This window comes from Dorea sp. 210702-DFI.3.17 (assembly GCF_020560825.1).
Lineage (GTDB): Bacteria > Bacillota > Clostridia > Lachnospirales > Lachnospiraceae > Dorea > Dorea formicigenerans.
Genome location: NZ_JAJCNB010000003.1, coordinates 1 through 57671 on the forward strand (window position 1 = coordinate 1; position 57671 = coordinate 57671).

Genomic DNA, 57671 nt, shown 5'->3' on the forward strand with positions numbered 1-57671 from the left:
GCTTTGGGGACGGGTGAGCCTCTTGAGCGGGCTTGCGCCTCGCTTTGGGGACGGGTGAGCCTCTTGAGCGGGCTTGCGCCTCGCTTTGGGGACGGGGCATACTCGCCTTGGCTCCGTTGCTCCCGTCCCCTTCCCGTCTCCTGTGTTCTACTACTTTATCTTATTCTGACATGCGGTATCCGACGCCACGGACTGTTTCGATCTTCTCTCCGCTTTTGCCAAGTTTTTGTCTAAGTGTTCTTACATGTACATCGACAGTTCTCGTCTCACCGTCGAAATCGTATCCCCAGATGTCTTCCAGCAGACAGTCTCGTGTCATGACAATGTTCGGGTTCTTCATAAGGCGCTTCAAAAGTTCATACTCTTTGAGCGTCAATGTCACAACTTCTCCATCTGCAGTTACTTCATGTTTTTTCGTATTCATCTCAATGTCACCAAGAACAATGACGTCCTGTGGATCCTGTATATCTTTCTGTGTTCTTCGAAGGACTGCTTTGATCCTGGATACAAGCTCCATCATTCCAAATGGTTTGGTCACGTAATCGTCTGCCCCGGCATCCAGTGCTTTTACTTTATCATATTCTGCACCTTTTGCTGTCAACATAATGACCGGAATATCACGGTTCTTCGGTGACGCTTTTAATTTGCTTAAGAGCTCCAGCCCATCCATTCCCGGAAGCATAATATCTAATAAAATTAATTCCGGTGTCTCCAGTGCCAATGCTTCTAAAAATTCCTTTCCATCCTCAAAACCACGCGCTTTAAAGCCCGTGGTCTCAAGTGTATATATGACTAATTCTCGAATGTTACTATCATCTTCTACACAAAATATCATACTTTGCTCTCCTTGTGGATTCCTGTAATGGAAAATTCTACCCACTCTGCAATATTGGTCGCATGATCTGCAATTCTCTCCAGGTATTTTGCGACCATGATCAGATCAATGGCTTCCTTTCCACCTTCTCCGCCATTCTTGGAAATGTAATCGATCAGCTGTTTTTTATTTTCCTCGAACATCTCATCTACAACATCATCGTATTCGATAACAGCACGTGACAACTCCAGGTCTTTTTCCACATAAGCATTCACACTGTCCCGAACCATCTTTGCTGCTGCTTCAGACATCTTCACAATAACCGGAATATCTGCTGCCTCAGCCTTCTTTTCAGAAATAATAATCTCCGCAATATCAGATGCCTGATCTCCAATTCGTTCCATGTCTGTGATCATCTTAAGTGCCGCTGAAATCTGGCGAAGATCTCTTGCTACCGGCTGCTGCTGTAACAGAAGCTTCAGACAAAGACGTTCGATGTCTTTTTCTAACTGGTCAATCTCTTCATCTGCCTCCTGGACAGATTTCGCCTCGTCAATCTTACCATCTTCCAAAGCCTTCGTTGCTCTGGTAATTGCAATCTCACACATCTCTCCCATATGGGTCAGCTGGCTGTTGAGACGTTCCAGCTGCATATCAAACTTATTACGCATATCTTAACCGAACCTCCCTGTAATATAGTCTTCTGTACGCTTGTCAGAAGGAATAGAGAATAATTTTTCTGTATCGTTATACTCGATCACTTCGCCCAACAGGAAGAATGCAGTATTGTCAGATACACGGACAGCCTGCTGCATATTGTGAGTTACCATGACAATAGTATAGTCTTTTTTCAGTTCCATCGCAAGGTCTTCAATCTTCGATGTTGAAATCGGATCCAGTGCAGAAGTTGGTTCGTCCATGAGAAGAACTTCTGGCTGCACCGCAAGGGCTCTCGCAATACAAAGTCTCTGCTGTTGTCCACCTGACATCCCAAGAGCACTTGTCTTCAGCCGGTCCTTACACTCATCCCAGATTGCTGCATCCCGCAATGATTTTTCTACGATATCATCTAGTTTTGCCTTGGAATGAATTCCGTGAGTTCTCGGTCCGTATGCGATATTATCATAAATACTCATTGGAAATGGATTCGGTTTCTGGAATACCATTCCAACACGTTTTCTCAAAAGGTTTACGTCGATTTCTTTGAAAATGTCTTTGCCGTCTAGACGGATATCTCCCTGGATCTTGCATCCCTCCACCAGATCATTCATCCGGTTCAGAGATTTTAATAATGTTGATTTTCCACAACCGGAAGGTCCGATAAATGCAGTGATCTTATTCGGTTCAATCTCCAGATTGACATCCTTCAGTGCATGAAAATCGCCATAATATAAATTCATATTTTTTATACTGATTTTGCTCATATTTTTCTCTCCAATTATGACTTTGTAAGTTTTTTCGCTACGACTCCGGATAATGTATTGATCAGCACAACCAGTACAAGCAGAATAACTGCTGTCGCATAAGCCTGATCCATATACAGTCCCTCACTTGCCAGATTGTACATGTGGACTGCAAGAGTTCTACCTGAACCAAGAAGGCTGCCCGGAACTTTTGCAACCGTACCTGCTGTGTAGATCAGTGCTGCTGTCTCTCCTACAATTCGTCCGATTGCAAGAATGACACCGGCCAGAATTCCGGGAATTGCAGACGGAAGTACAATGCGAAATACGGTACGGAGCTTTCCGGCACCCAGTCCAAAGCTTCCTTCTCTGTAGGAATCCGGAACAGCCTTTAACGCTTCTTCAGTACTTCTCATGATCAGCGGAAGAATCATAATTGCCAGTGTAAATGCACCGGCTAAAATAGAAAATCCCCAGTGACAGGTTGTTACGAAAAATAACATTCCAAACAGACCATATACAATAGAAGGGATTCCCTGCAGTGTCTCTGTTGTCAGTCTGATGACATTTACAAATCTATTTCCACGCTTTGCATATTCTACAAGAAAAATCGCGGAAAAAATACCAAGTGGCACCGCAATGAGCAGTGAGAAAAATGTCATGATCACCGTATTAATAAGCGCCGGCATTAAAGAAGCATTTTCCGAATTATAATGTAATGAAAAAAGGGAAGGCTTCAGATACGGAACGCCATGTACAAGAATATACACGATCAAAAATATCAACACTGTAAATGTAATGATCGCCGAGAACATGACCAGAAGCATGACCAAAAGTGATCCCGGTGTCTTTAAATATGATTTTGCTTTTTGTTTTAATGTTATTTCATTACTACTCACGACTGTTCCCCCTGTTCAATAACGCTACGCAGAAGTTGATGATCAGAATGAATACAAAAAGTACTACACCTGTCGCAATCAGCGCTTCTCTGTGAAGTCCTGCTGCATATCCCATTTCAATTACAATATTTGCCGTCAGTGTACGAACACCTTTGAAGATACTTCCCGGCATTCTTGCCTGGTTTCCGGCTACCATGATAACTGCCATCGTCTCTCCAATCGCACGTCCCACTCCAAGCACCAGTGCTGCAATTACACCAGATTTTGCTGCCGGAATGACAACACGGAAAATTGCACGTTCATGTGTTGCCCCAAGTGCTACCGCACCTTCATAATACTGTGTCGGAACTGCATGAAGGGAAGACTCTGTCAGTCCGATGATTGTAGGCAGTATCATCATTCCAAGTAACAGTGAAGCGGTTAAAATACTGCTTCCGTTTCCGGCTGACCGAATCAGCCCTGCATGATGTAAACTTTTTCCAAATGTGCGGATCGCCGGTACAAGAACAACCAGTCCAAAGAAACCATATACAACAGAGGGAATACCTGCCAGTAATTCTGTTGCCGCTTTTAATGGTCTGTAAATCCGTTTCGGACAATAAAATGCCATAAATACTGCTGTGAGAATTCCAATCGGAACTCCGATGATGATTGCTCCTGCTGTAACATACAGACTTCCTACGATCATAGGAAGAATTCCATATATATCGTTGTTCGGTCTCCAGATCACTCCCGAGAGAAATCTGCCAAATCCAATTTCTTTCATTGCAGGGACACCATTTGCAAAAAGAAAAATACAAATGAGTGCAACCGCCAGCACCGAAGCGCAGGCGGCTATCAAGAACACTCCCTGCATGAATTTTTCCGTCCATGCTTTTGATTTCATATTAGTTCAATACCTCATCCCATGTAAGAGCTTCACCTGTATAGATTGCTTTTACCTGATCACTTGAAAGCTCATCTGCTGTATTGTTTTTGTTTACGATTACTGCGATACCATCTGTAGCAATTACCTGATTGTCAAGTTCTGCTGCCTCATCATCTTTCAACTCACGAGATGCCATACCGATATCGTAACTTCCGTCGATTGTTGACGTCATACCTGTTGTAGAATCTGTTGTCTGAAGCTCGATCTCTGCATTTTTATTCACTGCTTTGTAAGCCTCGATCAGTTTCTCCATAACCGGTGATACAGAAGAAGAACCACCAACTACAATTTTACCTGAAGGATTGCTTCCGGAAAATGCTGCTGCGCTGTCATCTCCGATGTAACCATTCTCAGATACAACCTGCTGTCCTTCTTTGCTCATGATAAAGCTGATAAAGTCTTTTGAAAGTTCATTATCAGAACCTTTTTTTGTAGCAATATTGAATGGTCTTGCTACTTTATAATCTCCAGATTTGATATTGTCTGCTGTAGCCTCTGCTCCGTCGATTTTAAGAGCTTTAACACTATCATCAAGAGATCCTAAAGATACATAACCGATTGCATAATCATCACCTGCTACTGTTGTCAGCATAACAGATGTGCTGTTTGTAATCTGTGTCTCTGCTGTTGTGTTATCTACTTTCTGTCCGCTTGCATCTTTCTCTTCTATACCGAACAGCTCGATAAATGCTCCTCTTGTTCCTGAACCGTCTTCTCTGGAAACGATTGTGATATCTGATGATGTGTCAAAATCTGCACTTGCTTCTGTCTTGGCATCACTTCCTGTAGAGTCAGCACTTGAATCAGAATTTGATCCACCACATCCAGTTGCCAGTCCGGCTACCATTCCAACTACTGCTGCCATTGCAATAAACTTTTTCAATTTCATTTTCGTAATCTCCTTTTGTCTTGTACAATAATTCTTTTTTTATTATTTACCTCGTCGACAGTTATTATCATAAAAGGAGAATGTAAAATCAAAAACGGCGGGATTGTAAAATGTTTGTAAAGTATAGTTTTCGTGTATTAATAAGAGAGCATGCCTCTTCCTTCCCTGTGCAAACCATTCCGATGAGCCATTGAATACGAAAAACGTGCCAGTATGAACTAGCACGTTTTTTATGTCTCATCTTCATTGCACAGTAGTCAGATCGATGCATGCTCTCTTATATTACACTACGACTTCTACTGCTTTTCAAAGCATTTTATGATATTTCCATTCTATCAAGACATTACTTATTGTTTTAGAAATATTATATTGATAAAATATATTTATTTTGTTAAAATATTTTTAGGTGTTACTACACGTTGACGTGTTGATGGCGGTTCGCTTTGCATGGCATGATTCCAAGACGCAAAAATAACCGCCCCTAACCTGACAAGTTAAGCGGTTATTTTTTTAATTAACAAATCAGGCGAACCGTCATCAGTAGCACCTTTTCTAATATTATATTAACAGTCTGCTTATTCTATGTCAAACATTTTATTAATATATTACTTTCGACTATACTATAGTAGACATATTTCTTTTCTCACTGGCATTTATTTTCCACTTTGAGTTATCAACTTTCAAACTATATCCACAATAGGAACAGCAGCCTTTCTCATCCGGAACATAATTGGCGCCACAGCTTGGGCATTCTTTTTCTATTACAATGTCCTGTCCTTTTGATTTTAATCGATTTGGATGTAGTGCTCTTGAAAGCGTCCAATTTTCTTTTTCGTTTTTCACGACAATATGCTGATCATTTTCCAAAATAGTCCTGCGCAATTTTGCACTCACTGAAATTGTCGTTGTATCTTCTGTATTTTCTACGCTTTTTATCTTTATATCGTCAACAATATATGTAAGTAGTTCCGGTGTGAGTACGGATTTATACAATGCTTCATTGATGTTACTTGCCAGCCAGCTTTCGTCATATCGGACAATCTGTTCTTTCAACTTTTCCTCTTTCTCTAATTTCGGAGTTATGAAAGAGAGCATTCCAAAAGCTACTAAAATGGTCAATACAAATGCAAGACCAAATGCAAGATACATATTTGAGATGAAGCGTATACATGGAACTGCCGGTAAAAATAGTGCCAGGATCAGTCCGCCTGTGTATAACAGATTCCTTGCATTCGGATCTGGAAGGTGATAGATTCGAAAATCTTCTGTCTGCCAATCGTAAAATTGACTCTGTATAAAGGCGCCACAATAAGGACAATTCGTTTCGTTTCCTTTTAAATTTAACTGCGCACCACAGCTTGGGCAAATCATCTGTGAATATTCACTGTAAAATGTCTGTTCCTTTTTTCTGTCCTTATCTGCCTTATCTGTATGTCGAATGTGACGTGACTGACGAAGTAATATCGCACCGTAAGGATAGATTGTTTCATGAAGTACTTTTTTCTTATCTTTGCTTAGATATTTGTCCGAAACAGACGCTTCTACGATAACTTCTCTCCATTCACGTCCAGCATCGCTCCAATGTCTGAAATCTTTCTTTTTTTCATTCTTCTCCGACAATTTTAAATTTGTAAAATGAAATTGTCTTGCCAGACCTCTTTTTTTCAGTTGCTTTGTCTCGTGCTCTATCTTATCCTGAAAAGTACGATCCATTCGAATTCTGCTATTTTGCAAACTGCCGCCTTGCATAAATGCCAGCAGGCCTTCCAGTTCATCGGATATTTTTTTTGGTATTCCCTTATCTTTTAAAGTTGCTGTCTCTGGTTTTGCTAATTTTCTTTTTACAACCGGATACCAGTAATTCGGCAATAGATGCTCGAATTTCCATTCAAATGCATTACTTGCAATTTTTACGCCCAGTATAACCGCCCATGCAAGTGCGATTTCAACTGCCCCAGCCCATATTATTGACATAGAATCACCTCTTTATTACAAACATCAGTACACCGCCAAGCATAAAGATCAACGAAATCGCAATACTAAAAATCTTCAATCCAATCCCTGCGGCACCACCTTCTTTTATTGCAGTTTCCATATCCATTTCACCTTTCATCAAATATTCCGTCATTCCAGGTGCTTTTTTTAACGTTTGTCCGTCTTGAATACCGATAGCCGTCACCTTATCGCCATCCTTGAAATCTGCATAACTATAAGAATAACGGATATCATTTTCCAGATAATATTGGTAAGATCTTTCTGTCTGATCCAGTGGTTCTATAAAATATCCCTGACTATATGATGGATCCGATACAAAGGCGTAACCAAGTTCTTTTAATACCTGTTCATCATAGTCTTTCCAGGTGCCGGTCATTCGGATCATATGGATAAAATCCTCGGAAAGCGTGTATCCACCAACCATTCCTTCTCCTATATATTCCTCCGAAGCCCCCTCTTGATTCCACACTAACTTTTCCTTCCAACCATCCTCATCATTTTGTTTTCTTTCATACTCCGTCCTCTCTTTCTTGCGTGAAATACGAATACTGTCTAAGGTAAGCCCCATTTCATCATCATACGCCGGTTCAACGAGCTTAAAAGGCGCCGATACGATAACGGCTTTTCCATCATTTGCCGGATCTACCGTATCTGTCGTGACATAGACGGCTTCACTTAAAAGCTTCTTTGCCTTTGGATCATCCACAAAAATCATTTTTATTGAAGCAATCATCAAAAAAAATCCAATACATATAAATAAAATTCCACCTAATATTCTTTTTACCATGACCCTTTTCTCCTCTCCTATATGATTTACCTGCCATGAATCTTTTTTCTTGTGATAAGCCAAGTATTGTTTTTTTCATTGTATCATGAAGAACTACTCCCACAAAAGCAAAATCCACCTTCAAAAATACACAGATTTTTGCCTCAAATTTCGTCAATCATTTTCCTGAAAATTAGATCTTTCTATCCTTGTAGATGCCTTACAAACCTGTTATACTGTTTCAACCAAAAAAGACAAATCATCCATTCAAGAATGCCGAGGCATTCTTGCTGCGAGGTGCGCGTCATGCAATTGCATGACATACTTCTACTGCGCATCTCTGCAATCCTGCAGGAGGCTATATCAGCTGGGGGATTGACTCCCAGCTGATATTTTAAAAGGAGGTTGCCTTATGAAAAGAAAATATTTATTACTCTTAACAGTATGTTGTTCCTGCCTGTTGGCTGCATTTATATGCTCCGGCTGCAATAACCGTGACTCGTCTCAAAAGCATACCGACGTCAAGAATCATATATCTGCAAAAGAAACGGTCAAACCTTATTCAGACTTCAAGTATACGGATCATTTCAACCGTTCCAACCTTTCCCTGACTGACCGTTCTATGGATTCTATCGATATCGATACCTTTAAATCTACCTTCAATGAATTTCATACCGCTCTTGACAGTGATGGTAATGAAGAACGGATTCTCGGTCTCTATGATCAGTTATGCAAACAGCTGAACATGCTTTTGACTGATGCGACTTTAGCGCAATATGCGTATTATCTGGATACCGAAAGCCAGGAAAAAGCGGAGCGTTATCATAGCAAAGAATCTGCCTATACTGATAGTTTTGAAAAAACCTCCAGTCTGTTTCAGCGTGCCTTATCTTCCCAATACAGCGATGTCTTTCGTTCTTACATTGGAGAAGATAAAGCCTCCCGGATAGAAAATTCACTGATCTATTCTGATGAAGCAATTGCACTGAAGCAACAAAAAAACGAATTAATCCAACGTTATGAGGCTCTGATCACACAGGGCGCCAAAGAACAAGAACTCAAACAGCTCTACATTGACCTTGTAAATACGAACAATGCTTTTGCTCAGTCTTTCGGTTATGCCAATTACCCTGATTTTGTCTATGCCGTTGAATATGGTCGTGATTACACAATGACCGATCTAAAGAAAATCGAAAATGAAGTGAAAGATCATTTCATACCTGTATTTCACGAATATGTATCTTCCGTCACTGAGGATGATTCTATTTATGTTGTATATGACGAAAACCATGACCGTGGAGAGGGAAAAATCCACCGGCTTCGCAAATGTATTCAAAAAGTCTGTCCTGCACTGGAGGAATCCTTGATTCATTTGCAAAAAAATACTTTGTATGATGTCGAGGCGTCTTCTCTGAAATATCCGGCCTTGAGTTTTTCTGCACCACTGCCTGCCTACAATGATGCTTATATTTACAGTTCTCCATATGAGACCGTCTCCGATTATTCAACCCTCCTGCATGAATTCGGACACTACAATTATTATTACCACAATCCTGCTCATCCATTTGATTCTCGCGATATAACCGATGTCTCAGAGATCATGTCGCAAGGATTAGAATTAATCTGCTATGATTATTATGATACCTATTATCCGGAATGTGGCGATGCCCTGGCTTCCTTTGTTATTTTTGATATGATGGCTTCTGTTGCAGATGGATTTACAATAAATGAAGCGGAATATCGTTCCTATACGACTCCGGATCTGGATATTAAAAAACTGGATCAGATTTGGAAAAATGTCAGTGATGAATATAACAATTTCATCAGCGATGACACATCCTGGGCTTATATAGATCATGTTTTTGAAGAGCCATTTTATTATATAGGTTATGCCACCTCTGCCCTCGCTTCTTTCGAACTGTTTTTAGAATCGCGGGTTGATTTTCATTCCGGTGTTGCCAAATATATGACTCTCACCACAGTTCCTGCCGGGACAAAATATCAGGAAGCTCTCACAATTGCAGAACTAAGCAATATTTTCAAGCCTGGTACTATCACGAAAATATCTGAAGATCTTAGCAAGGAATTTGATTTGAAGAAATAATACGTTTCATCAAATTTTTCTGCTGGAGGCTTTTTGTATAACAGAAAATGCAATTTCCTGTTATACAAAAAATGGATGCCTCCTGTAAATTACAGGAAAGCATCCATGCCAAGATTGTTTTATTGTTTGATTCTTGATACGACTTTAATATCCGCGAATGATGTAAGCTGCCACTTATCGCCCTGGTTTTCTACGTTATACTTACATTCCTGGGTCATAAGTTGTAATGGTTTTCCTTTTACTTGTACATAGTAAGTTTCTCTTGTGGATATGACGCAGTTATTGGTGTCTGCATATGATACGTCTGTCAGTTCATAGGAATCCAATCGTTCTGTAATATCACGCAGAACATATTTTTCTTGTTCTGTGTATATCGGGCTTCCATTTTTCAAATATCCGGATATCAGAGAAAAATCGGATTTATTCATGGCGCTGTCGAAGTTCTTCAGATAGCCTTCTACTGCTGCCTGAGGACCGTCTGTATATATATCCCTACTCTGGGCACTCATAAGAACGTTCGGAGTGTATGTGTATTCACATTCTCCGCCATAATCGATACTGTGGTATCCGGCTTGAATATTTGCGGTATCCCCGACAGTTGCACCTGTATTATCTTCAAATTCCACCAGATAGAGCTGTTTTTCCATCTGATAGATTTCTTCGTATATCTTATCCATGGAAGTTACATCGCTGACGTTATAATACATGCCTCCGGTCTGAGTTGCAATATCATTTACATCGGCATAATCAATGGAACCGATTCCAATAATAAATACCGGTACATGATAGCGATTTGCAACATTTACCACATCTTCTTTTGTACAGTTACTGTAATTGTCATTTCCATCAGTAAATGCAATCACACATCTTGCACCGTTCTGTGCTGCTACACGTTCAACAGCTGTGTAAAGTGCATCGTAAAGACTTGTCATATCACCTGTAACAAGATTATTGATATCATTGGTCAATGTTGCAGCATCATCACTGAATTCCTGTTCCAGACATACTCCGGTTGAAAATGATGTCAATTCCACGAGATCTCCTGCGTCAAACTGCACGCTTCCGACAAAATCCGACATTACCTGTTTTGCCTCGTTTAGGGGGGAACCATCCATACTTCCACTGACATCAGCTACCATATCTACTTTCAACGCTTCTTTTTCGTTCAACTGGTTCGCTGATTTCACGACCTGTTTTACATACTTTGCATTTGCATCCTGCTTATTGATATAGAAAAATGCATCATCCAGATTTTCAATTACATTTCCGGTTGTCTTATCTTTGATACTCATATATAGTTTTACAGTTGGAAATTCACTGGCATCAATCTGCTGGATGGATACGACTGCTTGATTCTTTGGCTCTATGTACTGGTACACGATCTGATCCATCTTGGAAAATGCTTCCTTAATAGCTTTGTAATCTTTTTTCCCTTTTCCAGTCAAATCCTGAATCTCTTTCAGATTCTTTTTATATCCGGAGACAACATCGTCCCCGGCATCTTTAAGATCCAGTCCCTCATACATCTTTACCCGGTCTTCTACATAGCTATCATCTGCTTTTTTCAAATCCTTCAGTGTTTCTTTTGCAATCTCGACTGCATTTATAAGTGACTCCGGATTTTTCTGCTCAATCGCATCGTTACAGTCATGAAGTGCGTTTTCATATTCTTTGTAACTATCCTCATCTAACGCATACTGCTCTTTTTCTTTATTCATGGATTTGTACTCATCCACTGCTGTGTTGTACTCATCCAAATAATTTACAATCTTTTTCAGCTTATGAAGATCATTTCTTTTATCAGAAATGCTGAATATTCCAAAATCATCCCATTCATCCACAATTTCGTTCATTTCTTCCGTGTACTGTGGGATTCCAGCTTTTTTTATTTTCACAGCCAGCTTATCTTTCTGCATATCAAGGCCGACCGTTCCGTATAAAATTCCGCCTACAATCAAAATAATTGCCAGCACCGCAATTAGAACAAGTGGTAATTTACTTTTTTTTCTGGATTTCTTACTTTTTTCCGGCTGTTCATGAACCGTATCTGTCTGATTTTCCGGTATTTCTACCCGGTTTCCACAGCTTGGACAAAATTTCACTCCATCTTCCAGTTTCTTTCCACATTTTTCGCAAAACATTTTTGTCTCTTCCTTTTCCAGTTCATATTTTACCAGGTCCAAAGATCTAAATCATACAATTTCCATGTTCCACCATCATCAATGTAATACAATGTATGTTCTGCATCTTCTGTCTCTGTCTCTCTCTCCTTGTCTCCATCATAGTAGACATAATTCTTTTCCCATTGAGCATCACCTTTGATCGTCACCTCAATCAGTTGTTTCTGATCTCTTGTGATCATCTGTGCCTGAGCCTCACAATTCGTTATTGTATAGTTCAGAAACTCCCAGCTGTTATTTCCATTTTCAAAATAATCGTCCCTCGCACTCTCATATTTTCTGATTGCAGAATCTTTTTCATCCGCATACATATTATTCAAAATATCGAGATCACTGAAACGTTTGTTTGCGGCAGCTCCCTGGAAAATGTTGTTCAGATCTTTTACTGCCTGATCTGCCATCTGTTCCACCGTAGCCTTACTGTATCCGGCTGTCATAACAGTAGGTTCATCGTATGACTCAAGTACAGCACTTGTAGTCTCAATGTCAGAACCGCTGATTTCTACATAATGACTTGTTCCAAATATCTTCTTAATGGTATAGGTATCCATTCCTTCAATCTCATCCTGGGATTTCAGTTTTGAATCTGGTGTAATTCCATCAATTTTAATCTCTGCACCTTTCGGAACCGCTACAGAAAAGTTTTTTGAAAGAAATGTATCCGCTTCATCAACTTTCCATGTAAGACCTCTTCTTTTTACCTTTACATCGATTCTCTGGACGCCATTATCGCCTTTGTATTTTACACGATATGTGTTGCTTGTCTTTTTGCGGATCTTCTGAACTTCCAGAGCCTCATCCCATTTTATTCCATTGATAGTCTGGGAAGTAACAAATGCCTGCTTTGACATAAAGTCTCCGGAATCATTAAGATAAAGTGTATCATAAACCTGATTCCAGTTTCCGTCACCCATCCCTTCCACATAACGCTCTACCACACTTTTGGCGCTGAATTTTGCCTGGAAGACCATAATGAATATTAACAGACTGATCATTGCGATTGGTATCTCTATCAGAAGCATCTTATTTATCTTCCCCAATGATACGCTTTTCTTTGTTGCTTTTTCTCCTGTTTTTTTATAGGAGGTTTCCTTTGGATTTATATTTCCCGGCATTCCTGTAAGTTTCGTTCCGCAGTTCTCACAGAAAGCCGCACCCTCTACATTCTTATATCCACATTCTGGACAAAACATTTCTCATCCCCCCTGTTACTCATACTTCTTGATGATTTCGATGTTGGCACGTTCCACATCATTCAATCTGGAATCTAAATTTGCATCGAACTCGTCCGGACTAATGGTTCCGTTATACCAGCTTTTGCTGTCAAAATACTGCTGCAGTGCCTGGTCGTTGAAACGTCTTCCATGTCTGGCAAGAATTTCATTTCTTCCAATTCTGAGCTGGTCTTTTGATATTCCGGACACCTCTGCATCTGTTAGAAGTACTGAGGAACTATTCGGGAAAATGTAATCTTCCGTGTTCTGTACTGTCTGGGAATCCTCTGTTGTCTGTGAATCCTGCATTTCGCTCTTCTCATCTGCACTTCCAGTCCCACCAGCATTCACAATAATATCTTTGTCGATTGCAATCGTCTGAACTTCCCCCTCATCTGAAAGCTCTGCTGCCTCTCTTGCAGCTTTAATATCCTTCTTTGAAACAGCAGTCTCAACTTTCTTTCCTCCACCGCCAAATATTCCTATTACAATGCTTCCTACAAGTAATACTACAATTATGACCGTCAGTAACACTACTGGCAATTTGTTTTCCTTTGTCTGTTCCTGCATAACTTTTGTTCCCGTCTTTCTTTTCATTATTTTTATAATCCGGAGACAATCACCCATTTTCCATCTACTTTGACCACTACAAGTGTAATATCCTGTGTATCTTTTTCTCCGTCTTGTTTTAATGTTGCCTCTGCTTCCAGAATATATCCCGCCTTTGCATCTTCAGCAATGCTGTCCAGAACATAATAATCATCAATCAGAGTTTCTTCCAGATCTTTTTTTGCAATTTTTTCTTTATCGGTAACTTTAATCGTAATTTTATAATCACTGTCCAGATCAAACATATAATCTACAATATCATCCGTCATCCATTCTGCATACTCATCCGGCACTGCTTTTTTCATCAGATCAATATCCTGCTTATTGAATGCTTTTTCCATGTATTTGACAGGTTTTAAATATGCCGGTGACAGAACGGCTTTGATTCCGAAAATTACAAGCAAAATTACAAGAAGCGCTGCCGGGATTGCAAGCAGCCATAAATTTTTATTTTTCTTCACTGGTGCAGCAGATCCTGCCATCTGCTGATACTGCATATCCTGGGCAGTAAATCCCTGCTGCTGTGAATACACTCCTTGTCTCTCTTCATTAGTTCCTGCTGCTGTTGCCGCACTCTGTGCGCTCTGTACCTGCTTTACCGGGTTTCCACACACAGAACAGAACCTTGCTCCTTCTTTCAGCTCATTGCCACATTTTGAACAAAATTTTGCCATAGCTGTTCCTCCTTACTCTCTTCCTTATCTTCTTTTTTCAAGAATGCCTCCGACAGTCTCTTTTAACCGAATTTCAGCTTCTTTAGAACTCCCCTAAACTCTTGCTCCACATGATGTACAGAATAACGCATCTTCTTCCAATGGTGCTCCACATTTTGCACAGCATGCCGGATTTTTTTCTGTTACCGGCTCTTGCGTATCGTCTACTTCAGTCACTGTTTTCTCTGAGACTTCAGCCACTGTTTCCTCTGAGTCAACTTCCTTTGAGTCAACTTTCTCGGATTCAGATTCCTCTGGCATAGCCTCTGCTACTGTCGTTTCAACTACCTCGTCTGCTTCCGGCACTGTATAGGTCATTGGCTGCGCCGGCTGTGTATTTAACCGATTTCCACACTCCGTACAGAATAAGGCTTCCGCGTCATTCAAAGCTCCACATTTGTCACAACATTTTCCAGGTGCTGACTGTGCCGGTGCAACCGGAGTCTGATTCAGTGGCGCTCCACAACTGATGCAGAATTTTGCACCTGCGTTGTTACCAAATCCACACTGAGGACATTTGTTTGTAGCTGCCAGATTATCCAACTCCTGCTGATATGCAGCATTTTCTGATTTCAGACGATTAATCTCTGCAAATAACTCCTGATATTCTGTTCCCTCTTCCTGTCCGTGTGCTTCATAATATTTCAGACCAACCTGGTAAAGCAATTTATCTACCATCTTATCGTTGTTCTTGATCAAATTTCCCAATCTGACATTCTCCGTTGCATTCTTCGCCTTCTGAGAAACTTCCTGTCCTGCTGTTGTAAGTGAATCTTTCATTCTGTCAAAAAAAGCCATAATTATATTTCCTCCTTGGTGTCAATATTGTTCTTTTCTACTGCCTCTTTCTATGTCTAATAGGCATTTTTATCTGTGATAACTTTGTTGTTTCTACTATACCACATTTTCACATACGCAAAAAGAGACAGGATGGATTTCTTTCCACTCTGTCTCTTTATATCTTTTTTATAATCTCTTATAATACTTTTGATAAAAATTCTTTTAATCGTGCATCTTTCGGATTTTCAAAGAACTCTTTCGGAGCCGCTTCTTCTTTAATAACTCCCTCGTCGATAAATACAACTCTGGAAGCCACTTCTTTTGCAAATCCCATCTCATGTGTTACAACTACCATGGTCATTCCTTCGCTTGCAAGCTGCTTCATCAGTTCCAGTACTTCACCTACCATCTCTGGATCAAGTGCTGATGTCGGCTCATCAAAAAGAATGACATCCGGATCCATAGCAAGTGCGCGTACAATTGCAATACGCTGTTTCTGTCCACCTGATAACGTCGACGGATATACATCTGCCTTATCTTCCAGACCGATTCTCTTAAGAAGGGACATTGCCTTTTCCTTCTCTTCTTTCTTGATCTGCTCTTTTGTCAGACCTTCAAGTGATGCATCTGCCCCACCTTTTCCGAATAATTTCTTTCTCTTCGCTTTCTTCAGATCCTGGCATCTTGTGTAAACCGGTGCAAGCATAATATTCTCAATGACTGTCTTATTATTGAACAGATTAAAATGTTGGAATACCATTCCCATATGACGGCGGTGAATATTAATATCCACCTTCATATCTGCAATATCTACACCGTTAAAAATAATCTGTCCGGACGTCGGATCTTCCATACAGTTCAGACATCTTAGGAATGTACTCTTACCGGAACCGGACGGTCCGATAATTGCTACGATGTCCCCTTTATTGATGGTTATATCGATGCCTTTTAACACTTCGACATCACCGAAGCTTTTTTTCAGATTAATTACGTCTATCACTCTTCTTCAGGCTCCTTTCCATCAATTTTATCAGTAAGGAAATAATCAATACCAGTGCAATATAAATCAGTGCCATTACCAGGTACGGAACCATGAATTCATAGCTGTTACTTCCAATATAGTTAAATGCAACATAGAGATCTGCTGCTCCTACAAAACTTACAACTGAAGTCTCCTTGATCAGGGAAATAAACTCATTTCCAAGAGTCGGGAGAATATTTTTTACTGCCTGTGGAATCACGATTTTCATCATGCTTGTCCCAAAGCTTAAGCCAACTGCACGACCGGCCTCCATCTGTCCGGAATCCACAGACTGAATTCCACTTCGCATAATCTCTGATATATACGCACCACTGTTGAGTCCGAATACAAGCATGGCTACCTGTACTCCTGTAATTTTCAGTCCGATGATTGGAAGTAGTACATAATAAAATACCAACAGCTGAACTACCATAGGTGTTCCACGAAACAGTGCTACATAAAAGCTGCAGATGCCATTCAATACTTTTGGCAATGTTTTATACTTTGGAAGTACACGCACTGTTGCAATCAAAGTTCCAACAATGATACCAATGATTAAACCTGTCACTGCAATTAACAGTGTATTCTGCAGACCCTGAATTACTTTTGCATAGCCATTCTGTTCCACAAAAATCTCTATAAACTTGTTTACTTTCTGATCAAAATTACCCATAATCTCTCTCTTCTTCTAATCCATCACTTGAGAATTACTGCATCTCGTTGATAGATTCTGTAATAGCTGATGCAGGTGCTGCATCGATGATTACATATGTAATGTTTCCATTGAGCATATCCTGAACTGCAAGGGAACCACTCTTATATGTTACACACTCTGCAGGAAGTCCAGGGAAATCCCAGTCCTCGCTTCCTTCTACATAATACTGACCTGTTGTTCCGGCCTGAACACCAATCTTGTCAGATTTCTCTGTCTTAGCCAGAAGTGCTGCTACATCGTCTGCGCTCTTGCAATCATCAAATGTAGTGTTGTCGCTTGGTACGATCAGTCTCTGTGATGCTGAATAGTAAGAATCTGTAAATGTTACATACTCTTCTCTCTCTTCATTGATTGTAAGACCTGCCATAGCAATATCACATTTCTGCTGGCTTACAGACAGACATACTGCATCAAAATCCATGTTCTCAATTACAAGCTCTTTTCCAAGCTCATCAGCAAGAAGCTTAGCGATCTCCATATCGATTCCGTAGTAGCTGTCTCCCTTTGTATACTCAAATGGTTCAAATGCTGCATTTGTAGCAACTACAAGCTGATCTTTGGAGCTGTCGAGTTTTGCAGATTCAACTGCCTCTGGCTCTCCGCTTCCAAAATATTTGTCACAGATTTTATCTAATGTTCCGTCACCTTTAATTTTCTCAATAAATGCATTTGTCTTCTCAAGAAGCTCTGGCTGAGTCTTATCTACTCCGAATGCATACTCTTCATTTGTAAGGTCAATATCGATAACCTTTGCTGTTTTTGATGATGAACCGCCCTTGGAGCTGTCCTTTTTGTCTCCTGATCCGCCACATGCTACTAATGAAAGCGCACATGCTGCAACCAAAAGTACGCTGGTTAATTTTTTCATTTTCATAACCCTGTCCTCCTAAAATTTTATTCTGCATGATTATACATATTTATTGCATAATACATATTTTAACACGTTTCAGCTAAAACTCAAGTCCATTTTTATCCAAGTAGCATCTTAAATAGTGCTACCAGAATAATCAGTGCACCTAATATAATTCGATAATATCCAAATACTTTGAAATCATTCTTCTTGATATAGTTCATCAGGAACTTAATCGCAATAACAGACATTCCAAAAGAAACTACACAGCCAAGCATCAGGAATCCGAATTCTGCTGCTGTAAAGTGGAATCCGAATTTGATAAGCTTCAGTGCACTTGCTCCGAACATGACCGGAATTGCCAGGAAAAATGTGAACTCAGCTGCCACTTCTCTGGATACTCCGATGATCAGCGCACCGACAATTGTTGCACCTGATCTTGAAGTTCCTGGTATCAGTGCCAGCATCTGGAAAGCACCGATCCACAACAGCATCTTAATATCCAGTTCAGAGATTCTGCGGACAGCCGGTTTTCTTCCTTCATTACGGTTTTCTACTATAATAAATAGTACACCATATACAATCAGCATCACAGCTACCGGAAGCGGCTTATAAAAAATCTTATCCAGAATATCATCAAAAAGCAATCCCACTACAGCGGCCGGTACACAGGCAATCAATACTTTGATCCACATCTGCCAGGTCAAAAGCTTCTGTTTTTGAGTCTTCTTTGGTGAAAACGGATTCAACTTATGAAAATACAGAACAACGACCGCCATAATAGCACCAAGCTGGATGACTACGTTGAACATCTCCATAAAAGCATCACTGAGTCCCGGTTTTAAAACATTCCCCACCAGAATCAGATGCCCTGTACTGCTGACCGGAAGCCACTCCGTGATTCCTTCCACGATTCCGAGCAAAATGACTTTCAATACATCTAACATTAGTTACCCTCCTATTCAGTTTTTAATATGTATTTTTCTATGAATCTTGCCACGCCTTCTTCATCATTGGAATCTGTCAATCTGTCTGCTGCTGCCTTCACTTCCGGCATTCCATTCGCCATGGAAACTCCCATTCCGACTGTCTTAAGCATCATCGTATCATTGGATCCATCACCAAATGCCGCAATTTCCTCCCGACTGATCCCGAATATCTCGCCCAGTTTCAAAAGAGCCATTCCTTTATGGACACCTTCTGCATTGACCTCAATATTATTCTCCAATGCTCCGGTTGCTTCCACTCCTGTCACTTTACGGATACGCTTCCATGCTTCTTCCTTGTCAGTCTGGTATCGGAACAAAGCCTGTACTTTATCTGTCCCTCGATTCTCTGTCTCAAACTTCTCTTCTACACTTTCAACAGGGACACGAGTATTAAGAATATATTCGCCCATGGCCTTCGTCATGACATAGTCCTGAATATGGACAAGCTTCTCTTTCTCTGAGTAACCGATTCCATCGTAATACACATCTCGTAGTGTATCATAATCTGAGAAAATATCCAATATTTCGCGCGCTTTTTCTACCGAAATTAACATTTCTGATAAAACTTGTTCTGTTTTTGTCTTCAAAATTCTGGCACCATTGGCTGTCACTGCATATTTTATAAACGGAAGCTCCAGAAGTTCCTTTGGAAGTCCACATAATGGCCGTCCCGTCGCCGGTACCAGAATCACTCCCTGATCTGCCGCTGCCTCCAATGCTTTCTTCGTTCTCTCCGTCAGAATCTTGTCCGTTGTCAGAAGCGTTCCATCCAGGTCAAAACCAATCATCCTGATGTTCATCTCTTTTCGTCTCCCTTACTTTTTCAGCACTTTCATCATCTGTTTCTTTGATGGTACCTGTCCCGAAATAACAAGCTTTCCGTCAATCATGACAGACGGCGCTGTCATAACTCCAAGCTTTACAATCTCTACCAGATCTGCAACACGCTCAATCTTCGCGTCAATCCCAAGCTCCTCTACACACTCTGCTACAATTGCATTCGTCTTATCACAGTTCTCACAGCCACTACCAATTACTTTTATATTCATATCTGACTCCTTATCTCATCACATTCACTAAAAAAGGTCCACTGGACCTTTTTGTCGTATGCTTGGCAACTAAAAAAGGTCCACCGGACCTTTTTGTCGTATGCTTGGCAACTAAAATTCCATCCTAATTCTTCAGATCCATCGGAAGTCCGACACACTCATCCCACGCTTTCTTAATCTCCCGGATCAGTGCAATTCCAATCTTGGAGATAAATACAAGTTCTGACTTCTCCTGCGCTTCATATGGCGCATAATCCAGTTTCTTCCCAACTACATCGACCTTCTCCCAGCCTTCATTTTTTACCTTGAAAAAGCCTTTCGCTCGATAAACACTCGGCTCAATTCTCTCAAGGAAAGCTTCCAGTTTGTCTTTTTCAATCTCACCTGCAAAGTTCATGGAAAATGTCTTTGGCTTTGTCTCTGCTGAGTTGGTTGTCTCCTCGCATTCTGCCCATTGATACTTCATCAGATCCATATCATAAAATGAACGTTTAATATTGCCATTCTCACTCTCTGTAATTGGGCAGACCGGATTAATCTCCTGTACTTTTTCTTTAATCAATTCAATCTTCTCTCGATCCACAAGATCCACTTTTGTCAGTACTGCAAGGTTGCAGTGCTTTAACTGACGGTCGATAGTAATTTCATCCTCCAGCTGATCCAGAAAATTGTAGCAGTCCACCAGACAGATACAGCCACGGAAATCATATACTTCCCCAACCAGTACTTTTGTAGCTTCCAGAATCTCCTCCGCATTGGAAGGATCTCCAAAACCGGAACTTTCAACAAATACATATTCCAATCCCTGCTGTGACATCTTCGCAAGCGCATCGACAAAAGAAAGTCGCAGACAACTACAGAAAATAGATCCTCTATTCAGCTCTACCATGTGAATGTCATCATTCTGTAGTACTGTTCCGTCAATGCTGATTTTTCCAAGCTCATTCTGAATGACTCCTACTTTCATTCCTTCCATATTCTCTAAAAGATTCTTTAAAAGTGTTGTCTTTCCTGATCCCAAAAAACCTGTCAGAAAATATAATTTAATCTGATTCATTCTTCTCATTCTCCCTTTCTGTATTACAATTACAATTTAAAAGTCCCGCATAAGCTCCTGGTATCATAAGTCTTCCGACTGTCTTATACACATCATTTAAAACTTCTATATCCAGTGAATACTGCATCCACTTTCCTTCTTTTCTCGCTTTCACAATTCCAAGGTCACACATTACCTTCATATCATGAGATAACGTTGGCTGCGTGATATGAAACTCTTCCAGAATCTTGCATGCACAAAGTTCCCCTTCGGAAAGCATATCTATAATTTTCAGACGCTTTGGGTTTGACATTACCTTAAATATACGGGCATATTTTGCATAATCTATCATCACTTTATCATCCATTATCTAATCACCTTCCTGACTGTTCAAAAATCTTCTGGTATCTTTATCATAGCATATATCCAAATATATTAAACAGGTATCCTACAATGACAATTCCCATGCACACAATTCCGATAAATATTGCAAGTAGCTTTTTCTTGATTGCTTTTGACAACATCACCAGTGACGGGAATGAAATAGTCGTCACAGACATCATAAATGCCAGAATTGTTCCAAGCCCTGCCCCTTTTGCCAGCAGACTTTCTGCAACCGGTATTGTTCCAAAAATATCCGCATACATTGGTACTCCGACTACCGTTGCCAGCGGCACCGCATACCACTTCTGCTCTCCTAATATGCTTCGAACTATATGCTCCGGAATCAGATTGTGAATTGCCGCCCCAATTGCTACTCCAACAAAAATGTATGGTGCAACTTTCTTCACAGTGGATACCACCTGATTCTTTGCATAATTCATTCTGTCTCCTACCGTCAGCTTTGGGGATTCAATATCCACATTCTGAGCCTGTCTGATGAACTCTTCCACCTGGTCTTCCATATGAAGCTTCTCAATCAAAGTGCCTCCAACGACTGCCACAATCAGACCTACAATTACATATGCAAACGCAATCTTGCCTCCAAACACACTCATGAGCAACACAAGCGAACCAAGATCTACCATCGGAGAAGATATGAGAAATGAAAATGTTACACCAAGTGGCAGTCCCGCACTTGTAAATCCCATAAAAATTGGGATTGAAGAACAGGAACAAAATGGTGTCACTGTTCCAAGCAATGCCCCGATAATATTCGCCCAGATACCATGGAATCTTCCCATAATCTTCTTACTTCTCTCCGGCGGAAAATAACTCTGAATATAAGAAATCAGAAAAATAAGCACCGCCAGCAGTACAAAAATCTTAATCACATCATAAATAAAAAAATGTAAAAATTCACCGGGAAATCTACTCTCCCCCATTCCTGCCTTTACAAGCAGATTTCCTATGAGATCTTTCAGCCAGTGCATACCTAATATCTGGTCCTGAAAAAAATCCCAGCCTGTCTTAATCGCACCCATAACGTCTCCTTTTAAACATTAGATATTTCTATAAACAATTCATTATATAGAAATATAGAAATATCTCTATGTTTTAGTTTTATAAAAACCGGCACGAACTTTCGTACCGGTTTCGTTCTATTCACACTTTACATCATACATAGAAAATTGTCAATATGTTTTATTGATAATCCATGACATCAATCCACTTCATCAGGAAATCCTTCTCAAGCTCATTGTTCTTCTCAAGCTGTGCTGCTGCAACAATCGGGAGCCACTGCTGTACATACTGTTTCGCAGTGTCACTCTTCTTGCAGAACATAGTCAGATACATCTCTGCTGCCACACGGTTCTTCAGTGCGAACTGAAGGTAAGTAAGTGCCGCATCTGCGCTGGCATTTCCCTGGGTAACATGTGCCCAGTCTACGACTGTCAGCTTGCCGTCCTCGCCTACGATGACATTACTTGGATTAAAGTCTCCATGGCATACTTTTGTATGCTTCGGCATGCTCTCCAGACGTACCAGAAGCTCATATCTCTGGGTCGCATCCAGTTCTTTTAACTGATTGATCTGTTTTGCCAGTTTGTCTTTCAGTTTCGTAAGCATCGGAGCCGTCTTTGCGTGGATCTGAAGCTGAAGATCTACGAACTCTGCCATATATTTTTCCAGATTATCCGGATCCTTTTCCATGACTGTTTCCAAAGTCTCGCCTGCCTGACACTCAATAACAAGTGCCCATTTTTCATCGATCTGTGTGACCTCATCAAGCTTTGGAATATCCAGTCCCGCCTCCTCGACTCGAACTGTATTCAGCGCCTCATTAAAAACGGCTGACTTCGGGTGATCTTTTTCAAATATTTTTACAATCTTATCCCCGTCCTTGTAGACTTCCTTATAAGAACGTTTCACAATTAATTCCGGATTCGTAAGTTTCATCACATTTACCTCCTTACCAGCACTTTAAGTATAACTCTTTGATTTCTTTCATGAGTGGATATCTTGGGTTTGCTGCTGTACACTGATCGTTAAATGCCTGCTCCACCATGTCGTCCAGTGTGTCCATGAAATATTTCTCATCAATGCCGTACTCGTGAATGGACTTCTTAATACCGATTTTTTCTTTCAGCTCTTCCAGTTTTGCGATAAAGTTTTCAAATACTTCTGCATCGTCTTTTCCCTGGCAGCCTACAAAGCGGCCGATTTCAGCGTATCTTGCCAGTGCATGTGGATACTGATACTGTGAAAATGTTCCCATTTTTGTCGGTACTTCTGCAGCATTATATCTCATAACTTCTGTCAGGATCACTGCATTTGCAACTCCGTGTGGCAGGTGGTGGAATGCACCAAGTTTATGTGCCATGGAGTGGTTCAGTCCAAGAAATGCGTTTGCAAATGCCATTCCTGCCATACAGGATGCGTTTGCCATCTTCTCTCTGGCCTCCGGATCATTTGCACCATTGTCGTATGCTCTCGGCAGATACTCAAATACTGCTTTTGCTGCCTTGAGAGCAAGTCCGTCTGTGTAATCCGTCGCCATAATAGATACATATGCCTCAATTGCATGAGTCATAACATCGATACCAGATGCACTGGTCAGTCCTTTTGGCTGAGTCATCATGTTATCTACATCTACAATTGCCATGTTCGGAAGAAGCTCATAATCTGCAATTGGCCATTTTACGCCTGTCTCGGCATCTGTAATAATGGCAAATGGTGTCACCTCGGAACCTGTTCCGGAAGAAGTCGGGATTGCTACAAAGTAAGCTTTCTCGCCCATTTTCGGGAAAGTGAATACACGCTTGCGGATATCCATGAAGTCCATGGCCATATCCTCAAAGTCAGCTTCCGGATGCTCATACATTACCCACATAATCTTTGCTGCGTCCATGGCAGATCCACCGCCAAGAGCAATGATCGTATCCGGCTCAAATGCACGCATCTGATCCACACCTTTTTCAGCACACTGAAGTGTCGGATCCGGTGCTACCTCGAAGAAGCATGTGTGCTGGATTCCAAGCTCATCCAGTTTCTGCTCGATTGGAGCTACGTAACCATTCTTATATAAGAAGCTGTCTGTTACGATAAATGCTTTCTTTTTGTGCAGTACATTTCCAAGTTCATCAAGCGCTACCGGCATGCAGCCTTTCTTAAAGTATACCTTATCCGGAGTCCGAAACCAAAGCATATTTTCTCTCCTCTCTGCAACTGTTTTAATATTGATCAGGTGTTTTACACCTACATTTTCAGATACGGAGTTTCCTCCCCAGGAACCGCAGCCAAGTGTCAGTGACGGTGCCAGTTTAAAGTTGTAGAGATCTCCGATTCCTCCGTGAGAAGACGGTGTATTGATCAGGATTCGACATGTCTTCATAGCTTCAGCATGTTTTGCAATTTTCTCTGTCTCAGCAGGATGTACATAAAGAGAAGCTGTGTGTCCATATCCTCCATCTGCTACAAGGCGCTCTGCTTTTTCAAGGGCTTCGTCAAATGTCTTCGCACGATACATTCCAAGTACCGGTGATAATTTTTCGTGTGCAAATTCTTCAGAAATGTCTACGGATTCTACTTCACCGATCAGAATCTTTGTATTTTCCGGAACTTCCACACCTGCAAGTTTTGCAATCTCATATGCAGATTTTCCAGGAATCTTGTTATTCAATGCTCCATTTATAATAATCGTCTTACGAACCTTATCAAGCTCTTCTCCTTTTTTCAGGAAGTAGCAGCCTCTGTATGCAAATTCTTTCTTTACTTCATCGTAAATGCTGTCCAGAACCGTTACGGACTGCTCAGATGCACAGATCATACCGTTGTCAAATGTTTTGGAATGAATGATGGAGTTAACTGCAAGTTTAATATCTGCTGTGTCATCAATAATAACCGGTGTATTTCCGGCTCCAACTCCAAGTGCTGGTTTTCCGGAAGAATAAGCTGCCTTTACCATTCCCGGACCACCCGTTGCAAGGATGATGTCAGATTCTTTCATGACCATATTGGTCAGTTCCAGTGACGGTGCATCGATCCAGCCAATGATTCCTTCCGGTGCTCCGGCTTTCACTGCTGCGTCCAGAACAACCTTTGCTGCTGCAATTGTAGAAGCTTTTGCTGCCGGATGCGGACTGATGATAATTGCATTTCTCGTCTTCAGACAGATCAATGTCTTAAAGATTGCTGTTGAAGTCGGGTTCGTTGTCGGAATAACTGCTGCCACAAGACCGATCGGCTCTGCGATTTTCTTAATTCCGAATGCTTTATCTTCCTTAATCACACCACAAGTCTTTGTGTCTTTGTATGCATTGTAAATATACTCTGCTGCATAGTGATTTTTGATTACTTTATCCTCAACAATACCGCGTCCGGTTTCCTCAACTGCCTGCTTTGCAAGTGGAATACGCATTTTGTTCGCTGCCACTGCTGCCGCATAAAAAATCTTGTCAACCTGCTCCTGTGTATAGGTGGCAAAGATTTTCTGCGCCTCGCGCATCGCCTGCATCTTCGCTTCCAACGCTTCCACATTGTCAACAAATACCGGTACAACATCTTTCTTCTTAGCCATCTGGATTCCCTCCTGTAAATAAAAAGTATGGATTATAGTTTGCTTGATTAGACGTCTTTTATTCTTTACATTTGGTAGTATAAATTATCGTTAATTATTTGTCAATATATAAATGATATTTTTTTAACATCATTGTTTATTTTTTGTCATTTGTTGGAAATATTATTATATAAAGCAGTTCACGGGACATAAAACGGAATAATTTCCTATAGATGCTGCGCCGCTTATTTTGAACTTTCTACGCAAACTCGCCTGATGAACAGGCTCAAACAATGCTCCGAAAGTTCAAGCTATGCTCGCATCTATCACGAAAATTATTCCATGCCTTATGTCCCGTGAACTGCTTTTTTCATATCCTGTAGTTTTCCAATAAATGCCAAATAATAAACTGCTTGGAAGCAGGGCGGCTTACGCCGGGAGATCAGTATTTAATTTATCTCAGTCGAGAAGACTCCCACCTCTTCAGGTGATGAGTAATAGCAAATTTGTCTCAGTGGGAGTCCAATCTCCATGCTACAGATTTTCTACTTAGCATTGATTGATTTTCGTTATAGTTGCGAGTATAGTCCAGCTCTTGAAGTTCTGGCCGAGCTTGCCTTAAGCAAGCGAGTTAACGGAAAGAGCTGTGAATAGACGACGCAGCAACTATAGAAAATCATTCAGGCTAAGTAGGAAACTGCAGCATGGAGATTATGATTCAACTTACACATAATATCCAAAAAAAGAGAATGTACCTGATTTAGCACATTCTCTTACAGTTTATATATTCAATTTTACCGATTCATCTCACTATGATATCCGACTGTCTCGTGATCATGGATAATATTCTCTATCTCCTCACGATCCAATGACGGCATATCACCTGGGATAGTATTCTTGGCTGCACTGCTGGCATTTCCATAGCGAAGAGCACTTGCACACCCTCCGCCTTCTCTCAAAAGTCCATACAGCACTCCGGAACAATAAGCATCTCCGCTTCCGATACGATCTACAACTTCGATATTCTCGTATGGTTTCTCTTCATAGAATTTCTTCGCTTTTGCGTCGTAAATTACAGAAGTAAAGTTATGTATCTTTGGACTTAATACAGTACGCTGGGTGGATGCGATGACGGAGATTGGATATTCAGCCGCAAAGCTTTCCATGATCTCTTTTACATTGCCTTCTTTTCCAAATGTCAGTCTTGCAGTGTCTTCGGAGCAGAAGAAAATGTCTACATAAGGAAGAATTCCTTCAATACATTTTCTTGCTTCTTCTCCTGACCAGAGATTCAGGCGGAAATTCACGTCAAATGAAATGAGTGCGCCTTTTTCTTTAAATCTCTTAATCATCTCTACTCCGGTCTTCCGACACTCTTCACTGAGCGCCAGAGTAATTCCGGAGGTATGAAAGCATCTGGTCGATTCATATATACTGTCATCAAATTCATCGATGTCAATTCTGGTCATGGACGAATGCTGTCTGTCATAGACCACGCCCGGTTTTCTCGGGTATGCTCCGTTCTCGTAGTAATACACGCCCAATCTTGCATCTTTTCCTGTATCGTATACCAGATAATCATCACTGACTCCACAGAACCGGATCTTATTCTTTGCGAACATCCCGATACTACTGTCCGGAATTCTTGATATGATACCGGATCTCAGGCCAAGAAGAGATACGCCGGAAGCTACGTTAAGTTCTGCGCCGCCAACCTGCTTCTGAAATGTCTCTCCACGTACGATACGCTCATTGTCCGGTGGGGACAGACGAAGCAGAATCTCTCCTAATGTCAGCAGATCAAATGCTTTTTTCTTCATAAGACTAGCCTCTTACTTCTTTTACAATCTCTACAGCTTCTTTTGTCATTGCCTCAATCTTGTCGAACTCTCCAGCCTCTACAAGACTTCCTTTTACCATCCAGCTTCCGCCACATGCAAGAATCTTGTCATATGCAAGATATTCTTTTACATTTGTCGCATTGATTCCACCTGTAGGCATGAATTTCAGTCCTGTGTATGGAGCTGCCATAGCTTTGATCATCTTCAGTCCGCCTGCTGGCTCTGCCGGGAAGAATTTTACAACTTCAAGACCATTCTCGATTGCCTGCTCAGCCTCGCTTGGAGTGCAGATTCCTGGTGTGATCGGAATATTCTTCTCTACACAGTATTTTACAATCTTAGGATTCAGTCCTGGGCTTACGATAAATTTTGCTCCTGCTGCTACAGCACGGTCTACCTGCTCTGTTGTCAGAACTGTTCCGGCTCCAACAAGCATCTCTGGATATTTCTCAGACATGATACGGATTGACTCCTCTGCTGCATCTGTACGGAAAGTAACCTCTGCACATGGAAGTCCTCCATTGCAAAGAGCTTTTGCAAGTGGCTCTGCGTCCTTTGCATCATTTAATACAACGACTGGTACAATACCAATTTTCTGAATCTTCTCTAATACTTCATTCATGATCTTCTTCTCCTTCTTCTTTTTCAGTTTCATTATGTGAAACCTATTTTCATATTATGAAATCTCTTAATTCTGATTATACTCAAAGGACGCATAATGTCAAGAGTATTTCAAGTTTTCTAACTACCTCTTTATTATAATTCTAAGCTTATGTAAAAACAACCTGTTCTCATTTGTAGACTTGCGGAGGTGCGCAGTAGAAGTATGTCATGCAATTGCATGACGCGCACCTCGCAGCAAGAATGCCGAGGCATTCTTGAATACAATTCTACATTATGCAAAAAGGGCGCATGAAAAAACTTCCGTTTTTTCACACGCCCCTTCTCTTATCCATCATTTTCTTTATGATGTCGGGTGCAAAAGCCCCCAACTATGATACACACAGACTGCCTATCTTTCTTATGCATTTTTCTTATGCATTTTTCTACATATTTTTCTTATGCTCAGTATGCAGAAGCATGTGAGCTTTGTGAGACATCGGTGCCTCAAAGTACTCTTTGTACATCTGAATGACATCTGGATTCTCATGAGAGAATCTAAGGTTCGCATTGCGATCCAGATAATACAGGTTCTTTCCACGTTCAAATGCGCGCTCTTCGCCGTCGTGGATCGGCTGTCCGCCACCACCGGCGCATCCTCCCGGACATGCCATAACTTCTACGAAGTCATAGTGCACTTCACCGGATTCAATCTTGCGAATCAATTCTCTTGTATTTCCAAGTCCGCTGACTACTGCAGTTCTCACTGTAATATCATTAATCTGGAAATTTGCTTCCTGAACGCCGTCATTTTCATTGAATCCCTGGCTTCTGACTGCTGTAAATGCCTCTGCCGGCGGATTCTCACCTTTGATGATATAGTAAGCAGACCGAAGTGCCGCCTCCATAACTCCACCGGTTGCACCGAAGATGACTCCGGCTCCGGTTCCCTCATGCATCGGGCGGTCACTCTCAACATCTACCAGTGTCTGTGGGCTGATATGTGCAGAACGGATCATTCGGATCAGCTCACGTGTGGTGATAACTGCATCAATATCATGTCCTGCATATTCTTCATAATAAAGATCCATCTCACGCTCTGCCTTCTTAGCCACACATGGCATAACAGATACAGTATAGATCTTCTCCGGACTTACGCCCAGCTTCTCTGCAAAATATGTCTTCATAACTGCACCGAACATCTGCTGTGGTGATTTTGCGGAAGACAGATATTTTACCAGATGTGGGAACTGACTCTTAATAAAGCGCACCCATCCCGGACAGCAGGAAGTGAACATCGGGCGGTCTTTTAATTCACCACTTGTAAATCTCTTTACGAATTCATTTCCCTCTTCCATAATCGTAAGATCCGCAGAAAATGTTGTATCAAATACATAGTTTATTCCCATTCTCTTGAGGGCATCTATGATTTTTCCAACTGTTGCATCTTCCGGTGCCAGTCCGAGTTCCTCTCCCCATGCTGCGCGGACAGCAGGTGCTACCTGAGCAACCACGATCTTATCCGGATCTTCAATTGCTTTCCATACTTCATTCGTATCACTTCTCTCGCGAAGTGCTCCGACAGGACAATGTGTAATGCACTGACCACAAAGTGCACAATCTGCCTCTCGGATAGAATTATGACCTGACACATTAACTGTTGTGTGATAACCGGTTCCTTCTACATCCCAGACACCAAGCCCCTGAACCTTGTCACACACCTGCACGCAACGCATACATTTGATACATTTTGCAGAATCACGAATCAGCGGAAATGTTTTATCCCATGGCTGGTGTTCCAGATACTGATGAAATGGAAGTTCTAAAATATCCAGATCATTTGCAATTTTCTGAAGACTGCAGTTGCCGCTTCTCATACAAGTTACACACTGACAGTCGTGCTCAGAAAGAATCAGTTCTACTGTTGTACGTCTGTCCTTTCTGACTTTCGGACTATTTGTATAAATGACCATACCTTCCTCGCAAATATTATTGCAGGCGGTGATCAGTCTGTCCTTTCCTTCCAGCTCTACCACACACACGCGACAGGCGCCTATTTCATTGATGCCTTTGAGATAACAAAGACTCGGAATCTGAATACCAACGGATCTGGCAGCTTCCATAATTGTGGTATTCTCTTCTACTGAAATCTGTCTTCCATCTATTGTAAGATTTACCATAATTTTTCTCTGCCTCCTTTAAATATTCCATATCCGAAATGATCGCAGCGCAGACAGCGACAGGCTTCCTGTTTTGCTTCTTTTTCGGTCATGCAGTTCTCCACTCCTTCAAAATCACAGACTCTCTCACATGCCTCGCGCTCTGTAAGTTCTGCACGTCCGCAAGGTACTCTGTCATGAAGGCTTGCTTTCGGAATCTCTACATCACAGGAAATCTCATGATGATATCCAAGATATTCATCAATGTTGGCAGCTACAACTTTTGCTGCTGCAATCGCTTTGATCACAGTAGCCGGACCACTTGCACAGTCTCCTCCTGCAAATACACCTGGCATATCCAGGAAATCTCCTCCTGCAGTTGTCACGATCTTACCACGCTCTACCGGAATTCCTGCTTCTGCGAAATGATCTGTCTCAATATTCTGACCAATTGCCACAACAAGGATATCACATGGAATATACTGATCTGGCTCTCCTGTTGCTTTTACGCTTGCACGTCCGCCTTTGATCTCACTGATCATCTGCGGTGTAACATACATTCCTTTAATGTGATGATTTTCATCAATATCCAAAGATGCCGGGGCCTTCAGAGTCTGTACTTCAATTCCCTCTGCAATTGCTCCTTCAATCTCTGCCGGAAGAGCTGTCATATCTGCAACTCTTCTTCTATATACAATGCTGACTTTCTTAGCACCCAGTCTTTTGGCTGTACGGACTGCATCCATAGATACATTACCACCACCGACAACTGCGACTTCTTTTCCAGTCAGGTCAAGTGCTTCGTCTTTTCCTACATCTCTTAAGAACTGTACTGCTGAGATGACTCCGTCTGCATCTTCGCCTTCCAGTCCAAGTTTCTTATCTGTACTTGCTCCAATTGTAATCAGAACAGCATCGTACTCACTGCGAAGCTGTTGGATTGTAATATCTTCACCGATCTTAAGACCGTATTTTACTTCTACTCCTGTCTTTAAGATTGCATTGATATCCTCGTCCAGACGCTCTTTCGGAAGTCTGTAGTTCGGAATACCATAGCGGAGCATACCTCCAAGCTTTGGAAGCATCTCATATACCGTTGTCTGATGTCCCATAAGCTGCAGATAATAAGCTGCACTGAGTCCTCCCGGGCCTCCTCCTAATACAGCAATTTTCTTACCTGTGCCTGGTGCACATTTTGGCGGCTCTACTTCCCCTGCAAAGTCTGCTGCCACTCGTTTCAGGCCACGGATATTAATAGAATCATCAATCATGTTACGACGGCATCTTGCCTCACATGGATGCTCACAGATAAATCCACATGTTGTCGGGAATGGATTATCCTTCCGGATCAGACGGATTGCATCTGCATAGCGTCCTTCCCCAACTAACGCTACATATCCCGGAATATCAACATGTGCAGGACATAAGGATACACATGGTACCGGCTGATTATATGTACAGGTACAGCGTCCGTTCTTGATATGCTCAATATAATCATCGCGATATCCGATCAGTCCCTTATATACCATATGCGCTGCTTCATATCCAATCGCACAGTCGGCAGACTCCATAATAGACTTTGCTGTCTGCTCCATAGTATCAAGTGTCTCCATTGTTGCGTTGCCGTTCAGTACCTTTCTGATCAGGTGATTCAACTGACCAAGACCGACACGGCAAGGTACACATTTTCCACAAGTCTGAGCATGGCATAACTCCAAAAATGCGCGAGACAAGTCTACTGGACATAATCCCGGTGGGCTTGATTCGATTCTGCGCTCAAGATCCTTGTAGAGCTGCTCCATAACAAGGTCTGCCCTGCTAGGAGTATCGATCGTTAATCTACTCATTTTTTTATTCCTTCCCTCTCTACCGATTGTTTTTAGAATAAGTAACGGTCATATTGTAACATTTGGATAAAATTTTGTAAATACTTTTATCTAAATTAGTCACAATGCTATTTTTTTATCAATAGCAACGTCTTTTCTATAGTTTCTTTTTATAAACGTCCTTATATTTTCTAAATATAATTTAGTTAGTTTCATTTAAAACCCGTCCCAATTTTATCAATCCTGTGAAACATATATCTTTCCTTGTGGTTTTAAATTTCAAATGCTATAATTAACCGAAAGAAACGCCTATAAGCGCGCTTGTTTATAGATAAATACAACACGAGGTGATACAAATGAACACAGGCTGCCTGATACTGGCAGGAGGAAAAAGCCGTCGGATGGGATATCGGAAATCCTCTCTGAGACTTAATGGAACAACATTTCTCGACAAACTGATTTTTGAACTACGCGATTTTCCTGAGATTCTGGTTTCAGTCGATGATGCCGCCCGGCATCCGGAAATCCCTTATTCAATGATTGATGACCGATATTCAGATTGCGGTCCTATGAGCGGACTTTACAGTGCCTTATCTGTCTGCGAGTCGGATGCGCTGCTCGTTCTTCCCTGTGACGTTCCTCTTTTTTCCGGGACACTGGCACATCACCTTCAGGAAGTCATGGAACATTCTGATACTGATGCACTTATCTGTGTCACGGCAGATGAACGGATCCACCCCCTGTGTGGCATTTATCGCAAAAGCTGCACCCCTGTACTAAAGAGGTGCTTAGATAATGGAAATCTTCGGATCATGGATGCTTTGAACAACTTAAAGGTTCATTTTTATCACGTAGAAGAAGATTCCTGGCAACTACAGAATATCAATACACCAGAGGAATACCAAAAGCTGACTGCAAAAAGCTGCCTGGCCATTTCTGGATTTAAAAACTCCGGAAAAACCACTTTAATGGAACGATTGATCCCAGAGCTGATCCACCGGGGACTTAAGGTCGCCACAGTCAAACATGACGGACATTCTTTCGAACCTGATTCTCCCGGAACAGACAGTTATCGGTTTTGGCAGGCGGGCGTGAGTGCTTCCATCGTCTATGATAACGACAAATATTCCGTTGTAAAACGGGAACCTTTACAGGAATCTGCAATTGCGGGGCTTGTCGGTGATGCTGATCTTGTTCTTTTAGAAGGCTTCAAATGGAGCGATTATCCAAAGCTTATATTATTGACTGGAAGTGATGAACAAAATAACAGCTTACTCGCTTCTGCTTCTAATTGTATCTCCTACATCACTGCTGATTTTTCAACCGAACAGTTGATACAAGATACACCCGTTTATTGTCGGGATAATATCGAAGCTATCGCTGACTGTATATTACAGCATTATCATAACGGAGATTTAAAACATTTATAAATAATCGATACATTTATATAAGGAAAATATACATATGAACATTCAGACTTTAAAAGAAGCATCTGACTGTCTCCTGAATCTGGCAAAACCAGAAACTCAGCCGATAGAACACATTTTACTACAAGATGCTTTTGAACGAATTCTTGCAGAAGATATTACAGCTAAAATTCCGGTGCCTTCTTTTGCCAAAAGCGCATATGATGGATATGCACTTCGTCAGGCTGACACAGCCGCTGCTTCACCGGAACATCCTGTGACTTTAGATGTTACCGAGGTAATTCCTGCCGGAAGTGTTCCAACCTATCCAATCACAGAAGGAAAAGCTGCACGGATCATGACCGGCGCACCGGTTCCGGAAGGTGCCGATGCCATTATCATGCATGAGCGCACTTCCTTTACTGAGAATACAGTTACATTAACGGCGCCCGTTACCTCCGCAAACATCATTCCACCTGGGGAAGATGTTGCAGCCGGAACTTTGCTTGTTCCAAAAGGCAAAATACTTACCGCTTCTGACCTGGCACTGATTGCCGGACAGGGGATTGCTGAAATTGGGGTCTATAAAAAGCTCTCCATCGGGCTTATCAGTACCGGAAGCGAACTTTTGAATACGGGTTCTCCTTTAGAATACGGTAAGATTTATAACACGAATCCATATCTTTTAGGCGGTTACATTCAAAAGCATCATATGACTGCCAACTACCTTAACACGGTCAGTGATGATCTGGATTCCCTGTGTCGGGCCGTACTTGAAGCCCTCAAGACCAATGATGTCGTAATCACGACAGGCGGTGTATCTGCCGGTGATTTCGACTATATGCCGGAAGTGATACGTCGTATTGGGGGCGACCTTCTCTTCCACCGGTTAAAATTCAAACCGGGCGGTGCAATGCTTGGAGCATTTAAAGACGGAAAAGTCATTCTGGGCTTATCCGGTAATCCGGGTGCTGCCGCAACAGGTCTGTTGTGTGTCGGCTTTCCATTTATGAGAAAACTCTCAGGAAGATCTGACATCACATTTTCACAGGCAACTGCTTATCTTGGGGTTGATTTTAAAAAATCAAGTCCTGTGACTAGAATTTTAAAAGGTCATTCAGATTTCAAAAATGGTATGTTATATTTCACCCCACTTAGCAACCAGCACAATGGTTCTGTTTCTTCCATGAGCGATTGTGATCTGCTGGCCGTCATTCCTGCCGGAAGTAAACCTCTTGCGGCAGGCGACAAGCTTGAAGTCTATATATTATGATATCAGGGCAAACGATGTTTTTACGTAACTTTTTGCCGGCATCATATATATTAGAAATAAAATTTTAGGGGAAGGGAGGAATTTGTTATGAATTCACCAAAAGAAATTGCTAACAATTACATTGCTATCGGAAAGGGGAAGGTAAACACTCCGGTCGCCAAGATGTTCGTTCTTGGAATACTGGCCGGAATCTTTATCGCATTTGGAGGCGTTGCTTCTACTGCAGCCGCTGTATCTATTCCGCTGGCATCTGTAGGCAAGTTTCTTGGAGCATGCATCTTCCCAGGAGGACTGACTATGGTACTCCTCGCTGGAAGTGAACTGTTCACAGGTAATTGTCTTCTGGTTATTCCGCTCTGCAAAAAAGAAATCACTCTTGGCGGAATGCTGAAGAACTGGGTAGTTGTATACCTTGGCAATATGGTCGGTGGAATTGGTGTTGCTGCAATCTGTGTATTCAGCCATCAGGCCGGTCTTTTTAACAACGGTCTTGCTGCTTCTATGATCAGCACTGCTGCCGGTAAGGTATCACTCTCCTTTGGCGATGCATTTCTTCGCGGAATTGCATGTAATTTCCTTGTATGTATCGCTGTATGGATTTCATTTGCTGCCAAGCAGGTGTCTTCCAAGATCATCGGATTGTTCTTTCCAATCATGATGTTCGTTTTATGTGGATTCGAGCATAGCGTAGCCAATATGTACTATATTGCTGCCGGTATTTTTGCTAAGGGAAATGCAGCCTATCTTGAAGCTGCAACTGCTGCCGGCGCTGACGTATCTGGCCTTACATGGGGAGCTATGTTCACCAAAAATCTTCTTCCGGTAACGTTGGGGAACATTATCGGCGGAGCAGTTTTGGTAGGTCTTGCCTACTGGTTCGTTTACTTAAAAGACGACTAAAAAAATCTTTATTGAATTTAGAAAGGGAAAATTATGAGCAAATTATATCTTGCTGATCCGTCAGGTTATGACGTGAAAATGAATGAAATCGCACGACATTTTTCTCATAAAGTTGAGGTTTATCCTCCTGGAAGCTGTCCGATCACTATGCAGATCTCTATGCTGCGTACGGCTGCAAACCAGACTTGTGGAAAATGTGTTCCGTGCCGCGACGGTCTTCCACTTGTAGCGCGTCTGATGCAGAAAGTGTTAGATGGCCGTGCAACAGAAAAAACTTTGGATAACATCCGTATGATGGCTACGATGATCCGTTCATCTGCTGACTGTGCCATCGGTTGGAATGCCGCTGATGAGGTCTTAAAAGGATTAGACCTGTTTGCAGACGAATATAAGAGCCACATTGAAAATAAAAAATGTCTGGAATCCATCGGACAGAAGGTACCTTGTATCTCCTTATGTCCTGCACATGTAAATATTCCGGGATATATCGCATTAGTTGGTGAAGAGGATTACGCCGGAGCAATTAATCTGATCCGTAAAGACAATCCGTTCCCGACAGCCTGTGCTATGGTCTGTGAGCATCCTTGTGAGGAGCGCTGCAGAAGAAAGATGCTGGAGTCACCGATCAACATCCGTGCACTGAAAAAATATGCCGTTGATATGATGCCAGTCGACAAAGTTGCTACACCAAAACCGAATCCTTCTACAGGAAAATCCATCGGTGTAATTGGTGGTGGTCCTGCAGGACTGACTGCAGCATACTTCTTAGCTCTTATGGGACATAAGATTGAAGTATATGAAACGCATGACAAACTTGGCGGAATGCTCCGTTATGGAATTCCAAATTACCGTTTTCCGAAAGATCGTCTGGATGAAGATATCCGTGCGATTTTAAATAGCGGTGATATCCATGTTACATACAACACAACAATCGGAAAAGATATTCCTGTCAAAGATATTTACGAGAAACATGATGCAATTTTTGTTGGAATTGGTGCTCAGACAGGTAAGACACTTCGTATTGAAGGTGCTGACGCCGGAAATGTTGTATCTGCTGTAGATATTCTGGATCAGATTGGAAATGGAAATCTTCCTGATTACACTGGCAAAAATGTTGTCGTTATCGGTGGTGGTAACGTTGCTATGGACTGTGCAAGAAGTGCTGTCAGATGCAACGCAGAAGAAGTATCCATCATTTACCGTCGCCGTCAGAAAGACATGACTGCCCTGGAATCCGAGATTGAATCCGCAGTTATGGAAGGAATCGCACTTGTAACACTGCAGGCTCCGGTCGAGATTACAAAAGATGAAAATGGTAACTGTAAATCTCTGATCACACAACCACAGATGATTAGTGCTTACCGCGGATCCAGACCGGCACCAAAGGATGCTGCAAAAGAAAAACAGGAATTCAAAGCAGATGTTATTATGATCGCAGTTGGACAGGATATTGTATCCGCTCCATTTGAAGAGTTTGGTATCCCTGCAAAATGGAATATCCTTCAGGCCGGACTTGATACAGAAGTAAAAGAAATCCCTGGTGTATTCACCGGCGGAGACTGTGCAACTGGTCCATCTACTGTAATTCGTGCAATCGCTGCCGGAAAAGTAGCTGCACACAATATTGATGAATATCTTGGTTACCACCACACACTTACTTGTGAAGCTGTTGTACCGGAACCAAAAGAAAATATGCGTGATCTTATGGGACGTACAGAGATTGGTGAGCGCCCGGCAAATATCCGCAAGAAAGATTTCGAACATGTAGAAGAGCTCTTAACACATGAAGAAGCTATGCAGGAAGCATGCCGCTGTCTGCGTTGTGACCACTTCGGATGTGGAGCTATGGTAGGAGGTAGAGACTTATGATTAATCTGACAATCGATGGCGTACAGATTGAAGCAAAAGAAGGTCAGTCAATCTTAAGCGCTGCAAGGGAGCATGGAATCCATATTCCTACACTTTGCTTCCTGGAAAAAATTAATGAAATTGGTTCCTGTCGTATCTGTGTCGTAGAAGTAGAAGGCATGAATAAACTTGTAACTGCCTGCAACACAAAAGTAAAACAGGGCATGAACATTACAACAGACAGCCCAGCTGTTATCGAATCCAGAAAGAACACTCTCCATCTCTTGATGGCTGAGCATAAAACAAACTGTTTCAAATGTATTAAAAATGGTGCCTGTGAGCTTCAGGCTATGGCACGCGAATATGGTATTGATGTGCCAAACTTTAAATCATCACACGGAGATGTACAGCATGAGCCATTTGACGCTCATCCATTCCTCTCCTATGACCCGGGTCTTTGTATCCAGTGCCAGCGTTGTATCAGCACTTGTGCAAAAGCGACCGGAAGACATGCTCTTTCTCTTGAGAGAAACGGTGCACGTGTATATGTAAAAGTACCGTTCGGCGAAGGCTGGGAGAATTCCTTATGCGAGTCTTGTGGAAACTGTGCTCAGGCATGTCCTACAGGTGCTCTTACGATTAAGAGAAGAAAAGATTATCGTGAATGGGAAGTTAAGAAAGTCCGCACAACCTGTCCGCACTGTGCTACAGGCTGCCAGATGGATCTGTACGTAAAAGACGGCAAAATCGTAGACGTGCAGGGTGCAGACGGTCCTTCCAACCACAATCTGCTCTGTGTCAAAGGACGTAGTGGTTCTTTCGACTTCGTAGACTGTGATGCAAGAATCCGTTATCCATTAATTAAGAACAAAGAAACTGGTGAATTTGAGCGTGCTACGTGGGATGAGGCTTTAAATCTCGTAGCTTCCAAATTCTCAGAAATCAGAAATCAATATGGAGGTGAGGCGCTGGCCGGATTTGCCTGCTCTCGTTCTACCAACGAAGACATTTACATGCTTCAGAAAATGGTAAGAACAGCGTTTAAGAGCAACAATACCGATAACTGCGCGCGCGTTTGACATGCTCCTACTGTTGCCGGATTGGCAACCACACTTGGCTCAGGAGCTATGACAAATACTATTTATGATATTACTCATGAATCTGATGCTATCCTCCTTGTAGGATCTAACCCGGAACATGCACATCCGGTTATCGGAATGCAGGTTCGTCAGGCCGTACAGCGCGGTGCTAAACTCATCGTAGTTGACCCACGTGATATCGACCTGTGTAAAGATGCTGATATCCATTTGAAATTAAAACCAGGTACAAACGTGGCGTTTGCAAATGGTATGATGCATATCTTCATTGAAGAAGACTTAATCGACCACAAATTCATCGAAGACCGTACAGAGAACTTCGAAGCTATGAAAGAAATGGTCAAAGATTATACACCTGAAAAAGTAGCAGAGATCTGTCAGATCGATGCAGATATGTTGAGAGAAGCTGCACGTATTTACGCAAAAGCTGATCGTGCGCCAATTATGTACTGTCTTGGTGTTACAGAGCATCATACTGGTACAGAAGGTGTTATGTCCATGTCTAACATGGCTATGATGGTTGGTAAACTTGGAAAACCTGGATGTGGTGTTAACCCAATCCGTGGTCAGAACAATGTACAGGGAGCCTGCGATATGGGTGCTTCCCCGAACCAGTTCAGCGGATATCAGAACATCGACAAACCGGGAGTTCTTGAGAAATTCGAAAAAGCATGGGATACGAAGCTGAATCCGAATATTGGTACAAAAGCTACAGACTGCTTCCCTAAGATGATCAGTGGAGATATTAAAGGATTGTTTATCTTCGGAGAGGATCCGGTCAGAACAGATCCGAATACACATCACGTAATAAAATCTCTTGAGTCACTGGACTTCTTCGCAATTGATGAGCTGTTCATGACTGAGACTGCAAAACTTGCTGATGTTATTCTTCCGGGACGTTCTTATGCTGAAAAAGAAGGAACCTTCTCTAATACTGAGAGACGTGTACAGCGCGTCAGAAAGGCCGTAGAGATTGAAGGTGATACAAAGCCTGATACTTGGATCTTCACTGAGATCATGCGTCGTATGGGCTATCCACAGCCTCATCTGACACCTGCACAGATTATGGATGAAATTGCATCTGTAACTCCTTCATTTGCCGGTATCAGCCATGAAAGACTGGACAGCGAAGAAGTAAACGGACAGGGTCTTCAGTGGCCATGTACATCAAAAGATCACCCTGGAACACCAATTATGCACGTAGGAAAATTTGCAAGAGGTCTTGGATATTTCAGACCAGCTGCATACACACCTTCTATGGAGCTTCCAGATGAGGAATATCCTCTGATCATGATGACAGGACGTATTCTCTATCATTACAATGCATGTGCTATGACTGATAAGACAGAAGGAATCAATCAGATTGCCGGCGAGTCCTTTATCGAGTTAAACACAGAAGATGCACAAAAGCTTGGCGTTGAAGACGGAGAGATGGTTTCCATTTCTTCCAGACGTGGAACGATTCAGGCAAAAGCTACCGTATCCTACAAGACAAATCCTGGTGAATGCTGGATGCCTTTCCACTATATCGAAGGTGGTGCAAACTGGCTGACAAGCGATGCACTGGATTCCATCTCAAGTACACCAGAGTACAAAGTATGTACGGTTAAAGTTGAGAAGATTACAGCGTAGGTTTTAAGATATAAAACAGATGATGATATAACCAAACGGAATACACACAAAATAATTTATTAAGCGGGCACCTTACACTTATGCTCCAAGCACTATTCGCTTCGATGAGCCACATAATACGGCAATCATATTCAGCAGAAGCTTCTATGATTGCCAGTGTCTCATCTACACAGTGCTTAAGTCGCATTCATGTAAGGTGCCCGCTTTCTTTATATTTTGTGTTGTATTCCTGTATATTTAAATCATATATGTTACATAAATTTTATTTAAGAATGCCTTGGCATTCTTGCTGTGAGGCTATATCTGATGGTGGATTGTCCCCACCACTGATACTGGTTTGTTTCTCACCATCTATAAAGGTAAGAGTCATCCATATTCTGATATAAAAAGAGCTGGCATACTAATTTCTTAGTGTACCAGCTCTTTTATTATGTCTTGTTCAGATTATCAATCTATCTGCAACTTATACAAGCTCGATAAGAACTTCCATAGCTGCATCACCTTTACGCTGACCAATCTTAACGATTCTTGTGTATCCACCTTTACGATCTGCGTATTTTGGTGCGATCTCGTCGAATAATTTAGCAACAAGATCAACTTCTTTTGTGTTTTTCTTTCTTCCAGCCTGTGCTGTAGGAACCTCTGTTACAGGGTAAAGAACTTTCAGCATCTGGCGGCGAGCGTGAAGTCTGCTAGGCATATCTTTCTTGATTGTCTTATCAACTTCGTCGTAAACTGTTTTCTTCTTTCCGTCTACAACTTCTTTTACTCTCTTGCCATTCTCGTCTTTACGAGCAACTTTAGCTTTTACAGTAACTTCTTCGAAGTTATCTTTCTCTTTTACAGCCATAGCAATAAGACCTTCAGCAATCTTGCGGATCTCTTTAGCCTTAGCTTCTGTTGTAACGATTTTTCCGTTGTTCAGAAGTGCTGTTACCTGGTTTCTTAATAAAGCTTTTCTCTGGCTTGATGTTCTGCCGAGTTTTCTATACTTTGCCATTTTAAATTTCCTCCATATTTAACACTTGGTTATACTCTTCGGGCTTACTAGCCAAATGCTCTGCTGTGCTCTTACGGTCTTACCAGCAGATAACATCTATTTCACTTAATGCTTAACGAATGTATCACCTTACGGCTCACATTCCTATAAGTATTCAGTGTTTACTCTTCTCCTTTGCTTAAGCTTAATCCTAATTCATCAAGCTTAGCAAGAACTTCTTCCAGTGACTTACGTCCAAGGTTACGAACTTTCATCATATCCTCAGATGTTCTGTTCGTGAGCTCTTCAACTGTGTTGATTCCAGCTCTCTTCAGACAGTTGTATGAACGAACAGATAACTCAAGTTCATCAATGCTCATCTCAAGCACTTTCTCTTTCTCGTCATCTTCTTTCTCAATCATGACTTCAGCAGCCTGTGCTACTTCTGACAGATCAATAAAGAGTTTCAGATGCTCGCTCAATACCTTTGCAGCAAGGCTGACTGCCTCATCTGGAAGTAATGTACCATTTGTATATACATCTAATGTCAGTTTATCAAAATCTGTAATCTGTCCGACACGTGTATTCTCAACTGTGAGATTCACGCGCTCCACTGGGGTGTAAATAGAATCGATTGGGATTACTGCGATTGGTAACTCATCGTTCTTATTCTTCTCAGCACTTACATATCCTCTGCCCTTTGTAATGGTCAGCTCCATATATAATTTGCTGTCTGCTCCACCATTCAATGTAGCGATAACAGTCTCTGGATTCATGATCTCAATATCCTGATCTACCTGTATATCTGCAGCTGTGACAACACCTTCACCCTCGAACTCAATATATGCAGTCTTCGGCTCATCTGTCTCAGATGTATTCTTGATAGCCAGTGACTTCAGGTTCATGATGATTTCGGTAACGTCTTCTTTCACTCCTGGGATGGAGCTGAACTCATGCAGAACGCCATCAATCTTTACCTGGCTGATAGCAGATCCTGGTAATGATGAAAGCATAATTCTGCGAAGAGAATTACCTAATGTTGTTCCATAACCTCTTTCCAAAGGCTCTACAACAAATCTTCCATACTTCTTATCTTCTGAAATCTCTGTTATTTCTATATTGGGTTTATTAAAATCAAACACTAAGTCCACCTCCTGTGGGGTTACTGGTTATTATTTAGAATATAACTCGACGATCAACATCTCGTCAACTGGAACATCGATTGCTTCACGTGCAGGAAGCTCTTTAACTGTTCCTTTCAGGTTCTCCTGATCTACTTCTAACCAGTCTGGAACCATACGTCCACCTGTGACCTCTACGATCTCTTTGTATCTTGGAGAGCTCTTTTTAGCCTCTTTGATCTCTACTGTATCACCAGCTTTGATCAGGTAAGATGGAATATTTACCTGCTTACCATTTACAAGTACATGCTTATGATCAACGATCTGTCTAGCTTCACGTCTTGTTCTAGCAAATCCCATACGGAATACTACGTTGTCAAGTCTGGACTCAAGAAGGATCATCAGGTTATCACCTGTCATTCCGTTCATACGCTGAGCTTTCTCGAAGTAGTTTCTGAAAGGTTTCTCTAATACACCATAGATGAATTTAGCTTTCTGTTTCTCACGTAACTGAAGACCATACTCGCTCATCTTTCTATTGGATCTCTTTAACTGTCTGTTGGACTTTTTATCAATTCCTAAATATACTGGATCCATACCGAGGGATCTACATCTTTTAAGAACCGGAACTCTATTTACTGCCATGTTTTAATTTTCCTCCTATAAATATTCGGATACTACAATCCATTAACGTAATTATTGTAACTAGACTCTTCTGCGCTTCGGCGGACGGCAACCATTGTGTGGTACCGGTGTTACGTCTCTGATGCTTGTTACATCGATTCCGCATGCCTGAAGTGCACGGATTGCTGCTTCTCTACCTGAACCTGGTCCTTTAACCATTACGTCAACTGATTTTAAACCATGTACTAATGCTGCTTTAGCTGCTGTTTCAGCTGCCATCTGAGCTGCATAAGGGGTAGATTTTCTTGAACCTCTAAATCCAAGACCGCCCGCACTTGCCCATGAAAGAGCATTTCCCTGAGCATCTGTTAATGTAACGATTGTGTTATTAAAAGATGACTGAATGTGAGCCTGTCCATGTTCAACGTTTTTCTTGACACGTTTCTTTGTCACTTTCTTTGTAACTTTCTTTGCCATAATAAAACTAACCTACGCTTTCCTTTTTGTGTTATTTGTTATTTGTTACTTATTTCTTCTTGTTTGCTACTGTTCTCTTAGGACCTTTTCTTGTTCTTGCATTTGTCTTAGTCTTCTGACCACGAACCGGAAGTCCTTTTCTGTGACGGATTCCTCTATAGCATCCGATCTCCTGTAATCTCTTGATGTTCAGAGCGATCTCTCTTCTAAGATCTCCTTCTACAGTCTGAGTCTCGTCGATTACTGCACTGATTTTCTTTACATCGTCGTCTGTAAGATCTCTACAACGAATATCAGGATTAACTCCTGCCTGTGCTAAGATACGGGTTGCGCTTGTTCTACCGATTCCGTAGATATAAGTTAATCCGATCTCAACTCGTTTGTCTCTTGGTAAATCTACACCTGCAATACGTGCCATGTGACTGTTCCTCCACTTTCTTTGTTTGTTATCGTCTTTAATAGGGGACACATCTCCATGTCCCAGGCATGTTCGGTATCATGCCCTTTCCGGTCACCGCATCTTTTATGGAAGCTGCGCGGTAATGACGGACCGGCATTAGAAGCAATATACGAGGAATCATCACCGGCTAAAGGTGTTCCTTGTATATTTAAAATAGTCTCTACACACCGCCTGGCGTGTCCTGACTATCAGCCGCCTAATTAATTAACCCTGTCTCTGTTTGTGTTTCGGGTTTTCGCAGATAATGCGAACGCTTCCTTTTCTTTTGATTACTTTGCATTTTTCGCAAATTGGTTTTACTGATGATCTAACCTTCATTAGGGGATCCTCCTTTCATCCATTGCTCTGCCTTTTGTTTCGCACGGTTTCTTTTATCATATCATTTTGCAACTCATGAAAATATCTGAAGACTGTATCACCGACTGTTCTTCAAATATATGATAACGCAAATATAAGCGCCCAGAAACGCGCTTATATATTGTAGCATTATATCTCAAATAAAGTCAATACTTTTTCTTGAGTTTTTTAAATTTTTTCACGTATTTTTTCGAATATTTTTTTTAGCTTATTTTAATGTCTATTTTCGAATTTTCAGATATATTTCTATATCCTTTTCAAGATTATTTTAAATCTCTTCCTATTTATCTCTCCAGATAATTCTTCCTTTTGAAAGATCATATGGGGATAACTCAAGTGTTACTTTATCTCCTGGTAAGATCTTGATAAAGTTCATTCTAAGTTTTCCGCTGATGTGTGCCAGAACCTGATGTCCATTCTCAAGTTCAACCTGAAACATTGCGTTTGGTAATTTTTCTACTACTGTTCCTTCAATTTCTATTACGTCAGCTTTTGACATATACGCTTCCTCCTAATTCTGATTATCTTCCTTATTCCAAATTTTGATCCATCTTTTTATGTCCACATCTGTGGCGCCCTGAATATCAAAGCTTTCTTTAATCAACTGGACATGCTTCTTCTTTTTCTTTTTCGGCTTATCCAGTGTTCTTACTTTTCCATCCACTAAATATACGTATGCCTCTTCAACCTTTGTGATTACATACACCTTTCCGGCATCATGTCCACTTTTGGACCGGGCCATCATTCCTGTTTCAAACTGTTCCATAGCGATCTCTCCTATATTTGAGTTTCTCTCGAATCATAATATTGAATTCGAATCTGACTGTCAGATCGTTTTCTTCTATTATAATACCTTCTCACTAAGCGAGAGAAGTTTTGGTTCTCCCTCTGTGATCAGCACTGTATTTTCATAATGTGCTGCTAGTGAACCATCTCTGGTGACAACTGTCCAGTCATCATCCAGCCAGTCAACTTCATGACCACCTGCCGTGATCATTGGTTCAATCGCTAATGTCATACCTGCTTTCAGAAGCATTCCCTTCCGGTTCATCCTAAAATTCGGAATTTCAGGTGCCTCATGCAGATGTGTTCCTATTCCGTGTCCACACAGATCACGAACCACACCATATCCATGTTCTTTGGCGTAATCTCCGATCGCACCGGATATATCAAATAAATGATTACCTTCTCTGGCATATTTTATACCTTCAAAGAAACATTCTTTTGTTATCTGCATCAGATTTTTTGCTTCTTTACTGATTTCACCTACTCCATAAGTTCTGGCCGCATCTGAATGATACCCCTTGTAGATGACTCCTGCATCCAGACTTACAATATCTCCGTCCTGAATCAGTCGGTGTTTGTCCGGTATTCCATGAACAACTTCCTGATTCAGAGATACGCAGATGGATGCCGGATATCCGTTATAATTCAGAAAGGAAGGAATACAATCATAACTGCGTATAATCTCTTCTCCTAATCTGTCGATATCCAGCGTACTCATCCCCGCATGGAGCGCGTCACGTAGTTCATTATGTACAATCTCAAGAATTCTTCCGGCTTCTGCCATTAGTTCAATTTCTCTTGCTGATTTTATCGTGACCGGCATGCTGTTACGCTCCTAAAATCTCCACAATGTTCTGGAACACAACATCAATGTCAACTGTTCCATCAACTGTCTTTAAGATTCCTGCATTTGTGTAGTAATCAATCAGTGGCTGTGTCTGCTCGTGATATACATCAAGACGTTTCTTTACTGTCTCCGGTTTATCATCATCACGAAGAATGAGTTCTTTACCACATGCATCACAGATTCCTTCAACTTTTGTAGGAGCATATTCCAGATGGTATGTAGCTCCACAGCCAACACAGGCACGACGTCCGCCCATACGGTGAATGATATTCTCATCCGGTACATCTACATCAATTGCATAATCCATCTTCTGTCCAAGCTCTGCCAGTGCTTTATCAAGTGCTTCTGCCTGAGGAATGGTTCTCGGAAATCCATCCAGAACATATCCATTCTTGCAGTCTTCCTGATTCACACGGTCAACTACGAGATCAACTACCAGTTCATCCGGTACAAGAAGTCCCTGATCCATATATGTTTTTGCTTTTTTACCAAGCTCTGTTCCCTCTTTGATATTAGCTCTGAAGATATCTCCAGTAGAAATGTGTGGGATTTCGTACTTAGCTGCAATTTTCTTAGCCTGTGTGCCTTTTCCAGCTCCTGGCGCACCTAACATAATAATCTTCATAATTACTCTCCTTTATAGCATAATAACCCGCGAAAGAATCTTCCGCGAGTTATCCTGCTTATTTATTCAAAAAACCTTTGTAATTTCGTACAAGCATCTGTGACTCGATCTGCTTAAGTGTCTCTAAGATTACACTGACAATGATGATCAGTGATGTACCACCAAAGGACACGCTTGCTCCTAACCATCCATTAAAAATGATCGGTACAAGCTGAATCAATACAAGACCACATGCGCCAACAAAGATAATGTAATTCAGAATCTTTGTCAAATACTCAACAGTCGGTTTTCCTGGACGGATACCCGGGATAAATCCACCATTTTTCTTCATGTTATTTGCAATCTCTAACGGATTAAATGTAATTGATGTATAGAAATAAGCAAAAAATACTGTCAAAATGATGTATACTGCCAGCCCCCAGCTATATTTCGGCATCTGAGGATTACACCAGTTACCCTGATTAAGACCTCTTAAAATCTCGCTTCCGATTCCTGTTCCATTTCCCTTGCCGGCAAATGTTGCAATCACAATCGGGAACTGCATCAATGAAGATGCAAAGATAATCGGGATAACACCTGCAGTATTGACTTTCAGTGGAATGTTCGTGGACTGTCCACCGTAAGTTCTTCTTCCCATCACCTTCTGTGAATACTGTACTGCAATTCTTCTCTCGCCGTCCTGAAGTACTACTACGAATACAACAAGTACGAGGATAATAGCAACTATAATAACAACAGCAAGTCCACCTGATGCGAGACTTTTTCCTTTTACGAATTTCGTAAAGAGCGTTGTCATATCGCTTGGAATACGTGAGATAATATTAATTACCAACACAATTGAAATTCCATTTCCTACACCTTTTTCAGTAATCCGCTCACCAATCCACATCAGAAATGTAGAGCCTGCGGTCAGTGTAAGAACTACGATTGCAGCATTCACAAAATTAAATTCTTTCAAAAGTCCCTGTCTTCCGAAACCAACGGCCATAGCTGTTGACTCCATAAGAGCAAGTCCAACTGTCAGATAACGTGTAATTGCTACAATCTTCTTTCTTCCATCTTCTCCATCTTTCTGCATCTCCTCAAGTTTCGGAATTGCGATTGTAAGAAGCTGGACAATAATGGAAGATGTAATGTATGGAGTAATGCTCAATGCCAGAATTGACATCTGCTCAAAAGAGCCTCCGGTGAAAGCGTTAAACAAGTTGAACGCCTCCCCGGAATTCTGAGCAAAAAACTCTTTAATATAAGTCGGATCTACTCCTGGTGTAGGCAACTGTGATCCCAGTCTGATTACGATCAACATCAAAAAAGTATATCCAAGTTTTCTACGAATATCCTTTGTTTGAAATGCCCTTCGAAATGTCTCTAACATTAGATCACCTCTGCTTTTCCACCTAACGCCTCAATCTTAGCTACTGCACCAGCACTAAATGCATTTGCCTGAACAGTAAGCTTCTTTGTGAGCTCACCGTTACCAAGAATCTTAACACCATCTCTTGGATTCTTAACGATTCCCTGCTCGATCAGTGTTTCTACGGAAACAACTGCATCATTGTCAAATACTTCAAGAGCACTTACGTTAATTCCAACGATAGTCTTAGAATTTCTGTTTGTAAATCCTCTCTTAGGTATTCTTCTATATAATGGCATCTGACCACCTTCGAAACCTGGTCTTGGTGCTCCAGAACGAGCTTTCTGACCTTTGTGTCCCTTACCAGCTGTCTTACCATTTCCAGAACCGTGTCCACGTCCTCTTCTGAAATTATCACTCTGTTTTGCTCCATCATCAGGTCTTAAGTTTGATAAATCCATTGTGACACCTCCTTATCTGAATTTTAATCTATGCTTCTTCTACTTTTACCAGGTGCTGAACCTGTTTGATCATTCCTCTTGTAGCTGCGTTATCCGGCAGAACTACTGTCTTATTAAGCTTCTTTAAACCTAAAGCTTCAACAGTTTTCTTATGCTTCGGAACAGCTCCAATTGTAGATTTTACTAATGTTACTTTTAAATCTGCCATTTCACTCTTCCTCCTTAGCCTAAGATTTCTTCTACTGATTTACCGCGAAGTTTAGCTACTGCTTCCGGAGTTTTTACCTGACGTAATCCCTCAACAGTTGCAAGAACAACGTTCTGCTTATTGTTTGAACCAAGAGATTTTGTACGAATGTTCTTGATTCCTGCCATCTCGATTACGGCACGTGCCGGACCACCGGCGATAACTCCAGTTCCTTCCGGAGCCTTCTTAAGAAGCACGGAAGCTCCTCCGAATTTTCCGATAAAATCATGTGTAATACTATCGTTCTCATCTAATGCTACTTTGATGAGGTTCTTTGCAGCATCCTCTTTACCTTTGCGGATTGCTTCCGGAATCTCAGTAGCTTTTCCTAAACCAGCGCCAACATGACCGTTCTTGTCACCAACAACTACTAAAGCTGTGAATCTCATATTACGGCCACCCTTAACAACTTTCGTTACACGTTTAATTGACACTACTTTTTCTTCTAGCTCTAACTGACTAGCATCAATACGTTCCTGTCTCATGTGTGCTCCTCCTTCTAGAAATTCAACCCAGCTTCTCTAGCTGCGTCTGCTAATGCCTGAATTTTACCCTGGTAAATAAATCCGCCTCTATCGAAGACAACGTCTTTAATACCTTTCTCAAGTGCCTTCTCGGCAATGACTTTTCCTAAATATGCTGCTGCATCAACGTTGTTAGTTTTCTCCAGGTTTGCTTTCACATCTTTCTGAAGAGTGGAAGCGGAAACCAGTGTATTTCCAACTGTATCGTCAATAATTTGAGCATACATATGATTATTACTTCTAAACACAGCTAAGCGTGGACACTCTGTTGTTCCAGCTAAACGGTTACGTAATTTTCTGTGCTTGTTTACACGAACTTCACTTCTTGATTTCTTGCTAACCATTTTCACACTCTCCTTACTTATTTTTTACCAGTCTTACCAACTTTACGTCTGATAACTTCATCAGCATACTTAATACCTTTACCTTTGTAAGGCTCCGGTCTTCTCTTATCTCTGATCTCAGCCGCAAACTGGCCAACTTTTTCTTTACTGATTCCTTTAACGATGATCTTGTTCTGACCTTCAACTACTGTCTCAACGCCTTCAGGATCTGTCATCTCAACTGGATGAGAATAACCAAGGTTCAGTGTTAATTTGTTTCCTGATTTTGCTGCTCTGTATCCAACACCGTTAACTTCCAGGACTTTCTCGTATCCGTTTGTTACACCAATAACCATGTTATTGATCAGTGTTCTTGTAAGACCATGTAAAGATTTCATTTTCTTTAAATCGTTTGGTCTTGTTACAACAACTTCATCACCTTCCTGCTTGATTTCCATCTCTGTAGGAAGTGCTTTCTCAAGTGTTCCTTTTGGACCTTTTACAGTCACTACATTGTTTTCTTTAATCTCAACAGTAACTCCTGCCGGGATTGCGATTGGATGTCTTCCGATACGTGACATATCTAAATCCTCCTTAACTTAGATTCTCGGAATGAGTCTTTGCTCACTCTGTTTTCAGTTTCAATTGTTCAGTTCCTACCAAATGTAGCAGAGAACTTCTCCACCAACGCCAAGCTTTCTAGCTTCTTTGTCAGTGATTACGCCGTGGTTTGTAGAAATGATTGCTGTTCCCAGTCCTCCAAGTACTCTCGGAAGATCTGCGCTGTTAGCGTATACACGAAGACCTGGTTTAGAGATTCTTCTAAGTCCTGTGATAACTTTCTCATTCTTGTCTGCACCATATTTTAATGTAATATGGATTGTTTTGAATACTCCATCTTCTACGATGTCATATTTCTCGATATATCCTTCATCTAATAAGATATTTGCGATTGCAAGCTTCATCTTGGATGAAGGTACATCTACTGTATCATGTTTAGCAGTATTTGCATTACGGATTCTTGTAAGCATATCTGCAATTGGATCGCTCATAGTCATGAATTGTTTTCCTCCTCTTCTGATGGATTGTTTAATGTAGTTCTCTTCGCCGGGCTCGTGGAATACCTCGCCAGACTCAGAGAACGGCCTTCTCACTAAACTCGGCCGGCGCTGGGCACTTGGCCTCGCCAAGTGTTCAGTGTCTACCAGCTTGCTTTCTTAACGCCTGGAATCTGTCCTTTGTATGCCAGTTCACGGAAGCAAACACGGCAGATACCATATTTTCTTAAATATGCATGAGGACGTCCACAAATTCTGCAACGATTATATTCTCTTGTAGAGAATTTCTGCTGACGCTGCTGTTTTACTTTCATTGCTGTCTTAGCCATAATTTACCTCCCTATTTTGTAAAAGGCATATTGAACTGTGTAAGCAGCTCACGAGCCTCTTCATCTGTATTCGCTGTTGTAACGAAGATGATATCCATACCTCTTACCTTGTCAACCTTATCATACTCGATTTCAGGGAAGATAAGCTGTTCTTTGATACCAAGAGCGTAATTTCCTCTTCCGTCAAATGCGTTAGGATTTACACCTCTGAAGTCACGTACACGAGGGAGTGCAAGGTTAACCAGACGGTCAACGAACTCATACATCTTCTCTCCTCTTAAAGTAACTTTACAACCGATTGCCATTCCTTCTCTCAGTTTGAAGTTAGCAACGGACTTTCTAGCTCTACAAACAACTGCTTTCTGTCCTGTGATCTTCTCAAGATCAGCAATTGCGGAATCTAACAGTTTTGCATTGTCTTTTGCCTCGCCAACACCCATGTTGATTACAACTTTATCAAGTTTTGGCACTTCCATAATATTCTTATAACCGAACTTTTTCGTTAATGCATCAACGATTTCGTTCTGGTACTGTTCTTTCAGTCTACTCAAAGCTTAAGCCCTCCTTCCTCAATTAATCGATCACTTCACCAGTAGATTTTGCAAAACGAACCTTCTTGTCTCCATCCATTTTGATTCCAACTCTTGTAGCTTTACCTTTGTGTAAGTACATAACGTTGGAAATGTCGATAGATCCTTCCTGGTGAACGATTCCACCATTCTGGTTTGTCATGCTAGGTTTTGTATGCTTTGTAAGCATGTTAACGCCTTCTACAGTAACTCTTCCGTTCTTGTGATCTATAGCGATAACTTTGCCTTCTTTGTCTTTATCTTTACCAGCGATAACTTTAACTGTATCACCTTTTTTAATTTTTAACATTGCCATTCCTTTGCACCTCCCTACAGTACTTCCGGAGCTAAGGAAACAATTCTCATGAAGTGTTTGTCACGAAGCTCTCTTGCTACTGGCCCAAAGATACGGGTTCCTCTTGGTGTCTTATCGTCTTTTATAATTACAGCAGCGTTTTCGTCGAAACGGATGTAAGATCCATCTTTACGGCGAGTACTGTTTACAGTACGAACAACTACAGCTTTAACTACATCGCCTTTTTTAACAACGCCGCCTGGTGTTGCATCTTTAACAGTCGCAACAATAACGTCTCCGATACTTGCATATCTTCTTGTTGAACCGCCAAGTACGCGGATACACAGTAACTCTTTAGCACCTGTGTTGTCTGCTACTTTAAGTCTGCTTTCTTGCTGTATCATGCAGGTTTCCCTCCTTATACTATTTCACTTTTTCCATAACTTCAACAAGTCTCCATCTCTTGTCTTTTGACAGAGGTCTTGTTTCCATAACTTTTACTTTGTCTCCGATGTTGCATTCATTGTTCTCATCATGAGCTTTCAGCTTATATGTCTTCTTTACAATCTTTTTGTAAAGCGGATGTTTTACATGATCTTCGATTGCAACAACGATGGTTTTATCCATTTTATTACTGATAACCTTACCAACTCTGGTTTTTCTAAGATTTCTTTCCACAGTCTGTAACTCCTTTCCTGGGGTTTATGAGTCTACTCTTAATTCTGAGCTGCCTTTTCAGTAATTACTGTCTGAATTCTGGCAATATTTCTTCTAACTTCTTTGATTCTGCTTGTGTTGTCTAACTGATTTGTTGCGTTCTGGAATCTTAAGTTGAAGAGTTCCTTTTTAGCAGCTACTAATTCTTCATTCAGCTCTGCAGCTGATTTTGTCTTTAAATCTTCTACAAATGCATTAATTTTCACTGTTATCACCGCCTTCTAAGTCTGCGCGAGAAACTACTTTACATTTACATGGCAGCTTGTGTGTTGCAAGACGAAGAGCTTCTTTAGCTACTTCCTCAGCTACTCCGGAAATCTCGAACATTACGCGACCCGGTTTAACAACTGCTACCCAGTACTCTAAGGTTCCTTTTCCAGAACCCATACGTGTCTCAGCTGGTTTCGTAGTTACAGGTTTATCAGGGAATATTTTGATCCAAACTTTACCACCACGTTTGATATAACGAGTCATAGCAACACGGGCAGCCTCGATCTGGTTGGAACGGATCCAGCATGGCTCCATTGCAACGATACCATATTCACCATTAGTAATCTTGTTTCCGCGAAGAGCTTTACCCTTCATGGAACCACGGAATTGTTTACGACGTTTTACTCTTTTTGGCATTAACATGATTATCTATCTCCTTCCTTATGTGCTCTCTCCGGAAGAACCTCGCCTTTGTAAATCCAAACTTTAACTCCAACTTTACCATAAGTTGTGTTTGCCTCAGCGAATCCGTAGTCAATGTCTGCTCTCAGTGTCTGAAGTGGAATTGTTCCCTCGCTGTAGAACTCTGTACGAGCCATATCAGCTCCACCAAGACGTCCGGATACGGAAGTTTTAACTCCGAGTGCTCCAGACTTCATTGTTCTGGACATGCATGATTTCATAGCACGTCTGAATGAAATACGGTTCTCAAGCTGTAATGCGATATTCTCTGCTACTAACTGAGCGTCTTTATCCGGTCTCTTGATTTCTTTGATATCAACAACTAATTTCTTGTCAGTAAACTGTGCAAGCTCACCTTTTACTTTCTCGATCTCAGCTCCGCCTTTACCGATAACAACACCCGGTTTAGCTGTATAAATTGTAATCTTAACGCGATCAGATGCTCTTTCGATCTCGATCTTGGAAACACCAGCGCTGTATAATCTCTTCTTAAGATACGTTCTGATTTCATGGTCTTCTACCAGGTAGTCTGCAAAATCCTTTTCTGCATACCACTTAGAGTCCCAGTCTTTGATAACACCGACTCTTAAGCCATGAGGATTAACTTTCTGTCCCATGATTGTCCTCCTTATCTTTCATCAAGCACGAGTGTAATGTGGCTCATTCTCTTCTCGATTCTGTAAGCTCTACCCTGTGCTCTAGGTCTGATTCTCTTCATTGTTGGTCCTTTGTTTGCATAAGCCTCTGCAATATAAAGGTTCTCAGCATTCATACCGTTATTGTTCTCAGCATTTGCGATTGCTGACTCTAATAATTTCTTTATTAAACTAGAAGCATATCTTGGATTATAAGTTAAAATACCAAGTGCTGTCTGTACATCCTTACCTCTGATGGCATCCAATACGAAGCATGCTTTCTGTACGGAAACTCTTGCATAAGATAACTTAGCAGAAGGTCTCGTATCTTTGTTAGCATTTCTTTCTCTCTTAATCTGGGATCTGTGTTGTCCTTTAGCCATGGATGAACCCTCCTTTCACAATATAATTATCTAACTTTTGATTTCTTCTCGTCTTTTCCATGTCCTCTGTATGTTCTGGTTGCTACGAACTCTCCGAGTTTGTGTCCAACCATATCTTCTGTTACATATACAGGTACATGTTTTCTTCCGTCGTGAACGGCGATTGTATGTCCAACCATGCTTGGGAAGATTGTAGAACGGCGGGACCATGTCTTGATTACAGACTTGTCTCCTGCTGCGTTCATTGCGTCAACCTTCTTAAGCAGGCTTGCATCTGCGAATGGGCCTTTTTTAACTGAACGTGCCATAGGTTCTAACCTCCTTACGAAAACTATTTAATAGATTTACCATCTCTTCTTCTTACGATCATCTTGTTAGAAGCTTTATTTTTCTTTCTTGTCTTAAGACCAAGTGCTGGTTTACCCCAAGGTGTACATGGACCCGGACGTCCGATTCCAGTCTTACCTTCACCACCACCATGCGGATGGTCATTCGGGTTCATAACAGAACCACGAACTGTCGGTCTGATACCCATGTGACGTGTACGACCTGCTTTACCAATGTTGATCAGGTTGTGGTCACCATTTCCTACTACTCCGATAGAAGCTCTGCACTCAAGCGGAACCATTCTCATCTCTCCTGAAGGAAGTCTCAGTGTTGCATACTTTCCTTCTTTAGCCATTAACTGAGCGCTGTTACCAGCAGAACGAACCATCTGTCCGCCCTTTCCTGGGTGAAGCTCGATGTTGTGGATCTGTGTACCTACTGGAATCTGAGAAAGTGGTAAGCAGTTTCCTACTCTAACCTCAGCCTCTGGTCCATTCATGACTTTCATGCCGTCTTTTAATCCTTCTGGTGCAAGGATATAAGCTTTCTCACCATCTTCGTAGCAGATCAGAGCGATGTTAGCTGTTCTGTTCGGATCGTACTCGATACCGATTACTGTAGCAGCGATTCCATCTTTTCTTCTCTTGAAGTCGATAATTCTATATTTTTTCTTAGCTCCGCCTCCGCGGTGTCTAACTGTGATTTTTCCCTGGTTGTTACGGCCTGCCTGTCTGCTCTTTGGAGCTAACAGAGATTTCTCTGGTGTCTTTTTTGTGATTTCTGAAAAATCAGAACCAGTCATCTGTCTTCTGGAAGGCGTATATGGGTTATATGTCTTAATTCCCATGGTGTTTCTCCTTTCGATTGTTTATTATCACGGTTGCTTTCCGTATGCATTGAGCACTCGGCGAGTTTCCTCATGTGCTCTCCAAAGATCTTAGAGACCCTGGAAGATCTCGATATCTTTGCTGTCCTCAGTTAACTGTACGATTGCTTTCTTTGTTGCAGCAGTCTTACCATATTTGAATGTTCCGCGAACTCTTTTCTTCTTTCCTTCGCAGTTCATTGTGTTAACTTTCGCTACCTTTGTTCCGTCGAACATTTTCTCAACGGCTTCTTTGATCTGAGATTTTGTTGCTTCCGGGTGTACAAGGAATGTGTATTTCTTATCTCCCATGAGCTCCATTGTCTTCTCAGTTACAACTGGTTTAAGGATTACATCATAATACTGAACGTTTGCCATTATGCGTACACCTCCTCGATTGCTTTAACAGCAGCCTTTGTTGCGATTACTGTGTTGTATTTCATAACATCATACACATTGATCGTATTAGTTTTAGCTGTTTTAACACCAGCGATATTCTTTGCAGAAAGCTCTGCGTTAACATTTCCGTCCTCTAATACTACTAATGCTTTAGATACGTTTAAGTTCTTAAGTGCGTTTGCTACATTCTTTGTTTTGATCTCATCAAATGTAAGTGAGTCAACTACGATGAACTTATTCTCTTCTACTCTGGAAGTAAGAGCGGATTTCAGAGCTGCTCTCTTCTCTTTCTTGTTCATCTTGAATGAGTAATCTCTCGGTACTGGTGCGAATACTACTCCGCCGCCTGTCCACTGTGGAGCTCTTGTTGAACCCTGTCTTGCATGACCAGTTCCTTTCTGTCTCCATGGTTTTCTTCCACCACCGGAAACTTCAGAACGTGTTTTAGCTTTCTGTGTTCCCTGACGGTTATTTGCAAGCTGATTAACAACTGCCATGTGTACAAGGTGCTCGTTAACCTCAACACCAAATACCGCATCGCTTAATTCGATTGTCTCAACTTCTTTACCTTCGATATTATAAACAGATACGTTTGCCATTTTAAGTCTTCCTCCTTCCTCGTCAAAACCTAGTTAGCTTTTACTGCTTCTCTAATTGTTACTAAGGATTTCTTAGGTCCCGGTACAGAGCCTTTTACTAAAAGAAGGTTGTTCTCTGCATCTACACGGACAACTTCAAGATTCTGAATTGTAATCTTTTTGCTTCCCATGTGTCCTGGCATCTTCTTTCCTTTGAATACTTTACTCGGATCAGATGCAGCACCGTTAGATCCCTGATGACGATGGAATTTAGAACCGTGAGCCATAGGTCCTCTGTGCTGGTTGTGTCTCTTAATAGCACCCTGGAATCCTTTTCCTTTAGAAATGGCAGTAGCGTCGATCTTGTCGCCAGCTTCAAAAATGTCAGCTTTGATCTCCTGTGCAAGTGCATAATCAGCTGCGTTCTCGAATTTGAACTCTTTTACGAATCTCTTTCCAGTTACTCCAGCTTTTGCGAAATGTCCCTGTTCAGCCTTGGTTACACCATGACGATGAACGATTTCCTTTTTACCATTTTTGTCTTTGTTTACAGTTTTGTCTTTCTTGTCAACGAATCCAACCTGTACAGCTTCGTAACCGTCATTCTCTACAGTCTTGATCTGTGTTACTACACAAGGACCAGCCTGAAGTACAGTTACAGGTGTCAGTGTTCCGTCTTCATTGAAGATCTGAGTCATTCCGACTTTTGTAGCTAAGATAGCTTTCTTCATTATAATTACCTCCTGTGATTTACAGCGGAACGCAACTTGGCGTTCATCCTAAATTTTAGGAATTACTGTGTCTTATTTGTTTTTCATTTTGATATCGATATAAACACCTGCTGGCATCTCTAATCTTGATAACGCATCTACAGTCTTCTGTGTAGGTGTTACGATATCGATCAGTCTCTTATGAGTTCTCTGCTCGAACTGCTCTCTGGAGTCTTTGTACTTGTGAACAGCTCTTAAGATTGTTACAACTTCCTTCTTAGTTGGAAGTGGAACCGGTCCGCTCACCTGTGCTCCGTTCTTCTTTACAGTTTCGATGATTTTTTTTGCGGATGCATCTACTAACTGATGATCATACGCTTTTAATGTGATTCTCATTACTTGACTTGCCATAAAAAAAGTCGCCTCCTTTTCGTACTTTTAACTTCAGTACGACAAGCGGTGACTGTACACTCT

At 41.4% G+C, this 57671-nt stretch carries 66 protein-coding genes; 6 read left to right on the top strand and 60 right to left on the bottom strand.

Annotated features, from left to right (window positions below; translation table 11 throughout):
- Positions 1-160: 160 nt before the first annotated feature.
- From LI149_RS03845 to LI149_RS03880, 8 genes are all read right to left on the bottom strand, one after another.
- On the bottom strand, positions 161-835 hold the full coding sequence (locus LI149_RS03845) for a response regulator transcription factor (protein ID WP_168933196.1): 675 nt from the start codon (positions 833-835) through the stop codon (positions 161-163).
- Entirely contained in the window at positions 832-1485 is a 654-nt protein-coding gene (gene phoU / locus LI149_RS03850) for a phosphate signaling complex protein PhoU (RefSeq protein WP_168933197.1), read from the bottom strand. The genes LI149_RS03845 and phoU overlap by 4 nt, the downstream gene beginning before the upstream one ends.
- A gap of 3 nt (positions 1486-1488) precedes the next feature.
- Positions 1489-2238: a phosphate ABC transporter ATP-binding protein PstB gene (pstB, locus tag LI149_RS03855; protein WP_168933198.1), complete on the bottom strand. Its 750-nt coding sequence runs from the start codon at positions 2236-2238 to the stop codon at positions 1489-1491.
- A 14-nt stretch (positions 2239-2252) separates the two neighbouring features.
- Positions 2253-3116 (bottom strand): phosphate ABC transporter permease PstA, encoded by an 864-nt coding sequence (pstA, locus tag LI149_RS03860; protein WP_168933199.1) that lies wholly within the window; start codon positions 3114-3116, stop codon positions 2253-2255.
- Positions 3109-4002, bottom strand: a complete 894-nt coding sequence (gene pstC, locus LI149_RS03865) for a phosphate ABC transporter permease subunit PstC (RefSeq protein WP_168933200.1) — start codon at positions 4000-4002, stop codon at positions 3109-3111. Before pstC ends, pstA begins: the two co-directional genes overlap by 8 nt.
- Position 4003: 1 nt before the next feature.
- A complete protein-coding gene (locus tag LI149_RS03870) occupies positions 4004-4933 on the bottom strand; it encodes a substrate-binding domain-containing protein (protein WP_227142976.1) in 930 nt (309 codons plus the stop codon).
- Between the two features lie 615 nt (positions 4934-5548).
- Positions 5549-6907 carry a zinc ribbon domain-containing protein gene (locus LI149_RS03875; RefSeq protein WP_227142977.1) on the bottom strand — a complete coding sequence of 453 codons (1359 nt, stop codon included), beginning with the start codon at positions 6905-6907 and terminating at the stop codon, positions 5549-5551.
- 4 nt (positions 6908-6911) lie between these two features.
- A complete protein-coding gene (locus LI149_RS03880) occupies positions 6912-7715 on the bottom strand; it encodes a hypothetical protein (protein WP_227142978.1) in 804 nt (267 codons plus the stop codon).
- Between the two features lie 391 nt (positions 7716-8106).
- On the opposite strand from LI149_RS03880, the gene LI149_RS03885 reads away from it, so the two are divergent.
- Positions 8107-9798, top strand: a complete 1692-nt coding sequence (locus LI149_RS03885; RefSeq protein WP_227142979.1) for a hypothetical protein — start codon at positions 8107-8109, stop codon at positions 9796-9798.
- Between the two features lie 119 nt (positions 9799-9917).
- Here LI149_RS03885 and LI149_RS03890 read toward each other — a convergent pair whose 3' ends face one another.
- The 20 genes from LI149_RS03890 to LI149_RS03985 form a co-directional block, all read right to left on the bottom strand.
- Positions 9918-11981: a VWA domain-containing protein gene (locus LI149_RS03890; protein ID WP_227142980.1), complete on the bottom strand. Its 2064-nt coding sequence runs from the start codon at positions 11979-11981 to the stop codon at positions 9918-9920.
- Positions 11969-13171 carry a zinc ribbon domain-containing protein gene (locus LI149_RS03895; RefSeq protein WP_227085893.1) on the bottom strand — a complete coding sequence of 401 codons (1203 nt, stop codon included), beginning with the start codon at positions 13169-13171 and terminating at the stop codon, positions 11969-11971. The genes LI149_RS03890 and LI149_RS03895 overlap by 13 nt, the downstream gene beginning before the upstream one ends.
- Before the next feature lie 15 nt (positions 13172-13186).
- Positions 13187-13789: a YARHG domain-containing protein gene (locus tag LI149_RS03900; protein WP_227079201.1), complete on the bottom strand. Its 603-nt coding sequence runs from the start codon at positions 13787-13789 to the stop codon at positions 13187-13189.
- A 5-nt stretch (positions 13790-13794) separates the two neighbouring features.
- The gene (locus LI149_RS03905) at positions 13795-14475 is read right to left on the bottom strand and encodes a zinc ribbon domain-containing protein (protein WP_227079202.1); all 681 of its coding nucleotides are present in this window, start codon (positions 14473-14475) and stop codon (positions 13795-13797) included.
- A gap of 93 nt (positions 14476-14568) precedes the next feature.
- The gene (locus LI149_RS03910; protein ID WP_227079203.1) at positions 14569-15312 is read right to left on the bottom strand and encodes a zinc ribbon domain-containing protein; all 744 of its coding nucleotides are present in this window, start codon (positions 15310-15312) and stop codon (positions 14569-14571) included.
- 178 nt (positions 15313-15490) lie between these two features.
- On the bottom strand, positions 15491-16294 hold the full coding sequence (locus LI149_RS03915; protein WP_173785465.1) for an amino acid ABC transporter ATP-binding protein: 804 nt from the start codon (positions 16292-16294) through the stop codon (positions 15491-15493).
- Positions 16278-16988 (bottom strand): amino acid ABC transporter permease, encoded by a 711-nt coding sequence (locus tag LI149_RS03920; RefSeq protein WP_005332292.1) that lies wholly within the window; start codon positions 16986-16988, stop codon positions 16278-16280. The genes LI149_RS03915 and LI149_RS03920 overlap by 17 nt, the downstream gene beginning before the upstream one ends.
- Before the next feature lie 34 nt (positions 16989-17022).
- A complete protein-coding gene (locus LI149_RS03925; protein WP_005338977.1) occupies positions 17023-17904 on the bottom strand; it encodes a transporter substrate-binding domain-containing protein in 882 nt (293 codons plus the stop codon).
- A gap of 95 nt (positions 17905-17999) precedes the next feature.
- Positions 18000-18827 (bottom strand): undecaprenyl-diphosphate phosphatase, encoded by an 828-nt coding sequence (locus LI149_RS03930; protein ID WP_005332295.1) that lies wholly within the window; start codon positions 18825-18827, stop codon positions 18000-18002.
- Between the two features lie 11 nt (positions 18828-18838).
- On the bottom strand, positions 18839-19669 hold the full coding sequence (locus LI149_RS03935) for a Cof-type HAD-IIB family hydrolase (RefSeq protein WP_173785466.1): 831 nt from the start codon (positions 19667-19669) through the stop codon (positions 18839-18841).
- 15 nt (positions 19670-19684) lie between these two features.
- The gene (locus LI149_RS03940) at positions 19685-19918 is read right to left on the bottom strand and encodes a thioredoxin family protein (RefSeq protein ID WP_005332299.1); all 234 of its coding nucleotides are present in this window, start codon (positions 19916-19918) and stop codon (positions 19685-19687) included.
- Between the two features lie 124 nt (positions 19919-20042).
- On the bottom strand, positions 20043-20975 hold the full coding sequence (locus LI149_RS03945) for a GTP-binding protein (protein WP_173785467.1): 933 nt from the start codon (positions 20973-20975) through the stop codon (positions 20043-20045).
- Entirely contained in the window at positions 20962-21321 is a 360-nt protein-coding gene (locus LI149_RS03950; RefSeq protein ID WP_005332302.1) for a metalloregulator ArsR/SmtB family transcription factor, read from the bottom strand. Before LI149_RS03950 ends, LI149_RS03945 begins: the two co-directional genes overlap by 14 nt.
- Before the next feature lie 46 nt (positions 21322-21367).
- Complete coding sequence (locus tag LI149_RS03955) at positions 21368-22378, bottom strand: permease (protein ID WP_117606536.1); 1011 nt, start codon at positions 22376-22378, stop codon at positions 21368-21370.
- 160 nt (positions 22379-22538) lie between these two features.
- Positions 22539-23294, bottom strand: a complete 756-nt coding sequence (locus LI149_RS03960) for an aminoglycoside phosphotransferase family protein (RefSeq protein WP_118447361.1) — start codon at positions 23292-23294, stop codon at positions 22539-22541.
- A gap of 13 nt (positions 23295-23307) precedes the next feature.
- Positions 23308-25914: a bifunctional acetaldehyde-CoA/alcohol dehydrogenase gene (gene adhE / locus LI149_RS03965; protein WP_227142981.1), complete on the bottom strand. Its 2607-nt coding sequence runs from the start codon at positions 25912-25914 to the stop codon at positions 23308-23310.
- Positions 25915-26687: 773 nt separating this feature from the next.
- Positions 26688-27713 carry a sugar kinase gene (locus LI149_RS03970; protein ID WP_117657662.1) on the bottom strand — a complete coding sequence of 342 codons (1026 nt, stop codon included), beginning with the start codon at positions 27711-27713 and terminating at the stop codon, positions 26688-26690.
- 4 nt (positions 27714-27717) lie between these two features.
- Positions 27718-28356 carry a bifunctional 4-hydroxy-2-oxoglutarate aldolase/2-dehydro-3-deoxy-phosphogluconate aldolase gene (locus LI149_RS03975; RefSeq protein WP_022279208.1) on the bottom strand — a complete coding sequence of 213 codons (639 nt, stop codon included), beginning with the start codon at positions 28354-28356 and terminating at the stop codon, positions 27718-27720.
- 424 nt (positions 28357-28780) lie between these two features.
- Entirely contained in the window at positions 28781-30514 is a 1734-nt protein-coding gene (locus tag LI149_RS03980; protein WP_227142982.1) for a [FeFe] hydrogenase, group A, read from the bottom strand.
- The gene (locus LI149_RS03985) at positions 30508-32340 is read right to left on the bottom strand and encodes an NAD(P)-binding protein (protein ID WP_227142983.1); all 1833 of its coding nucleotides are present in this window, start codon (positions 32338-32340) and stop codon (positions 30508-30510) included. The genes LI149_RS03980 and LI149_RS03985 overlap by 7 nt, the downstream gene beginning before the upstream one ends.
- A 335-nt stretch (positions 32341-32675) precedes the next feature.
- Here LI149_RS03985 and mobB point away from each other — a divergent pair, with 335 nt between their 5' ends.
- The 5 genes from mobB to fdhF all read left to right on the top strand — a co-directional run bounded on the left by mobB (position 32676) and on the right by fdhF (position 40475).
- On the top strand, positions 32676-33749 hold the full coding sequence (mobB, locus tag LI149_RS03990) for a molybdopterin-guanine dinucleotide biosynthesis protein B (protein ID WP_117980525.1): 1074 nt from the start codon (positions 32676-32678) through the stop codon (positions 33747-33749).
- Positions 33750-33783: 34 nt separating this feature from the next.
- Positions 33784-34998 carry a molybdopterin molybdotransferase MoeA gene (locus LI149_RS03995; RefSeq protein ID WP_227142984.1) on the top strand — a complete coding sequence of 405 codons (1215 nt, stop codon included), beginning with the start codon at positions 33784-33786 and terminating at the stop codon, positions 34996-34998.
- Positions 34999-35085: 87 nt separating this feature from the next.
- Entirely contained in the window at positions 35086-35898 is an 813-nt protein-coding gene (locus LI149_RS04000) for a formate/nitrite transporter family protein (RefSeq protein ID WP_005332316.1), read from the top strand.
- 33 nt (positions 35899-35931) lie between these two features.
- A complete protein-coding gene (locus LI149_RS04005) occupies positions 35932-37767 on the top strand; it encodes an NAD(P)-binding protein (protein WP_147567174.1) in 1836 nt (611 codons plus the stop codon).
- Positions 37764-40475: a formate dehydrogenase subunit alpha gene (fdhF, locus tag LI149_RS04010; RefSeq protein WP_255647436.1), complete on the top strand. Its 2712-nt coding sequence runs from the start codon at positions 37764-37766 to the stop codon at positions 40473-40475. Before LI149_RS04005 ends, fdhF begins: the two co-directional genes overlap by 4 nt.
- 463 nt (positions 40476-40938) lie before the next feature.
- Here the strand turns inward: fdhF and LI149_RS04020 are convergent, their stop codons facing one another.
- From LI149_RS04020 to rpsJ, 32 genes are all read right to left on the bottom strand, one after another.
- The gene (locus LI149_RS04020; protein ID WP_005332321.1) at positions 40939-41475 is read right to left on the bottom strand and encodes a bL17 family ribosomal protein; all 537 of its coding nucleotides are present in this window, start codon (positions 41473-41475) and stop codon (positions 40939-40941) included.
- Between the two features lie 161 nt (positions 41476-41636).
- Positions 41637-42596 carry a DNA-directed RNA polymerase subunit alpha gene (locus LI149_RS04025; RefSeq protein ID WP_005339004.1) on the bottom strand — a complete coding sequence of 320 codons (960 nt, stop codon included), beginning with the start codon at positions 42594-42596 and terminating at the stop codon, positions 41637-41639.
- 30 nt (positions 42597-42626) lie between these two features.
- Positions 42627-43220, bottom strand: coding sequence for a 30S ribosomal protein S4 (gene rpsD / locus LI149_RS04030; RefSeq protein WP_005332326.1), 594 nt, complete (start codon positions 43218-43220; stop codon positions 42627-42629).
- Positions 43221-43280: 60 nt separating this feature from the next.
- Positions 43281-43676, bottom strand: coding sequence for a 30S ribosomal protein S11 (gene rpsK, locus LI149_RS04035; protein WP_005332330.1), 396 nt, complete (start codon positions 43674-43676; stop codon positions 43281-43283).
- Between the two features lie 49 nt (positions 43677-43725).
- Positions 43726-44094: a 30S ribosomal protein S13 gene (gene rpsM, locus LI149_RS04040; RefSeq protein WP_005339006.1), complete on the bottom strand. Its 369-nt coding sequence runs from the start codon at positions 44092-44094 to the stop codon at positions 43726-43728.
- A gap of 246 nt (positions 44095-44340) precedes the next feature.
- Positions 44341-44454, bottom strand: coding sequence for a 50S ribosomal protein L36 (gene rpmJ, locus LI149_RS04045; protein WP_005339020.1), 114 nt, complete (start codon positions 44452-44454; stop codon positions 44341-44343).
- Positions 44455-44773: 319 nt separating this feature from the next.
- A complete protein-coding gene (gene infA, locus LI149_RS04050; protein WP_004607275.1) occupies positions 44774-44992 on the bottom strand; it encodes a translation initiation factor IF-1 in 219 nt (72 codons plus the stop codon).
- 12 nt (positions 44993-45004) lie between these two features.
- Positions 45005-45259, bottom strand: a complete 255-nt coding sequence (locus tag LI149_RS04055; protein WP_117495402.1) for a KOW domain-containing RNA-binding protein — start codon at positions 45257-45259, stop codon at positions 45005-45007.
- Between the two features lie 78 nt (positions 45260-45337).
- On the bottom strand, positions 45338-46102 hold the full coding sequence (map, locus tag LI149_RS04060; protein ID WP_117657668.1) for a type I methionyl aminopeptidase: 765 nt from the start codon (positions 46100-46102) through the stop codon (positions 45338-45340).
- 4 nt (positions 46103-46106) lie between these two features.
- Entirely contained in the window at positions 46107-46751 is a 645-nt protein-coding gene (locus LI149_RS04065; RefSeq protein ID WP_005332354.1) for an adenylate kinase, read from the bottom strand.
- A gap of 58 nt (positions 46752-46809) precedes the next feature.
- Positions 46810-48126: a preprotein translocase subunit SecY gene (gene secY / locus LI149_RS04070; RefSeq protein ID WP_005332362.1), complete on the bottom strand. Its 1317-nt coding sequence runs from the start codon at positions 48124-48126 to the stop codon at positions 46810-46812.
- On the bottom strand, positions 48126-48566 hold the full coding sequence (rplO, locus tag LI149_RS04075; RefSeq protein ID WP_227142985.1) for a 50S ribosomal protein L15: 441 nt from the start codon (positions 48564-48566) through the stop codon (positions 48126-48128). The genes secY and rplO overlap by 1 nt, the downstream gene beginning before the upstream one ends.
- A gap of 28 nt (positions 48567-48594) precedes the next feature.
- Entirely contained in the window at positions 48595-48774 is a 180-nt protein-coding gene (rpmD, locus tag LI149_RS04080; protein WP_005332368.1) for a 50S ribosomal protein L30, read from the bottom strand.
- A gap of 14 nt (positions 48775-48788) precedes the next feature.
- Positions 48789-49298 (bottom strand): 30S ribosomal protein S5, encoded by a 510-nt coding sequence (gene rpsE, locus LI149_RS04085; protein WP_005332371.1) that lies wholly within the window; start codon positions 49296-49298, stop codon positions 48789-48791.
- A gap of 14 nt (positions 49299-49312) precedes the next feature.
- Positions 49313-49681, bottom strand: a complete 369-nt coding sequence (gene rplR / locus LI149_RS04090) for a 50S ribosomal protein L18 (protein ID WP_005332375.1) — start codon at positions 49679-49681, stop codon at positions 49313-49315.
- Positions 49682-49698: 17 nt separating this feature from the next.
- Positions 49699-50241 carry a 50S ribosomal protein L6 gene (rplF, locus tag LI149_RS04095; RefSeq protein WP_005332376.1) on the bottom strand — a complete coding sequence of 181 codons (543 nt, stop codon included), beginning with the start codon at positions 50239-50241 and terminating at the stop codon, positions 49699-49701.
- Positions 50242-50316: 75 nt separating this feature from the next.
- Positions 50317-50718 carry a 30S ribosomal protein S8 gene (rpsH, locus tag LI149_RS04100; RefSeq protein ID WP_005339031.1) on the bottom strand — a complete coding sequence of 134 codons (402 nt, stop codon included), beginning with the start codon at positions 50716-50718 and terminating at the stop codon, positions 50317-50319.
- Positions 50719-50861: 143 nt separating this feature from the next.
- Positions 50862-51047, bottom strand: a complete 186-nt coding sequence (locus LI149_RS04105; protein ID WP_005332379.1) for a type Z 30S ribosomal protein S14 — start codon at positions 51045-51047, stop codon at positions 50862-50864.
- A gap of 11 nt (positions 51048-51058) precedes the next feature.
- Complete coding sequence (gene rplE, locus LI149_RS04110; protein ID WP_005332380.1) at positions 51059-51598, bottom strand: 50S ribosomal protein L5; 540 nt, start codon at positions 51596-51598, stop codon at positions 51059-51061.
- A 22-nt stretch (positions 51599-51620) separates the two neighbouring features.
- Positions 51621-51932, bottom strand: a complete 312-nt coding sequence (gene rplX / locus LI149_RS04115; protein ID WP_227142986.1) for a 50S ribosomal protein L24 — start codon at positions 51930-51932, stop codon at positions 51621-51623.
- Positions 51933-51946: 14 nt separating this feature from the next.
- Positions 51947-52315, bottom strand: a complete 369-nt coding sequence (rplN, locus tag LI149_RS04120; protein ID WP_005332383.1) for a 50S ribosomal protein L14 — start codon at positions 52313-52315, stop codon at positions 51947-51949.
- 19 nt (positions 52316-52334) lie between these two features.
- Positions 52335-52589 (bottom strand): 30S ribosomal protein S17, encoded by a 255-nt coding sequence (rpsQ, locus tag LI149_RS04125; protein ID WP_005332385.1) that lies wholly within the window; start codon positions 52587-52589, stop codon positions 52335-52337.
- 38 nt (positions 52590-52627) lie between these two features.
- Entirely contained in the window at positions 52628-52834 is a 207-nt protein-coding gene (rpmC, locus tag LI149_RS04130; protein ID WP_005332387.1) for a 50S ribosomal protein L29, read from the bottom strand.
- A complete protein-coding gene (gene rplP / locus LI149_RS04135) occupies positions 52824-53261 on the bottom strand; it encodes a 50S ribosomal protein L16 (RefSeq protein WP_005332388.1) in 438 nt (145 codons plus the stop codon). Before rplP ends, rpmC begins: the two co-directional genes overlap by 11 nt.
- A gap of 2 nt (positions 53262-53263) precedes the next feature.
- Positions 53264-53917, bottom strand: a complete 654-nt coding sequence (rpsC, locus tag LI149_RS04140) for a 30S ribosomal protein S3 (protein WP_005332389.1) — start codon at positions 53915-53917, stop codon at positions 53264-53266.
- A gap of 11 nt (positions 53918-53928) precedes the next feature.
- Positions 53929-54318, bottom strand: coding sequence for a 50S ribosomal protein L22 (rplV, locus tag LI149_RS04145; protein ID WP_005332390.1), 390 nt, complete (start codon positions 54316-54318; stop codon positions 53929-53931).
- A gap of 26 nt (positions 54319-54344) precedes the next feature.
- Entirely contained in the window at positions 54345-54626 is a 282-nt protein-coding gene (rpsS, locus tag LI149_RS04150) for a 30S ribosomal protein S19 (RefSeq protein WP_005332391.1), read from the bottom strand.
- Between the two features lie 23 nt (positions 54627-54649).
- Complete coding sequence (rplB, locus tag LI149_RS04155) at positions 54650-55492, bottom strand: 50S ribosomal protein L2 (RefSeq protein ID WP_005339032.1); 843 nt, start codon at positions 55490-55492, stop codon at positions 54650-54652.
- 90 nt (positions 55493-55582) lie between these two features.
- Complete coding sequence (gene rplW / locus LI149_RS04160) at positions 55583-55888, bottom strand: 50S ribosomal protein L23 (protein ID WP_005332398.1); 306 nt, start codon at positions 55886-55888, stop codon at positions 55583-55585.
- A complete protein-coding gene (gene rplD, locus LI149_RS04165) occupies positions 55888-56508 on the bottom strand; it encodes a 50S ribosomal protein L4 (protein WP_005332400.1) in 621 nt (206 codons plus the stop codon). Before rplD ends, rplW begins: the two co-directional genes overlap by 1 nt.
- Positions 56509-56537: 29 nt before the next feature.
- Complete coding sequence (gene rplC, locus LI149_RS04170; RefSeq protein ID WP_005332401.1) at positions 56538-57218, bottom strand: 50S ribosomal protein L3; 681 nt, start codon at positions 57216-57218, stop codon at positions 56538-56540.
- 72 nt (positions 57219-57290) lie between these two features.
- Entirely contained in the window at positions 57291-57608 is a 318-nt protein-coding gene (gene rpsJ / locus LI149_RS04175; protein WP_005332402.1) for a 30S ribosomal protein S10, read from the bottom strand.
- Positions 57609-57671 lie beyond the last annotated feature (63 nt).

Bases quoted from the DNA above. Each gene is read 5' to 3' on its own strand.
- LI149_RS04005 (WP_147567174.1), top strand. From the start codon at position 35,932: ATGAGCAAATTATATCTTGCTGATCCGTCAGGTTATGACGTGAAAATG.
- rplO (WP_227142985.1), bottom strand. From the start codon at position 48,566: ATGGATTTATCAAACTTAAGACCTGATGATGGAGCAAAACAGAGTGAT.
- LI149_RS04000 (WP_005332316.1), top strand. From the start codon at position 35,086: ATGAATTCACCAAAAGAAATTGCTAACAATTACATTGCTATCGGAAAG.
- LI149_RS03985 (WP_227142983.1), bottom strand. From the start codon at position 32,340: ATGAGTAGATTAACGATCGATACTCCTAGCAGGGCAGACCTTGTTATG.
- LI149_RS03950 (WP_005332302.1), bottom strand. From the start codon at position 21,321: ATGGATGATAAAGTGATGATAGATTATGCAAAATATGCCCGTATATTT.
- LI149_RS03935 (WP_173785466.1), bottom strand. From the start codon at position 19,669: ATGAACATCAGGATGATTGGTTTTGACCTGGATGGAACGCTTCTGACA.
- LI149_RS03910 (WP_227079203.1), bottom strand. From the start codon at position 15,312: ATGGCTTTTTTTGACAGAATGAAAGATTCACTTACAACAGCAGGACAG.
- pstC (WP_168933200.1), bottom strand. From the start codon at position 4,002: ATGAAATCAAAAGCATGGACGGAAAAATTCATGCAGGGAGTGTTCTTG.
- rpmJ (WP_005339020.1), bottom strand. From the start codon at position 44,454: ATGAAGGTTAGATCATCAGTAAAACCAATTTGCGAAAAATGCAAAGTA.
- rpsK (WP_005332330.1), bottom strand. From the start codon at position 43,676: ATGGCAAAGAAAGTTACAAAGAAAGTGACAAAGAAACGTGTCAAGAAA.
- LI149_RS03975 (WP_022279208.1), bottom strand. From the start codon at position 28,356: ATGAATGAAGTATTAGAGAAGATTCAGAAAATTGGTATTGTACCAGTC.
- LI149_RS03875 (WP_227142977.1), bottom strand. From the start codon at position 6,907: ATGTCAATAATATGGGCTGGGGCAGTTGAAATCGCACTTGCATGGGCG.
- rpsC (WP_005332389.1), bottom strand. From the start codon at position 53,917: ATGGGACAGAAAGTTAATCCTCATGGCTTAAGAGTCGGTGTTATCAAA.
- LI149_RS03945 (WP_173785467.1), bottom strand. From the start codon at position 20,975: ATGAATCAGATTAAATTATATTTTCTGACAGGTTTTTTGGGATCAGGA.
- LI149_RS03970 (WP_117657662.1), bottom strand. From the start codon at position 27,713: ATGAAGAAAAAAGCATTTGATCTGCTGACATTAGGAGAGATTCTGCTT.
- LI149_RS03920 (WP_005332292.1), bottom strand. From the start codon at position 16,988: ATGGGTAATTTTGATCAGAAAGTAAACAAGTTTATAGAGATTTTTGTG.
- map (WP_117657668.1), bottom strand. From the start codon at position 46,102: ATGCCGGTCACGATAAAATCAGCAAGAGAAATTGAACTAATGGCAGAA.
- LI149_RS03905 (WP_227079202.1), bottom strand. From the start codon at position 14,475: ATGGCAAAATTTTGTTCAAAATGTGGCAATGAGCTGAAAGAAGGAGCA.
- rpsD (WP_005332326.1), bottom strand. From the start codon at position 43,220: ATGGCAGTAAATAGAGTTCCGGTTCTTAAAAGATGTAGATCCCTCGGT.
- rpsM (WP_005339006.1), bottom strand. From the start codon at position 44,094: ATGGCACGTATTGCAGGTGTAGATTTACCAAGAGACAAACGAGTTGAG.
- pstB (WP_168933198.1), bottom strand. From the start codon at position 2,238: ATGAGCAAAATCAGTATAAAAAATATGAATTTATATTATGGCGATTTT.
- secY (WP_005332362.1), bottom strand. From the start codon at position 48,126: ATGTTAGAGACATTTCGAAGGGCATTTCAAACAAAGGATATTCGTAGA.
- LI149_RS03885 (WP_227142979.1), top strand. From the start codon at position 8,107: ATGAAAAGAAAATATTTATTACTCTTAACAGTATGTTGTTCCTGCCTG.
- rplW (WP_005332398.1), bottom strand. From the start codon at position 55,888: ATGGCAAACGTTCAGTATTATGATGTAATCCTTAAACCAGTTGTAACT.
- LI149_RS03845 (WP_168933196.1), bottom strand. From the start codon at position 835: ATGATATTTTGTGTAGAAGATGATAGTAACATTCGAGAATTAGTCATA.
- phoU (WP_168933197.1), bottom strand. From the start codon at position 1,485: ATGCGTAATAAGTTTGATATGCAGCTGGAACGTCTCAACAGCCAGCTG.
- rplD (WP_005332400.1), bottom strand. From the start codon at position 56,508: ATGGCAAACGTATCTGTTTATAATATCGAAGGTAAAGAAGTTGAGACA.
- rpsH (WP_005339031.1), bottom strand. From the start codon at position 50,718: ATGACTATGAGCGATCCAATTGCAGATATGCTTACAAGAATCCGTAAT.
- LI149_RS03930 (WP_005332295.1), bottom strand. From the start codon at position 18,827: ATGTTAGATGTATTGAAAGTCATTTTGCTCGGAATCGTGGAAGGAATC.
- LI149_RS03880 (WP_227142978.1), bottom strand. From the start codon at position 7,715: ATGGTAAAAAGAATATTAGGTGGAATTTTATTTATATGTATTGGATTT.
- LI149_RS03895 (WP_227085893.1), bottom strand. From the start codon at position 13,171: ATGTTTTGTCCAGAATGTGGATATAAGAATGTAGAGGGTGCGGCTTTC.
- LI149_RS04105 (WP_005332379.1), bottom strand. From the start codon at position 51,047: ATGGCTAAGACAGCAATGAAAGTAAAACAGCAGCGTCAGCAGAAATTC.
- rplN (WP_005332383.1), bottom strand. From the start codon at position 52,315: ATGATACAGCAAGAAAGCAGACTTAAAGTAGCAGACAACACAGGTGCT.
- rpmD (WP_005332368.1), bottom strand. From the start codon at position 48,774: ATGGCAGATTTAAAAGTAACATTAGTAAAATCTACAATTGGAGCTGTT.
- LI149_RS04020 (WP_005332321.1), bottom strand. From the start codon at position 41,475: ATGGCAAAGTATAGAAAACTCGGCAGAACATCAAGCCAGAGAAAAGCT.
- rpsJ (WP_005332402.1), bottom strand. From the start codon at position 57,608: ATGGCAAGTCAAGTAATGAGAATCACATTAAAAGCGTATGATCATCAG.
- LI149_RS04055 (WP_117495402.1), bottom strand. From the start codon at position 45,259: ATGGAACAGTTTGAAACAGGAATGATGGCCCGGTCCAAAAGTGGACAT.
- rplC (WP_005332401.1), bottom strand. From the start codon at position 57,218: ATGAAGAAAGCTATCTTAGCTACAAAAGTCGGAATGACTCAGATCTTC.
- rpsE (WP_005332371.1), bottom strand. From the start codon at position 49,298: ATGAGACAGGAACGTATTGATGCTAGTCAGTTAGAGCTAGAAGAAAAA.
- LI149_RS04065 (WP_005332354.1), bottom strand. From the start codon at position 46,751: ATGAAGATTATTATGTTAGGTGCGCCAGGAGCTGGAAAAGGCACACAG.
- mobB (WP_117980525.1), top strand. From the start codon at position 32,676: ATGAACACAGGCTGCCTGATACTGGCAGGAGGAAAAAGCCGTCGGATG.
- LI149_RS03900 (WP_227079201.1), bottom strand. From the start codon at position 13,789: ATGAAAAGAAAGACGGGAACAAAAGTTATGCAGGAACAGACAAAGGAA.
- infA (WP_004607275.1), bottom strand. From the start codon at position 44,992: ATGTCAAAAGCTGACGTAATAGAAATTGAAGGAACAGTAGTAGAAAAA.
- LI149_RS03980 (WP_227142982.1), bottom strand. From the start codon at position 30,514: ATGGTAAATCTTACAATAGATGGAAGACAGATTTCAGTAGAAGAGAAT.
- rplB (WP_005339032.1), bottom strand. From the start codon at position 55,492: ATGGGAATTAAGACATATAACCCATATACGCCTTCCAGAAGACAGATG.
- rplX (WP_227142986.1), bottom strand. From the start codon at position 51,932: ATGGCAATGTTAAAAATTAAAAAAGGTGATACAGTTAAAGTTATCGCT.
- rplP (WP_005332388.1), bottom strand. From the start codon at position 53,261: ATGTTAATGCCAAAAAGAGTAAAACGTCGTAAACAATTCCGTGGTTCC.
- LI149_RS03960 (WP_118447361.1), bottom strand. From the start codon at position 23,294: ATGAAACTTACGAATCCGGAATTAATTGTGAAACGTTCTTATAAGGAA.
- LI149_RS03940 (WP_005332299.1), bottom strand. From the start codon at position 19,918: ATGAATATAAAAGTAATTGGTAGTGGCTGTGAGAACTGTGATAAGACG.
- LI149_RS03925 (WP_005338977.1), bottom strand. From the start codon at position 17,904: ATGAAAATGAAAAAATTAACCAGCGTACTTTTGGTTGCAGCATGTGCG.
- rpsS (WP_005332391.1), bottom strand. From the start codon at position 54,626: ATGGCACGTTCAGTTAAAAAAGGCCCATTCGCAGATGCAAGCCTGCTT.
- rplV (WP_005332390.1), bottom strand. From the start codon at position 54,318: ATGGCTAAAGGACAACACAGATCCCAGATTAAGAGAGAAAGAAATGCT.
- adhE (WP_227142981.1), bottom strand. From the start codon at position 25,914: ATGGCTAAGAAGAAAGATGTTGTACCGGTATTTGTTGACAATGTGGAA.
- LI149_RS03870 (WP_227142976.1), bottom strand. From the start codon at position 4,933: ATGAAATTGAAAAAGTTTATTGCAATGGCAGCAGTAGTTGGAATGGTA.
- LI149_RS03955 (WP_117606536.1), bottom strand. From the start codon at position 22,378: ATGGGTGCGATTAAGACAGGCTGGGATTTTTTTCAGGACCAGATATTA.
- LI149_RS03995 (WP_227142984.1), top strand. From the start codon at position 33,784: ATGAACATTCAGACTTTAAAAGAAGCATCTGACTGTCTCCTGAATCTG.
- rplR (WP_005332375.1), bottom strand. From the start codon at position 49,681: ATGGTTAGCAAGAAATCAAGAAGTGAAGTTCGTGTAAACAAGCACAGA.
- rplF (WP_005332376.1), bottom strand. From the start codon at position 50,241: ATGTCACGTATCGGAAGACATCCAATCGCAATCCCGGCAGGAGTTACT.